Annotated in this window: 59 protein-coding genes, 2 tRNA genes and 2 pseudogenes (1 of these 63 cut by a window edge); 36 read left to right on the top strand and 27 right to left on the bottom strand. The window is 63.8% G+C overall.

The window, feature by feature from the left end; translation table 11 throughout:
- A partial coding sequence (locus KBY72_RS03895; protein ID WP_254993109.1) for a TIGR03943 family putative permease subunit occupies nt 1-348 on the top strand: 348 nt, incomplete at its 5' end.
- The gene (locus KBY72_RS03900; RefSeq protein ID WP_254959628.1) at nt 345-1,664 is read left to right on the top strand and encodes a hypothetical protein; all 1,320 of its coding nucleotides are present in this window, start codon (nt 345-347) and stop codon (nt 1,662-1,664) included. The genes KBY72_RS03895 and KBY72_RS03900, both read left to right, overlap by 4 nt.
- On the opposite strand, the gene KBY72_RS03905 is transcribed toward KBY72_RS03900, so the two are convergent.
- A complete protein-coding gene (locus KBY72_RS03905; RefSeq protein ID WP_254930001.1) occupies nt 1,650-2,462 on the bottom strand; it encodes a metal ABC transporter permease in 813 nt (270 codons plus the stop codon). The two genes, KBY72_RS03900 and KBY72_RS03905, sit on opposite strands and share 15 nt — an antisense overlap.
- Before the next feature lie 34 nt (nt 2,463-2,496).
- On the opposite strand from KBY72_RS03905, the gene KBY72_RS03910 reads away from it, so the two are divergent.
- Nucleotides 2,497-2,898 carry a transcriptional repressor gene (locus KBY72_RS03910; RefSeq protein ID WP_254930000.1) on the top strand — a complete coding sequence of 134 codons (402 nt, stop codon included), beginning with the start codon at nt 2,497-2,499 and terminating at the stop codon, nt 2,896-2,898.
- A gap of 13 nt (nt 2,899-2,911) precedes the next feature.
- Here the strand turns inward: KBY72_RS03910 and KBY72_RS03915 are convergent, their stop codons facing one another.
- Nucleotides 2,912-3,607: a metal ABC transporter ATP-binding protein gene (locus tag KBY72_RS03915; RefSeq protein ID WP_254929999.1), complete on the bottom strand. Its 696-nt coding sequence runs from the start codon at nt 3,605-3,607 to the stop codon at nt 2,912-2,914.
- Between the two features lie 26 nt (nt 3,608-3,633).
- A complete protein-coding gene (locus KBY72_RS03920) occupies nt 3,634-4,596 on the bottom strand; it encodes a hypothetical protein (RefSeq protein ID WP_254929998.1) in 963 nt (320 codons plus the stop codon).
- Nucleotides 4,597-4,762: 166 nt separating this feature from the next.
- On the opposite strand from KBY72_RS03920, the gene KBY72_RS03925 reads away from it, so the two are divergent.
- The 5 genes from KBY72_RS03925 (at nt 4,763) to KBY72_RS03945 (ending at nt 9,399) form a co-directional block, all read left to right on the top strand.
- Nucleotides 4,763-5,785, top strand: a complete 1,023-nt coding sequence (locus KBY72_RS03925) for a metal ABC transporter substrate-binding protein (protein WP_254993110.1) — start codon at nt 4,763-4,765, stop codon at nt 5,783-5,785.
- Nucleotides 5,786-5,937: 152 nt separating this feature from the next.
- Nucleotides 5,938-7,407 (top strand): iron uptake porin, encoded by a 1,470-nt coding sequence (locus tag KBY72_RS03930; protein WP_254993111.1) that lies wholly within the window; start codon nt 5,938-5,940, stop codon nt 7,405-7,407.
- A 76-nt stretch (nt 7,408-7,483) separates the two neighbouring features.
- Complete coding sequence (locus KBY72_RS03935; RefSeq protein ID WP_254993112.1) at nt 7,484-8,566, top strand: CobW family GTP-binding protein; 1,083 nt, start codon at nt 7,484-7,486, stop codon at nt 8,564-8,566.
- A gap of 37 nt (nt 8,567-8,603) precedes the next feature.
- Complete coding sequence (locus tag KBY72_RS03940; RefSeq protein WP_254959632.1) at nt 8,604-9,176, top strand: HupE/UreJ family protein; 573 nt, start codon at nt 8,604-8,606, stop codon at nt 9,174-9,176.
- A 79-nt stretch (nt 9,177-9,255) separates the two neighbouring features.
- Nucleotides 9,256-9,399, top strand: coding sequence for a hypothetical protein (locus KBY72_RS03945; RefSeq protein WP_254959633.1), 144 nt, complete (start codon nt 9,256-9,258; stop codon nt 9,397-9,399).
- On the opposite strand, the gene KBY72_RS14395 is transcribed toward KBY72_RS03945, so the two are convergent.
- Nucleotides 9,396-10,013: a Crp/Fnr family transcriptional regulator gene (locus tag KBY72_RS14395; protein ID WP_254959634.1), complete on the bottom strand. Its 618-nt coding sequence runs from the start codon at nt 10,011-10,013 to the stop codon at nt 9,396-9,398. The genes KBY72_RS03945 and KBY72_RS14395 overlap by 4 nt on opposite strands.
- Before the next feature lie 148 nt (nt 10,014-10,161).
- On the opposite strand from KBY72_RS14395, the gene KBY72_RS03955 reads away from it, so the two are divergent.
- From KBY72_RS03955 to KBY72_RS03970, 4 genes are all read left to right on the top strand, one after another.
- Nucleotides 10,162-11,733 carry an iron uptake porin gene (locus tag KBY72_RS03955; protein ID WP_254993113.1) on the top strand — a complete coding sequence of 524 codons (1,572 nt, stop codon included), beginning with the start codon at nt 10,162-10,164 and terminating at the stop codon, nt 11,731-11,733.
- A gap of 124 nt (nt 11,734-11,857) precedes the next feature.
- Nucleotides 11,858-12,904: an extracellular solute-binding protein gene (locus tag KBY72_RS03960; protein ID WP_254993114.1), complete on the top strand. Its 1,047-nt coding sequence runs from the start codon at nt 11,858-11,860 to the stop codon at nt 12,902-12,904.
- Between the two features lie 96 nt (nt 12,905-13,000).
- Nucleotides 13,001-14,470: an ABC transporter permease gene (locus tag KBY72_RS03965; protein WP_254959637.1), complete on the top strand. Its 1,470-nt coding sequence runs from the start codon at nt 13,001-13,003 to the stop codon at nt 14,468-14,470.
- A 319-nt stretch (nt 14,471-14,789) separates the two neighbouring features.
- Nucleotides 14,790-15,377: a ferritin gene (locus KBY72_RS03970; protein ID WP_254959638.1), complete on the top strand. Its 588-nt coding sequence runs from the start codon at nt 14,790-14,792 to the stop codon at nt 15,375-15,377.
- Between the two features lie 26 nt (nt 15,378-15,403).
- Here the strand turns inward: KBY72_RS03970 and KBY72_RS03975 are convergent, their stop codons facing one another.
- Nucleotides 15,404-15,694, bottom strand: a complete 291-nt coding sequence (locus KBY72_RS03975; RefSeq protein ID WP_254993115.1) for a hypothetical protein — start codon at nt 15,692-15,694, stop codon at nt 15,404-15,406.
- 8 nt (nt 15,695-15,702) lie between these two features.
- Complete coding sequence (locus KBY72_RS03980; RefSeq protein WP_254959640.1) at nt 15,703-16,299, bottom strand: Crp/Fnr family transcriptional regulator; 597 nt, start codon at nt 16,297-16,299, stop codon at nt 15,703-15,705.
- Nucleotides 16,300-16,507: 208 nt separating this feature from the next.
- Between KBY72_RS03980 and KBY72_RS03985 the strand changes: the two genes are divergently transcribed.
- The 4 genes from KBY72_RS03985 (at nt 16,508) to mscL (ending at nt 19,349) form a co-directional block, all read left to right on the top strand.
- On the top strand, nt 16,508-17,071 hold the full coding sequence (locus KBY72_RS03985; RefSeq protein ID WP_254993116.1) for a hypothetical protein: 564 nt from the start codon (nt 16,508-16,510) through the stop codon (nt 17,069-17,071).
- Entirely contained in the window at nt 17,068-18,024 is a 957-nt protein-coding gene (locus KBY72_RS03990) for a hypothetical protein (protein WP_254959642.1), read from the top strand. The genes KBY72_RS03985 and KBY72_RS03990 overlap by 4 nt, the downstream gene beginning before the upstream one ends.
- A 64-nt stretch (nt 18,025-18,088) precedes the next feature.
- Nucleotides 18,089-18,967 carry a hypothetical protein gene (locus KBY72_RS03995; RefSeq protein ID WP_254993117.1) on the top strand — a complete coding sequence of 293 codons (879 nt, stop codon included), beginning with the start codon at nt 18,089-18,091 and terminating at the stop codon, nt 18,965-18,967.
- A 4-nt stretch (nt 18,968-18,971) separates the two neighbouring features.
- Entirely contained in the window at nt 18,972-19,349 is a 378-nt protein-coding gene (gene mscL / locus KBY72_RS04000; RefSeq protein ID WP_254959644.1) for a large conductance mechanosensitive channel protein MscL, read from the top strand.
- Here the strand turns inward: mscL and KBY72_RS04005 are convergent.
- The 6 genes from KBY72_RS04005 to KBY72_RS04030 all read right to left on the bottom strand — a co-directional run bounded on the left by KBY72_RS04005 (nt 19,329) and on the right by KBY72_RS04030 (nt 24,298).
- On the bottom strand, nt 19,329-20,297 hold the full coding sequence (locus tag KBY72_RS04005; RefSeq protein WP_254942524.1) for a formylglycine-generating enzyme family protein: 969 nt from the start codon (nt 20,295-20,297) through the stop codon (nt 19,329-19,331). The two genes, mscL and KBY72_RS04005, sit on opposite strands and share 21 nt — an antisense overlap.
- Nucleotides 20,298-20,307: 10 nt before the next feature.
- The gene (locus tag KBY72_RS04010) at nt 20,308-21,810 is read right to left on the bottom strand and encodes an arylsulfatase (RefSeq protein WP_254959645.1); all 1,503 of its coding nucleotides are present in this window, start codon (nt 21,808-21,810) and stop codon (nt 20,308-20,310) included.
- A 189-nt stretch (nt 21,811-21,999) separates the two neighbouring features.
- On the bottom strand, nt 22,000-22,860 hold the full coding sequence (locus tag KBY72_RS04015) for a bile acid:sodium symporter (protein WP_254993119.1): 861 nt from the start codon (nt 22,858-22,860) through the stop codon (nt 22,000-22,002).
- A gap of 49 nt (nt 22,861-22,909) precedes the next feature.
- Nucleotides 22,910-23,290: a YidH family protein gene (locus tag KBY72_RS04020; RefSeq protein WP_254959647.1), complete on the bottom strand. Its 381-nt coding sequence runs from the start codon at nt 23,288-23,290 to the stop codon at nt 22,910-22,912.
- A complete protein-coding gene (locus tag KBY72_RS04025) occupies nt 23,287-23,682 on the bottom strand; it encodes a DUF1622 domain-containing protein (RefSeq protein ID WP_254942528.1) in 396 nt (131 codons plus the stop codon). Before KBY72_RS04025 ends, KBY72_RS04020 begins: the two co-directional genes overlap by 4 nt.
- 127 nt (nt 23,683-23,809) lie before the next feature.
- Nucleotides 23,810-24,298 carry a Fur family transcriptional regulator gene (locus KBY72_RS04030; RefSeq protein ID WP_396121787.1) on the bottom strand — a complete coding sequence of 163 codons (489 nt, stop codon included), beginning with the start codon at nt 24,296-24,298 and terminating at the stop codon, nt 23,810-23,812.
- Nucleotides 24,299-24,425: 127 nt separating this feature from the next.
- On the opposite strand from KBY72_RS04030, the gene KBY72_RS04035 reads away from it, so the two are divergent.
- The 3 genes from KBY72_RS04035 to KBY72_RS04045 are packed head-to-tail and all read left to right on the top strand — an operon-like array spanning nt 24,426 to nt 26,554.
- Entirely contained in the window at nt 24,426-24,968 is a 543-nt protein-coding gene (locus KBY72_RS04035; protein ID WP_254959648.1) for a hypothetical protein, read from the top strand.
- A 58-nt stretch (nt 24,969-25,026) separates the two neighbouring features.
- Nucleotides 25,027-25,461, top strand: a complete 435-nt coding sequence (locus KBY72_RS04040) for a hypothetical protein (protein ID WP_254993120.1) — start codon at nt 25,027-25,029, stop codon at nt 25,459-25,461.
- A gap of 28 nt (nt 25,462-25,489) precedes the next feature.
- Nucleotides 25,490-26,554 carry a methyltransferase domain-containing protein gene (locus tag KBY72_RS04045; protein WP_254959650.1) on the top strand — a complete coding sequence of 355 codons (1,065 nt, stop codon included), beginning with the start codon at nt 25,490-25,492 and terminating at the stop codon, nt 26,552-26,554.
- Here the strand turns inward: KBY72_RS04045 and KBY72_RS04050 are convergent.
- From KBY72_RS04050 to KBY72_RS04070, 5 genes are read right to left on the bottom strand one after another with little or no spacing between them, the layout of a single operon-like run.
- The gene (locus KBY72_RS04050; protein WP_254993122.1) at nt 26,537-27,535 is read right to left on the bottom strand and encodes a hypothetical protein; all 999 of its coding nucleotides are present in this window, start codon (nt 27,533-27,535) and stop codon (nt 26,537-26,539) included. The two genes, KBY72_RS04045 and KBY72_RS04050, sit on opposite strands and share 18 nt — an antisense overlap.
- A 4-nt stretch (nt 27,536-27,539) precedes the next feature.
- Complete coding sequence (locus KBY72_RS04055; protein ID WP_254959652.1) at nt 27,540-28,538, bottom strand: UPF0104 family protein; 999 nt, start codon at nt 28,536-28,538, stop codon at nt 27,540-27,542.
- A gap of 17 nt (nt 28,539-28,555) precedes the next feature.
- The gene (gene larC / locus KBY72_RS04060; protein ID WP_254993123.1) at nt 28,556-29,767 is read right to left on the bottom strand and encodes a nickel pincer cofactor biosynthesis protein LarC; all 1,212 of its coding nucleotides are present in this window, start codon (nt 29,765-29,767) and stop codon (nt 28,556-28,558) included.
- Nucleotides 29,768-29,771: 4 nt separating this feature from the next.
- Entirely contained in the window at nt 29,772-30,416 is a 645-nt protein-coding gene (locus tag KBY72_RS04065) for a hypothetical protein (protein WP_254993125.1), read from the bottom strand.
- Nucleotides 30,413-31,123 (bottom strand): hypothetical protein, encoded by a 711-nt coding sequence (locus KBY72_RS04070; protein ID WP_254993127.1) that lies wholly within the window; start codon nt 31,121-31,123, stop codon nt 30,413-30,415. The genes KBY72_RS04065 and KBY72_RS04070 overlap by 4 nt, the downstream gene beginning before the upstream one ends.
- A gap of 72 nt (nt 31,124-31,195) precedes the next feature.
- On the opposite strand from KBY72_RS04070, the gene KBY72_RS04075 reads away from it, so the two are divergent.
- Nucleotides 31,196-32,035, top strand: a complete 840-nt coding sequence (locus tag KBY72_RS04075; RefSeq protein WP_254959656.1) for a tetratricopeptide repeat protein — start codon at nt 31,196-31,198, stop codon at nt 32,033-32,035.
- On the opposite strand, the gene KBY72_RS04080 is transcribed toward KBY72_RS04075, so the two are convergent.
- Entirely contained in the window at nt 31,965-32,411 is a 447-nt protein-coding gene (locus tag KBY72_RS04080) for a hypothetical protein (RefSeq protein WP_254959657.1), read from the bottom strand. The genes KBY72_RS04075 and KBY72_RS04080 overlap by 71 nt on opposite strands.
- A gap of 88 nt (nt 32,412-32,499) precedes the next feature.
- On the opposite strand from KBY72_RS04080, the gene xth reads away from it, so the two are divergent.
- Nucleotides 32,500-33,318, top strand: a complete 819-nt coding sequence (xth, locus tag KBY72_RS04085) for an exodeoxyribonuclease III (RefSeq protein ID WP_254993128.1) — start codon at nt 32,500-32,502, stop codon at nt 33,316-33,318.
- A gap of 19 nt (nt 33,319-33,337) precedes the next feature.
- Here xth and KBY72_RS04090 read toward each other — a convergent pair whose 3' ends face one another.
- On the bottom strand, nt 33,338-34,819 hold the full coding sequence (locus tag KBY72_RS04090; RefSeq protein ID WP_254959659.1) for an FAD-linked oxidase C-terminal domain-containing protein: 1,482 nt from the start codon (nt 34,817-34,819) through the stop codon (nt 33,338-33,340).
- 177 nt (nt 34,820-34,996) lie between these two features.
- Between KBY72_RS04090 and hemL the strand changes: the two genes are divergently transcribed.
- The 6 genes from hemL to KBY72_RS04120 are packed head-to-tail and all read left to right on the top strand — an operon-like array spanning nt 34,997 to nt 40,800.
- On the top strand, nt 34,997-36,235 hold the full coding sequence (gene hemL / locus KBY72_RS04095) for a glutamate-1-semialdehyde 2,1-aminomutase (protein WP_254959753.1): 1,239 nt from the start codon (nt 34,997-34,999) through the stop codon (nt 36,233-36,235).
- The gene (locus KBY72_RS04100) at nt 36,232-37,458 is read left to right on the top strand and encodes an ABC transporter substrate-binding protein (protein ID WP_254993129.1); all 1,227 of its coding nucleotides are present in this window, start codon (nt 36,232-36,234) and stop codon (nt 37,456-37,458) included. Before hemL ends, KBY72_RS04100 begins: the two co-directional genes overlap by 4 nt.
- Before the next feature lie 9 nt (nt 37,459-37,467).
- Nucleotides 37,468-38,400: a branched-chain amino acid ABC transporter permease gene (locus tag KBY72_RS04105; RefSeq protein ID WP_254959661.1), complete on the top strand. Its 933-nt coding sequence runs from the start codon at nt 37,468-37,470 to the stop codon at nt 38,398-38,400.
- 5 nt (nt 38,401-38,405) lie between these two features.
- Nucleotides 38,406-39,314, top strand: coding sequence for a branched-chain amino acid ABC transporter permease (locus KBY72_RS04110; RefSeq protein ID WP_254959662.1), 909 nt, complete (start codon nt 38,406-38,408; stop codon nt 39,312-39,314).
- Entirely contained in the window at nt 39,311-40,075 is a 765-nt protein-coding gene (locus tag KBY72_RS04115) for an ABC transporter ATP-binding protein (RefSeq protein ID WP_254959663.1), read from the top strand. Before KBY72_RS04110 ends, KBY72_RS04115 begins: the two co-directional genes overlap by 4 nt.
- Complete coding sequence (locus KBY72_RS04120; RefSeq protein ID WP_254959664.1) at nt 40,072-40,800, top strand: ABC transporter ATP-binding protein; 729 nt, start codon at nt 40,072-40,074, stop codon at nt 40,798-40,800. Before KBY72_RS04115 ends, KBY72_RS04120 begins: the two co-directional genes overlap by 4 nt.
- A gap of 11 nt (nt 40,801-40,811) precedes the next feature.
- Here KBY72_RS04120 and KBY72_RS04125 read toward each other — a convergent pair whose 3' ends face one another.
- Nucleotides 40,812-41,066, bottom strand: a complete 255-nt coding sequence (locus KBY72_RS04125) for a Nif11-like leader peptide family natural product precursor (protein WP_161956147.1) — start codon at nt 41,064-41,066, stop codon at nt 40,812-40,814.
- Between the two features lie 81 nt (nt 41,067-41,147).
- On the opposite strand from KBY72_RS04125, the pseudogene KBY72_RS04130 reads away from it, so the two are divergent.
- Nucleotides 41,148-42,518: pseudogene (locus tag KBY72_RS04130) on the top strand (NAD(P)/FAD-dependent oxidoreductase).
- Nucleotides 42,519-42,609: 91 nt separating this feature from the next.
- On the opposite strand, the pseudogene KBY72_RS14505 reads toward KBY72_RS04130, so the two are convergent.
- Nucleotides 42,610-42,820 (bottom strand): annotated as a pseudogene (locus KBY72_RS14505) (DUF2231 domain-containing protein); the annotation flags it as partial.
- A gap of 155 nt (nt 42,821-42,975) precedes the next feature.
- On the opposite strand from KBY72_RS14505, the gene KBY72_RS04140 reads away from it, so the two are divergent.
- Nucleotides 42,976-43,488 carry an HdeD family acid-resistance protein gene (locus KBY72_RS04140; RefSeq protein ID WP_254931237.1) on the top strand — a complete coding sequence of 171 codons (513 nt, stop codon included), beginning with the start codon at nt 42,976-42,978 and terminating at the stop codon, nt 43,486-43,488.
- A 99-nt stretch (nt 43,489-43,587) separates the two neighbouring features.
- Here the strand turns inward: KBY72_RS04140 and KBY72_RS04145 are convergent, their stop codons facing one another.
- Together KBY72_RS04145 and KBY72_RS04150 are read right to left on the bottom strand one after the other, a co-directional pair.
- Nucleotides 43,588-47,355 carry a hydantoinase B/oxoprolinase family protein gene (locus KBY72_RS04145; RefSeq protein WP_254993131.1) on the bottom strand — a complete coding sequence of 1,256 codons (3,768 nt, stop codon included), beginning with the start codon at nt 47,353-47,355 and terminating at the stop codon, nt 43,588-43,590.
- Nucleotides 47,356-47,359: 4 nt separating this feature from the next.
- Nucleotides 47,360-47,851, bottom strand: coding sequence for a YajQ family cyclic di-GMP-binding protein (locus tag KBY72_RS04150; protein WP_106502775.1), 492 nt, complete (start codon nt 47,849-47,851; stop codon nt 47,360-47,362).
- An 85-nt stretch (nt 47,852-47,936) separates the two neighbouring features.
- On the opposite strand from KBY72_RS04150, the gene KBY72_RS04155 reads away from it, so the two are divergent.
- A complete protein-coding gene (locus KBY72_RS04155; RefSeq protein WP_254931239.1) occupies nt 47,937-48,356 on the top strand; it encodes an MAPEG family protein in 420 nt (139 codons plus the stop codon).
- A gap of 9 nt (nt 48,357-48,365) precedes the next feature.
- On the opposite strand, the gene KBY72_RS04160 is transcribed toward KBY72_RS04155, so the two are convergent.
- The 3 genes from KBY72_RS04160 to ebsA are packed head-to-tail and all read right to left on the bottom strand — an operon-like array spanning nt 48,366 to nt 50,438.
- A complete protein-coding gene (locus KBY72_RS04160) occupies nt 48,366-48,878 on the bottom strand; it encodes a DNA-protecting protein DprA (RefSeq protein WP_254931240.1) in 513 nt (170 codons plus the stop codon).
- Between the two features lie 36 nt (nt 48,879-48,914).
- Complete coding sequence (locus KBY72_RS04165) at nt 48,915-50,012, bottom strand: phosphotransacetylase family protein (protein ID WP_254931241.1); 1,098 nt, start codon at nt 50,010-50,012, stop codon at nt 48,915-48,917.
- 36 nt (nt 50,013-50,048) lie between these two features.
- Nucleotides 50,049-50,438, bottom strand: coding sequence for a type IV pilus biogenesis protein EbsA (gene ebsA / locus KBY72_RS04170; RefSeq protein WP_254993133.1), 390 nt, complete (start codon nt 50,436-50,438; stop codon nt 50,049-50,051).
- Nucleotides 50,439-50,505: 67 nt separating this feature from the next.
- On the opposite strand from ebsA, the gene KBY72_RS04175 reads away from it, so the two are divergent.
- Nucleotides 50,506-51,246: an NAD-dependent epimerase/dehydratase family protein gene (locus tag KBY72_RS04175; protein ID WP_254959667.1), complete on the top strand. Its 741-nt coding sequence runs from the start codon at nt 50,506-50,508 to the stop codon at nt 51,244-51,246.
- Here KBY72_RS04175 and map read toward each other — a convergent pair.
- Nucleotides 51,243-52,100 (bottom strand): type I methionyl aminopeptidase, encoded by an 858-nt coding sequence (gene map / locus KBY72_RS04180; protein ID WP_254959668.1) that lies wholly within the window; start codon nt 52,098-52,100, stop codon nt 51,243-51,245. The two genes, KBY72_RS04175 and map, sit on opposite strands and share 4 nt — an antisense overlap.
- 149 nt (nt 52,101-52,249) lie before the next feature.
- Here map and rplS point away from each other — a divergent pair, with 149 nt between their 5' ends.
- The 5 genes from rplS to gltX all read left to right on the top strand — a co-directional run.
- Nucleotides 52,250-52,732, top strand: a complete 483-nt coding sequence (gene rplS / locus KBY72_RS04185; RefSeq protein WP_254959669.1) for a 50S ribosomal protein L19 — start codon at nt 52,250-52,252, stop codon at nt 52,730-52,732.
- Nucleotides 52,733-52,824: 92 nt separating this feature from the next.
- Nucleotides 52,825-52,897, top strand: a tRNA-Trp gene (locus KBY72_RS04190).
- 35 nt (nt 52,898-52,932) lie between these two features.
- Nucleotides 52,933-53,121, top strand: coding sequence for a hyperconserved protein Hcp (locus KBY72_RS04195; RefSeq protein WP_006043540.1), 189 nt, complete (start codon nt 52,933-52,935; stop codon nt 53,119-53,121).
- Nucleotides 53,122-53,250: 129 nt separating this feature from the next.
- A tRNA-Asp gene (locus KBY72_RS04200) sits at nt 53,251-53,324 on the top strand.
- Nucleotides 53,325-53,398: 74 nt separating this feature from the next.
- On the top strand, nt 53,399-53,908 hold the 5' portion of the coding sequence (gene gltX, locus KBY72_RS04205) for a glutamate--tRNA ligase (RefSeq protein ID WP_254959670.1). 924 nt of this gene lie beyond the right edge of the window; 510 of the gene's 1,434 nt are visible here — the first part of the coding sequence; its start codon is at nt 53,399-53,401; its stop codon lies beyond the right edge, outside the window.

The following is a 53,908-nucleotide window of genomic DNA, read 5'->3' on the forward strand; positions in this document are numbered from 1 at the left end:
GTGCTGCCGCCAGCCCAGCGCAGCCTCACCGATTGGGTGCGCTTGCTGCGCAGCCAACCCGACCCCAGCCTCTACGCGGGTGATCCCGTGCGGATCAGCGGCTTTGTCTTGCCCCAGCCGGGTGAGCCCCCCCAGCTGGCCAGGCTGCTGGTGCGCTGTTGTCTCGCCGATGCCACCCCGGTGGGCCTGCCTGTGCGCTGGCCTGCCGGCCCGCCGCCCCGGGCGGATCAATGGCTGGCGGTGGAAGGCACCATGGCTATTGAAGAAGGCAACGGCCAGAGCCGCAGCGTGGTGGTAGCGCAGCGAATCACTCCGATTGCCCGGCCCAAGCGCCCCCTGGAACCATGACGGCAACGGGGCAACGGATCACGTTGGTGCTGGCGGCAGGAGTCGCCCTGGCCTTGCTGCAGCAACAACTACTGCTACGACGCCCACCACGGCTGCTGGAGCTGGAGTCAAGCAGCGCCAGCTCCGGTCCAGCAGCCCTAGACCTGCGCTTCAGCCGACCGATGAGCAGATCCAGCCTGGTGGGCTCCAGCAGCCTGCAGCCCCAGCTGGCCTGGATGTGGCTGGGGGAAAGCAACCCCCTGCGCCTGCTGCTGCTTCCAGGCCAAACCATCCCCGGACCATTGCGGTTGCTGCTGGCAGGGGTCGACCGCCGCAACCTGCCCCTGGGCCGCCAGCAGTGGCTCTGGGACCCCCGGCCGCGCTTGCTGGCGGTGGTGCCCGTGGCCGGCGGCGAACAGCTGCAGCTGCAACGGCGCGATGGCAGCTGGCAGGCGCTAACCCCGGTGTGGCCGCAGCTGGCCCAAGTGCAGCCCCTCGGCAACGGTGCCGGTGTGGCCGTGCTCAGTGGTGATGGCATGGGCAGCCACCGTCTCTGGCTGCTGCCGCTGCAGCAACACAACCTGGTGCGCGAACCGCGGCGCCTCTCGGAACCGGTGGCGGGTGGGCTTCAACCCCTAGACGACGCAGCCCTGCTGTTTGCCCACCTGAGTAGCAACCGACGCGGCGACCTGCTGGTGCAATCGTCCACCACCGCCCTGGATCCGGGGAGCACCAGCGTGCGTACCGCCCAGGGGCGCCAATGGCCCCTGCCCCACTCTGCTTCTGGCCCCATGCAGCTGATCCCCGAGGGAGGCGGGGTGGTGGTGCCTGAACTGGAAGGCCTCACCCTGCACAACCTGCCGGGCCAGCCCCGCCGGCGCCAGCTGCTGCCCGGCAGTAGGGAGCTCAGCAGTTTCTGCCCCGTGAGCGGCCGCGCCCTACTTGTGCGGCACTGGCCCGACTACCGGCGCTCCCTAGAGCTGGTGGAGCCGGGTCAACCGCCGCGGCAGCTTTGGATCGGCAGCGAAGCCGTCCTGGCCAGCGCCTGCGACCGGGGTGGGGATCGGGTCTGGCTGGTAGTGAGCAACTGGGCGCAGGGATCCCAGCCCCTGATGCTGGCCCTCGATCGCCGCGGCCAACTGCTCAAGCAACGCTCCTTGAAGGGCTGGGAGGTGGAGCCGGCAGCGCCGATGTTGTTTGATCCCACCCGCCAGCAGCTGCTGCTCACCCTGCGCTCAGGCAGCCACGCCAAGCCGGTGCTGGTGGATGGCAGCAGCCTCAGCCTGCAACCCCTGGCCAAGCCGGTGCGCCTGGCCCTGTGGCTACCCGCTGGCTGATAGGCGCCGGTGCTGCAGTGAGGCCAGGGGCAGCAGGCCCATGCACAGCACCCCGATCAAGGGACCGGGCGGCAGGTTCACAGCTGGCTGGATCGCCAACAGAAAGCCGCCACCGCTGATCCCCATACCCACCAGGGCTGAGCGCCAGAGGGCTCGGCGCAGGCTGGCGGCTCCAGCCAAAGCCACTAGGGCCGGAGCACCCATCAAGGCAATCACCAGCACCACCCCCACGGCGGTCATGGCGCTCACCACCGTGAAGGCCGTCACCAGGGTGAGCAGTAGCCGCAGCCGCTGCACCGGCAAACCAGCACTGGCGGCGCCGAGGGGATCCACCCCCAGATACACGTAGTGGTGATAGCGCCAGGCGAGCAGCAGCAGCACTGCCACCAGGGCCAGCAGGCTGCGCAGCAGGTCGGCAGGAGCGGCGGCCAGCAGATCGCCAAACAGCACCGCCTCCAGATCGACCCGGATGTGCAGCAGGGGAATCAACAGCACCCCTAAACCGAGAAAGCCAGCCAGCACGGTGTTGAGCACCGCCTCATCGCCCCCTTCCCCAGAACGATCACCACGGCTGAGCCGCTCCGCCAACAGGGCACCGGCTAGGCCGCTGATCACCCCACCGAGGCCCGGATCAAGCCGCAGGGCCAGCGCCAGGGCCAAACCCGGCAACACCGCGTGCGACACGAGATTGGCCAGGAACAGGCGCCGCTGCACCAGCAGCAAGGTGCCGGCCAATGGGCAGAGGCCGCCGATCACCAGCGCCAGCACCAGGGGCAGCAGCCACCAAAGAGTCTCCATAGGATCAGCGAACTACGCCCCAGCCACTCTGGCCATGCCCACCCAGGTTGCCGCGTCAAGCGACCGCCAGCAGCTACTGCTTACGGCGTTGCGCCAAGCCGACCGGGAACTCTCCGGCCAGGACCTGCACGCCCTGCTGCGCCAAGGCTCCCAGCCCATGGGGCTGGCTACGGTTTACCGCCACCTGCGCCAGCTGCAGCAGCGGGGCTGGATCCGCTGCCGCCACCTGCCCAGCGGCGAGGCTCTGTTCGCCCCCACAGAGCGCGACGAACACCACCTCACCTGTGTCGACTGCGGCGCCACGGTGGTTCTTAATAACTGCCCCATGCACGACGTGCACCTAGACGGCGGCCAGAGCGCAGGCTTCCAGCTGCTATTTCACACCCTGGAATTTTTCGGGCTCTGCGGAAGCTGTCAACAGCGCCAGGCCAGCTAGCAGCAGCAGGCCATCAACCGCAGCAGTGGTTGCCTACCCGCAGGTCGCCGAGGGCCTGGCGCACTTGCTGGGGGCTGCCGTCGGCGAGCAGGGAGCGATCGAGCACCAGCACCCGGTCGTAGGCGTCGAGGTCGCGGCCCCAGTCGTGGCTGCTCACCAGCAGGGTGAGACCGGCATCGCGCAGCTGGCCCATCACCTTGAGCAGCTGGGTGCGTGAAGGGGGGTCGATGGCAGCGCAGGGCTCATCCAGCAGCAGCAGCCTGGCTGGCTGCACCAGGGTGCGGGCCAGCAGGGCTCGCTGCTGCTGGCCACCGGACAACTGATCCAGGCGCCGGCCCGCCAACCCAGCCAGGCCCACCCGCTGCAGGGCGGCTTCCACATCGCAGCAGCCAGGACGCTTGGCGGCCATCCGCCCCAGGGCCACCAACTCCCGCACAGTGATCGGAAAGTGCCAGGCGATCTCCCCCCGCTGGGGCATCAGGGCCAACTGCTGCCGCGCCAGGGCCAAGGTGAGGGGCACCCCATCGAGCCGGATCGAACCGCTCTCGATTGGCAGCTGACCCTCAATGGCCTGCAGGAGGGTGCTTTTGCCAGCGCCGTTGGGGCCCACCAGGGCGGTGAGCGTGCCGGGCTCGAGCTCAAAAGCCACACCGTCGAGAGCCAGCTCGCCGCCGCGGCGCACCCGCAGCTCACTCACCTCAAGCGACACGCAACACCATCAGGGCAACCGCAAACCTAACGACGGTCGAGCACCAGCACCCGCGCTCCCAGCACAGCAAATACCGACACCGCCGCCGTGACCCCGAGGTCTCCGCCGATCCCCGCCAATCGCGGAGCGAAGCTGAAGCTCAGCAGGGCGAACAGCAGACCCATCGCCAGCAGCAGGGGCACCGGGCGCGGGGCGAGCTGCTCTGGAGCTGTCATGCCGACGAAACTGGCGCCCAGCCAGGCATCACTCAGGGGCACCGGCTCCAGCTGGAGGGCAGCTGGCAGAGCCCCCAGCAGGATGGCCAGCAGCATCGAGGGCAGGGCCGAGCCGAGCACCACACCCAGGCCCAAGCGGTAGCTGAGGGCGTGGGTCACCAGCGGGGACAGCAGTGACAGGATCAGCACCAAGCTGCGCTCGACGGCAGTGAAGGGATGCAGGCTGGCGCCCGAGCCCATCGCGCCAGCAGCCACGGCCAGGCCCATGACGCCAACCACCCCCAGGAATGCGGTGGTGCCAAGCTTGCCGCCGATGCCGCTCCAGCTGTCGCTCAGAACCGACAACACCAGCCCAGCTAGGCCCCCTGCCAGAACAACCCAGGCCGGATGGCCCAGCACCAGCTGGGAGGTCATGCCGGCAAAGGCTCCGCAATACACCGGGGCTGCCACCCCTTGCCAGCGGTGCCTGGATCGGCCTGCCGCCTCCAGCGCTCCACCGGCCGCCCCAACCAGGGCGGTGGCCAGCACCACCGAGGCAGAGGCGCCGCGCGTCAGGGCCAGCACCCCGAGGGCGGCCAGGGCCGCCAGGGCCACTGCTGGCCACTGAACCCTGCCGGCAGGGCCATGGCCGGCATGCCGCAGAAAACCAACCAGCACCAACACGCCCAGCAGAGCCCACACCAGCAGCAGAGCCACGGGCGCCCCCAGCACAAAGCCATCCAGATAGAAGACGAGCAGCACTCCGGCCATCAGCAAGGCGTGGGGCCTGGTCATGGCGGGGGGAACGCAAACCCGTCGATTCTGCGTGGCCCACCGTCCCCGCACCTTCAACAGCCACCCATGCACCATCAGCAGCCACCCCAGCACCAGCCGCGGGCAGCCGGTACAACTTGAGAACCATTATCATTCAACAAAGTTTGGGCCTGGCTGGTCTGTCTCTGTGACGCACCGATCGCACACGCCACTCCGCCTCACCGTTGCTCTGGCGCTGCCTCTGGCCGGGGCTCTGGCCCTGGCCGTCTGCGGATCCACCCCACCCGCCGAAGTGATCGCCGGCGATGGCGTGCTCTGTGACATCACCCAGCGCCTAGCCGCAGACGACCTGCGGGTGCGCTGCCTCTTGCAACCGGGAGATGACCCGCACCAGTTCCGGCTGACACCGCAGCAGAGCCGCGACCTCAGCCAGGCCCAGCTGGTGCTAATCAATGGGTATGGCCTCACCCCCTCCTTGGCTGAGCAGAGCAAGGCGGTGGCGGTGGCCGAGCGGGCCGTCCCGGGGAGCCCCGAACTCAAAGTGCTGCAGGACAGCCAAGGCGACCACCAGGAGGAAGGGCACGCCGCTGGCCACGCCCACGCCGATCTCCACGATCACGGCGATCGGGATCCCCACGTTTGGCACGACCCCGGCCAGGCCAGCGCCATGGTGCAGCTGGTGGCCAAGCAGCTCGAGCAGCTCAAACCCGCTGCCAGCCCCCGCATCACCGCCCGGGCCAGGGCGATGACGACCGTGCTCGGCCAGCTCGACCGCTGGAACCGCCAACAGTTTTCCACCATCCCCGTGGCCCGGCCCCTGGCCAGCGGGCACCGCGCCTTCGCCAGCCTGGCGCGGGCCTACGGGCTCCAGGAGCTGCCCCTTGTCGACTCCATGAGCAGCAGCGACAACCTGCGGCCCCAGGCCTTCCAGTCCGTGGTGCAGCAGCTCAAGCAGGAGCAGGTTCCGATGCTGTTCAGCGAACAACTGCCGCCCAGCAAGGCCCTGCAGCGCATCAGCTCCCTCAGCGGCGTTCCCCTTTCAGCCGAGCCCTTGGTGGCCGACGGCCTGGCTCCAGCGGGCGATGGCTCCGCCAGCAGCCTGGTGGCCACCCTCAGCGCCAACACATGCCTGATCGTGAACGGCCTTCAGGGCCGCTGTGACCGGGCCAGCCAACAGGCCCTGATCCAAAGCTGGCAGGCGATTCACTGAAACAAGGGGACAACAAGGGCGGAAGCGTGGATCGCGACCGGATCGCGACTTGATCAAAACATGAATGAGAACCGTTATCATTCCTGGAGCGTCCCTCGTGGCGGCCTCCTCAAGCCTGGGTAATCAACGGAATGGCATCGATCCGACAACTAATGGCTGCACCGGCAGTCCTGGGCCTGCTGACGCCTAACGCGGCTGCAGCAGCCGAGCTCAACCTTGAGCGCGTCAACCATTACGCGCGCAGCCAGGAGCAAGTCACCAGCATCAGCCAATTCACCGATCTGCGCCCGAGCGACTGGGCGTACCAGGCCCTCAGCAACTTGGTCGAGCGTTACGGCTGCGTGGCCGGCTACCCCAACGGCACCTTCAGAGGTGGGCAGGCCATGACCCGCTTTGAGGCCGCCGCCCTGCTTAACGCCTGTCTCGATCGCGTCACTGAAGTCACCGACGAGCTCAAGCGCCTGATGGCGGAGTTCGAGAAGGAACTCGCCATCCTCAAGGGCCGCGTCGATGGCCTCGAGGCCAAGGCTGGGGAACTGGAAGCCAGTCAGTTCTCCACCACCACCAAGCTCTCCGGCCTGGCCACCTTTGTGGTGGGTGGGGTGAGCAACAACCCCGCCGGTGAGCAGGTCACGTTCAACTACGACCTGCAGCTCAACCTCGACACCAGCTTCAGCGGCAAGGATCTGCTGCGCACGGTGCTGCGGGCTGGCAACTTCGATGGCGATCGCAATGCCTTCGGCGGCGGCCTCTCCACCCTGGAGATCGCCTTCCAGGAGGAGGGCGGCCCCGACGTGGTGGGCATCGACAAGCTCTTCTACCAGTTCCCGCTTGGGCAGTCTCCGATCGGTGGTCAGTTCACCGCCACCCTCGGCGGCCGGGTGGGCCAAGAAGACATGCTCGCCCTCTGGCCCAGCGCCTATCCAGGCGACACCATCCTCAACGCGCTCACCCTCAACGGTGCACCGCTGGCCTACAACAAAAACCTCGGCCCAGGCCTGGGCCTCTGGTGGCAACAGAACGGCTGGAGCGTGAGCGCTAACTACGTGGCAGGTAATGGTGCCGATTCCTCCCAGGGTCTGTTCAGCAGCAGCTCAGCCGGCACCAGCACGGTGCAGTTGGGCTACGGCCAGGAGAACTGGGGCATCGCCGCGCTCTATTCCTATGTCGAGGCCGGTGTGGGTGTGCCGGGTGCCACCCCCTTCATCACCACCGAGATCGAGGCGAACGGCGTCAACACCAATGCCTTTGGCATCAGCGGCTTCTGGCAGCCGGCCGAGAGTGGCTGGCTGCCCTCGATCAGCGCTGGTTACGGCGTCAACGGCAGCTCCGGCTCAGACCTGCGCACCAGCCAGTCGTGGATGGTGGGCCTGCAATGGAGCGATGTGCTGGCTGAGGGCAACAGCTTTGGCATGGGAGTGGGCCAACCCGCCTTTGCAAGTGCCACCCGCAATGGGGCTGCCAGCGAATCCGGCGTGTGGGCTTGGGAGTGGTGGTACCAGTGGCAGGTCACCGACGCCATCTCCGTGACTCCGGCGATCTTCGTGCTCAACAATCCTGGGGGTAATGGGGGTGGGTCCAACCAATTCGGCGCCCTGATCAAAACCAGCTTCCAGTTTTGAGTCGAGCTAACCCCAGCTCCAATGGAATGCAGCAAAGGGTTCCTAGGGTCATCACAGCCAAGCCATGCCCCATTCCATGACCGCCAGTGCCACCCCCACGGGCCTGCCCGTGACAATCCTCACCGGCTTTCTGGGGGCGGGTAAGACCACCCTGCTCAACCACATTCTCAGCAATCAGCAGGGGGTCAAAACCGCCGTGCTGGTCAATGAATTCGGTGAAATCGGCATCGACAACGACCTGATTGTTGCCACCGGCGAAGACATGGTGGAGCTGAGCAACGGCTGCATCTGCTGCTCAATCAACGGCGAACTGCTCGAGGCGGTGTACCGCATCCTGGAGCGCCCCGATCCGGTGGACTATCTGGTGGTGGAGACCACCGGCCTGGCCGATCCCCTGCCGGTGGCCATGACCTTCCTCGGCAGCGACCTGCGAGATGCCACCAGGCTCGATTCGATCATCACCTTGGTAGACGCCGAAAACTTCAGCGACGAGCTGCTGGAGGGCGAGGTGGCCCGAGCCCAGATCGTTTACAGCGACATGCTGTTGCTAAACAAATGCGACCTGGTAGCTGAAGAGCGGCTGGCGGCCCTGGAGGCCCAGTTGCGCGAGATCAAGACCGATGCCCGCATCCTGCGCTCGGTGAAGGGCGAAGTGCCCCTGCCCCTACTACTCAGCGTGGGGCTGTTCGAAAGCGACAAAATCGTTGCCCAGCAGCAGCTCAGCGCCGAGCCAGACCACAGCTCCTGCGACCACGATCACGGCCACTGCGAGCACGAGCATGATCATGAGCACCACGATCACGACCATCACAAGCACGATCACGCCGATGACCCCGACCACGCCGCCATCGAGGGATTCACCTCGTTGTCGTTTGCGTCAGAGGGGCCTTTTGCCCTGCGCAAATTTCAGAACTTTCTCGACAACCAGCTGCCAGCCGAGGTGTTTCGCGCCAAGGGGATCCTCTGGTTCAACGAAAGTGAGCGCCGCCATGTATTCCACCTGGCTGGCAAGCGCTTCTCGATCGACGATTCCGACTGGCCAGAGGGCTCAGGACACAAGAATAAGATCGTGATGATCGGTAAAAATCTCGACCACGCCCAGTTGCGCCGGCAACTGCAGGTGTGCGTTGCCAAAGATCCCGGCAAGGGCTTCGCTTGAGCGGAATACTGACTCAGAGGATCCAGCCAATTTCATGATGTCCACCACCCTGCGCAAACTGGCCCCGGCCGCCGCCGCTGGCCTGGCCCTCAGCCTGTTGTCGACCCTGCCAGCGGGTGCCCATGGCCTGGCAAGCGCGGGCTTGGCCGCAGGAGCAAGCCACCCGCTGCTTGGGCTAGACCACCTGCTGTTGCTACTTGGCGTTGGCGGCGCTGCAGCCTTGGCCGGCCCATCGCTATTGCTGGTGGCCCTAGCCGCTGCGATTGCTGGCGGCTTGTATGGGGCCTTAGGGGGCAACCTGCCAGGCGCCGAGGTGTTAGCAGCCTTGATGGTGTCTGGTCTTGGCCTAGCGCTGGCTGCTCGCCAGGGCCAGCTGCTGGCCGTAGTGCTGGCAAGTGGAGTGGCTATTCACGCCATGCTGCATGGCCAGGAGGCCACAGGCAGCAGCGCAGATCTGCTGGGCTGGTGGCTGGGGGCGAGCCTCAGCTCAGCGGCGGTGGTGGGTGCAAGTTTCGCCGTGATCCGCCAGCTGGCCCCCAGCTGGAGACGGCGCCTGGCAGGTGCCCTCAGCATCGGCGGAGCGCTGCTAGCGCTTGCGCCGTTGGCGTGAGAACCGTCCGAGGCGGACGCTTTTGTTACACAAACACCTCGCTGAGCTAGCTACGCTTAGCAAAGCGAAATCAAACGCCATGACCGAGCTGATCCTTTTCTCCGGCGTTGTCGCCTTGTTTGGCTTGGCTTTTTGGCTCGCCACTGATTCCGATGATGACAACGGTGGTGGCGGCCTGATGCAACCCGTGCTGGTGCCCGTGCGCGTCCAGCGCAGCCGCTAAGCCAGCGTCAGAAACTCCGGTCGGAACAACCAGCCAGGCTGATCAGGGTGATCCCAGAGCTGCCCAGATTGCCGCAGTTGCTGCAAAGCTCTCGTTGCCGTCGGGCGCGTTGAACCGATCAGCTCGGCCAATCGCTCATGAGATAAAGGAAACGGCAGCCAATATCCCTGGCCAATCCTGCAACCGTGTTGCCAGATCAGCGCCTGAAACAAACTTTGTAGACGCCGATCAGCCTGGAAGTGGCTGCGTAGCCGCAACAAACGCAGCATCCAGTCCCCGATCAGATCGTCGCCAAGCCCGCAAACCTCTGGCGAATCACCCCAGACCACCGACAGATCCGTCAACGCCTCCAGGCAAGCTGCACAACCCGCAGGGATCCGAATCAATTGCAGATCACCAGGGCCAACAAAGGCCAGTGTGAGTTCTGAATCAGACAGACGGCCAAAACCACTGATGAACGAAAGTTGCAGCCAGGTGCCCGCTGTGTCAGTTGACAGCAGCACCGATTGAGCGACTTTGATCTCCACAACACATCCATGGCAGAACGCCTGCCTTGCAGCAGCTCGCAACCATGATGCAAAAGCAGATGGCGTTACAAAGGCAATATTGTCCACAGATAACCCTCCGCACCAGGATAGGTGACTTTTGATACCCAGATTTGAATCAATACCAGTCCATCGATGCTGTGGCATCCAATAGAAGTAGCTCAGTTGATTTCCTTCCGTTGGGAATCGACTTACTTACTTCTGTTGTGAGGAGTTCATGAATCCATTCCAGCGCATGCTGCTAGCACCGGCCGCCCTTGGCTTGGTGCTGCCTGCCGTCATCGCCCCCGAAACCGCAGCCGCGGGTGAATTCGCGTCGCTGCATAGCCGTGAGGACATCAGCGCCTACATGGAGCAGCAAGAAATCGACGAACTCAAGGCCTGGCGATCCAAAAATCAGGTAACCAGCGTCAACCAGTTCTCCGACATCCGGCCCACCGACTGGGCCTACCAGGCCTTGAGCAACCTGGTGGAGAAATACGGCTGCGTGGCCGGCTATCCCAATGGCACCTACAAGGGTGGCCAGGCCATGACCCGCTTTGAAGCGGCTGCCCTGCTCAACGCCTGCCTCGACCGCGTCACCGAGGTGACCGATGAACTGCAACGCCTGATGGATGAGTTCAACAAAGAACTCGCCGTGCTTAAGGGCCGCGTGGATGGCCTCGAGGCGAAGGTGGGGACTCTGGAGAGCCAGCAGTTTTCTACCACCACCAAGTTGCGTGGTGAAGCCAGCTTCATAATTGCCGGCCTACCTAACAACAATGCAACAGTGGGTGGGACAGGAGCCGACAAGAATAATCGTCGGAACGCAACCACATTCAACTACGATTATCGCCTGAGCTTCGACACCAGCTATACAGGCAAGGACTTATTGCGGGGCCGTCTTCGTAGTGGAAATTTTACTACCCCTTTCGGCTCCAGCAGCAATATCTTCCATCTTGACAAAGCCACTGGAACAGATTCTGACGTCAGAATTGACCGTCTTTTCTACACCTTCCCGGTGGGCAACGAGGTCAAACTGACAGCAGGTGCTCTGGTTCGCAACACCGAACTACTGTCCTTCCGTCCACAGGTTTACGATTCAGGCCTACTTGATTTCTTCGGTCTGTCGGGCGCTACTGGCACCTATAACAAGGCCACAGGCGCCGGCTTCGGGTTCCAGTGGAAGCAAAATGTTAAGAAAGGAAATCCCTTCCTGACCTTCGACGCCAGCTACATCTCGTCTCGAGGCTTTGGCGATTCCTCGATTGGCGCTTTTAGCGAAGACTCTGGAATTAACGTTACAACCCAGTTAGGCGCCCGTGGCGAAAACTGGGGGGCTGCTCTTGCCTATCGCTACGGAACTGAAGGTTCCCAGGTGGGTCGCGACGGTAACCTGGCTTCCAGCCTGGTTTCTCTAACAACTGGTCAAACCTCTAACAGCGTTTCCATTGGAGCGTTCTGGCAGCCCACTGATGCCAGCTGGATGCCCTCCATATCCGCCGGCTATGGCTTCTCTGATGTGAGTGGTTCTAGCGCTGGCGATATCCAGTCCTGGATGGTTGGCTTCCAGTGGAAGGATGTCTTCCAGAAGGGCAACAGCGCTGGTTTTGCCTTCGGCCAAGCCCCGTTTGCAAGCAATGCGACCTCAGAGCAATCATCTGAAAGCTTCCTCTGGGAGATCTTCTATAAGTACCAAGTTACTGACAAGATCTCGATCACGCCGGGCATTTTCTATGCCCCCAGCTATCAAGCTGCTGGTGGCGACAGCACCTGGGGTGGCGTAATTCAGACCACGTTCCGCTTCTGATCGCGTCACGACGCAGCCGGCGTATCAATTGCTACGCCGGCCCCTTGCATTCATTACGGGGCTATCCGACGGCACTCGACATGATTGAGATAGTCCCGATTCAACCCATCTGACATTGGTTGTTATGCGTTTCAAACTCACCGCCATTCCCACCACAGCTCTGGCCACCACAGCTCTCGCCGCTACCACCCTGGCCAGTGCTATCGGTGTGGCCAGCATGGCCCAGAACCGGCCCCAGGAAGTGAATGTCTACTCGGGTCGCCATTACAACACCGACAAACAGCTTTACAGCGAGTTCACCAGACGCACTGGCATCAAGGTGAACTTGCTCGAAGGGAAGGATGACGAACTTATTCAACGCCTGAAGAGCGAAGGCAGCAAGAGCAAGGCCGACCTGCTGGTGCTTGTGGATGCAGCCCGGCTCTATCGAGCCCAGGAGGCCAATCTGTTTCGGTCAATCTCTTCACCGGAACTCAAAAAGGACGTGCCCGCCAACCTGCGGGATCCCGGTGGGCGCTGGTTTGCCCTGACCCGCCGCGCCCGCCCAGTGATGGTCAACACGGCCGCGGTGAACCCCAAGTCGATCCGCACCTATGCCGATCTCGCCAAGCCCGAGTTCAAGGGCAAGCTCTGTCTTCGCAACCGGGCCAGCGTCTACAGCCAGTCGCTCGTGGCCGATGAACTGGTGCGTCGCGGTGCAGCGGCAACCCAGAAATGGGTCCGAGGCGTTGTTGCCAACATGAAGGAACCCTTCTTCACCTCCGACACCACCATGGTGCGGGCCGTGGGCCAGGGGCAGTGCGGGGCCACCATCGCCAACCAGTACTACCTGGCCCGCCTGCTCAGCGGCGACAACACAGCCGACCGCGCAACCGCCAAGAAGGTGCACGTGGTGTGGCCCAACCCCACCCACGTCAATGTGACCGCCGGCGGAGTCACCCGCAGCTCCCGCAACCCGGAAGCAGCCCGTCGCCTGCTGGAATTCCTCGCTTCTCCCACCTCAGGAGAGGGCTATGCCGCCGCCAACAACGAGTACCCCCTGAAGGGCTGGGGCAACAACACCACCCTCAAGGCCTTCGGAACGTTCAAGGCATCTACGGTATCGATGGAGCAATTAGGTCTGCGCAACCGCGAGGCGGTGCAACTGATGACCGAGGCTGGCTGGGAGTAACGAGCGCTCAAAGCGTTGACGCCCTCCACGACCCAAGGCGCAACATCCCAAAGCCCGGTCCCCTCCAACAGCCGGACCGGGCTCTTTGTGGTTGTCATGGTGGCGTGCGGTCTTGCCTTGCTGCCACTACTGACCCTGCTGAAGGATGCACTGATCAGTGGCGGCAATGCGCCATTGGCGCTCGGATTCGATGGGGCCCGTCAGGTGCAGGGCACCCTGCAACTGGTTGCCGGCGAAGGCCTCCTAGGCGCGATTCTGGGAACGGCCATTGGCTGGCTCACGGCGGTTTGCCGCTTCCCGGGCCGCCGTTGGCTGCGCATTGCCCAGCTGGTGCCGATGGCGTTTCCGGCCTACCTGCTGGCCGCAAGCCTGGTCGACTGGGGCAGCCAGCGAGGGATGCGCATTCACGGCCTGGGCTGGGCCATCGTGCTGCTCACCCTTGCCAATTACAGCTATGTCTTTCTGCTGAGCACCGAAAGCTTCTCGGTGAGTGGCCGGCGCCTACTGGAAGCCAGCCGCAGCCTTGGGGTGGGACCGTGGAGCAGCTTCTTTCGGGTAGCCCTGCCGATCGCCCTGCCATCGATCGGAGCTGGCGTCGCCCTCAGCGCCATGGAGGTGGTGAATGAGTTAGGCGCTGTACGCCTGCTGGGGGTGCCCAGCCTCTCGGCCGGAATCCTTGATCGCTGGCAGGTGGATGGGGATCCCCAGGGCGCCGCCCTCCTGTCGCTGGTTGCATTGGGGATCGTGGCTGTGCTGATCGCCACCGAGCGCCTGCTCCGCCAACGCAGCCGCCGCTGGAATCTTGATGGCAGCGGCGGTGGCGGGCACGTCTGGCCCTTAACGGGCTGGCGCTCGGCGCTCGCCCAACTCCTCTGTGCCCTACCACCACTTGGCGCATTGGCGATTCCAGTGCTCTGGGTGCAGGAGGGCTGGCAAGGTCTTGAGGCCGAATCCATCACCGAACTGGGCCAACTAGCAAGCCGCAGCCTGGGCCTGGCCCTGCTGGCCACCGGCGTCACCGGCCTGGCCGCCCTGCTGCTGGCCATCTCCAGACGCTGGAGCCCCCAACCCCTGGTGCGACAGCTGAGCTTCGTGGCCGGGCTCGGCTATGCCATTCCCGGCAGCGTGCTGGCGCTTGGTCTGATCATCCTGGGCGGCCCCCTGGGGTTCAGCCCGGTGCTACTGCTGCTCTGGGGCTATGGCGATCGCTTCATCGCCGTGTCCAAACAAGGGCTCGATGCTGCTCTGGAGCGAATCCCTCCGAGCATCGACGAAACAGCCACCAGCCTGGGTTGCGACTGGCTGGGGGTGCTGCGCCGCATTCACCTGCCCCTGCTCAGAGGCCCCCTGATGGTGGGTTCGCTTCTGGTGTTTGTTGATGTAGTGAAGGAGCTACCGATCACCCTGGCGCTGCGCCCGTTCGATTTCGACACCCTGGCGGTGCGGGTGTTCCAATACGCCAGTGATGAGCGAGTGGGCTCAGCCATGGCGCCGGCACTATTAATTATGGTTTTTGGGCTGATTGCGGCATTAGCGCTGGTACCAACCCTGGAACAGCACGACTAGTCGCGGCCACATCGGCATTTCCCGCCCTTCCAGTGGGAGCACTTGCTCTGCTTGCAGCCCTTTTTCTTGTCAGCGCTGGGGCCGCGCTGGCCGAGGGGAGAAGGGGCGTCGTTGCTGGGGCCGATGGGCTTGGGCATGGCGACAACCTCTGCGGTGAGGTCTAACTCTTGAATCAGCCTATGGACGCTGATGCCTGCCACGGACGGCCAACAGCGCTGATTGGACGCAGAATTACCTGCTGTTGTGCCATTTGCAACACCTTTCCTTTGAATCCTTTGGGAACTCTGTGGCTACGGTGCAAAAGCTAATCGACAACACCATGGTGCAGTCCACCACCAGCACTACCACCAGCAGCCCCGTGGCCACTGGGCCCGCCGGACGGGCAATGGCCCAACCAATGGATGGCGCCCTGCTGGAGGGCCTGCAGCAGCACCTGACGATGGAACGCCAGGCCAGTGCGGCGTACTGGGCCATGGCGATCTGGTTTGGCGAGCGGGAGCTGCGGGGCTTCTGCCACTACCTAAAGGGTGAGGCGAGCAACGAGCAACACCACGCCGCTCTTGTTGCTGACTATCTAGTCGCCCGCGGCCAGACCGTGCTGCTGGAAGCGGTGGTACCACCCCGCCAGCACTGGTCAGGCGCCGAAGAGGTTTTCTCCGCAATCTTCCAAATGGAGGCAGAGGTAACCAGCTCCCTCCAACAGCTGTATGCCTTAGCGGAGCGATCCGGCGATGTGCGCACCACCGTGTTCCTCGATCCAATCGTTCAGGGGCAGATCGACTCCGAAAACGAGGCCGCCCACCTGCTGGGGCGGATCCTTTTCGCCCAGGGCAATCCCGCAGCCATGCTTGTGATCGATGGGGAGCTAAGCGAAGGGAAGCACGCTCCTGAATCGCTAGCTTCGTAAACCACCAAAGAATGGGGGAGTAAGTCTCAGCAGGGCAAGGGGCGCCGGGTCAGTTCCTCAAGGAACTCCACAGCAAGACTGTCGCGAAGTCCAACGCTGCGGCGCAGCTGGCTAGCGCAGGCCTGCAGCTCTTGGCGACGGCCCTGCAGCTGCTGGAGCTCCCGCTTCAAACGCTGCACCAAGCGCTCCTCCCGACAACGACCTAGATCGGCCATCACCAGCGCGCCGCGGCAGCGCAGCTGATCCATTTCATGGCACAGGCTGGCCACCAGGCTGGCCGATGGCTGCGCGGTGACGTGGGCCAAACGACTGGTCATCGCAGGACTCAGGCCGCAGCCAAAGGGGCGGATTCAACTAATTCCGGTGCCAGGCGCATGCCGGCCTCGCCAACGGGGGCCTCGAGCAGTTGGGCCTGGCGAATCCGCGAAATCAGCCGCGTGGTGGTAACCCGGGTGGTACCGATCAATTCACCAATCCGTTCATGGGTGAGACGAAACGGCAGATCACACCAGCTACCGCAGCGACGACCGAGTCGGCGCACCAGCAGACCAAACAATGCATGTAGCCGCTGATCAGCGCTGCCTAAGTGACGGATGCGCAGTAGCTGCAAGGTCCATTCATTGACGGCATCAAAGCCATCGCCCTGTCGGAGCGTGGCGTCACTGCGGAAACTCAAAGGCGTGAGCGCCTCAACGCAGACGCCCTCACTGCAGAGGCGCTCGGTGCACAGCTGATCCCCCGCCTGCAGGAAAGCCAAGGTCATCCCCTCGGTTTCCTCGCAGGGGCAATAAACGCGAGCCACACCGTCCAGCACCTCAATGCAGCTGCCAGAGGGGAGCAGGGCGGGGTTTAGCAGCACGGTTTGCCCAACCGGCATGCGCACGGCGGTGAGGGAATCGGTTGGCAGAAAGCGAAAACTCATAGCCGCGGCAAGGCTTATTGCGAATGACTCGCAACCTAAACAAGAACGCCGCCTTTTGCAAGCGATTCTCAATAACAACAAGCAATTGCAAGTGAGCCGAGCGCGCGCTCCAGGCCAGCACACTTGCAATTGCGCTTTTTGTCTACTTATTCACCGATGGCATCCCGTAGCGCATGCAAAGTCAGCATTTGTAGCTATGGGCAACAACTTGCGGCCAAAATCCTCGGCCATAGGCATCCTGGAACTGCTTCCCACCGACGTTGGGGATTTTCCCTTCATGTTGAACCGCAACCCCATGTGCAGCCGCATCGGCCTACTGGCCGCTGCCGCGAGCCTGCTGGCGGCAGCTCCAGCCCTGGCCCAATCAGAAACCCTCTACAAACTCGACACCAAGTGCAGCATCAAAGGCGGTGAACCGCAGGCCTGCGTGGTGGAAGCAGTAAACGAGGGCAATGCAACCCTCTACCGGCACAGCATCGGCAAAAAGGTCGAAACGATTCGAATAACCGATAGCCCAGTGCGCATGAGTGTCTGGGTTGACAGCACCAAAACCTGGAAAAACCTCGCCTCAGCAGCGGCCCGCTTCTCTACGAACACGATCTGCTTTAACGGGCGTGACCTGTGCGTGATCAACCCCAATTACCTCAACAGTGTTAAGGAAGATCGCCCTGACTCAACGGCAGGCCGCGACCTGATCAAGGTCCAGTTCGGCGCTGATGGCCGCATAGATCTCACCTGCTACGACGACGGCTGCAAGGGGGTGGGCAAATGACCCGTGCTCTGAACACACCGTGGAGCGGCCTCGGACTGGCGCTGGCGGGAGTGTTGGCCCTACCGATCGGCACAGCGTTTGCCTTCGATCGGTCCATGCTGAATAACGCCATGCTGGATAGCGGCACAGCCCAACTGCTTGCCCGCGGAGGTGGTGGTGGATCCCGTGGCGGCGGCGGTGGTGGCTCCCGTGGAGGTGGCAGTGGCATGCGCGCCGGTGGCAACAGCGGCTTCAGCAATGCCGGAGCGGGCCTTAACCGCGGTTCGACCAAACCAGCAGGTGGCTGGAGCAACAACGCAAGAGTTGGTGCTGGCGCAGGTGGGGCCGGGGGACCTTCCTTGAACCGACCAGCGGCCGTTAACCGACCGGCGGCAGGCACACGTCAGCTACCAGGTGCTGGCCAGGGAGGTGACCGGATGGCCAACCGCGATGGCAATCGCAACCTCAACCGCGATGTAAACCGCGACGTAAACCGAAATGTAAACCGGAACGTAAACCGGGATGTAAATCGCAACTGGAACCGCAACGTCAATATCAATAATGTCAACGTTCGTCCCGGCTGGGCAAGGGCAGGATGGGGAGTGGCGCGGCCCTGGAACCACGGCTGGTACGGCGGCTGGCCCGTCCCAACTTGGGGCTGGTGGGGTGCTCGGGCAGCGGCCTGGGGCGTGGCAACTCTCGCCACTGCAGCAGTTATCAACAACGCCGTTGACAATGCTGTTAGCAGCAATGCCACTTACATTGTGGTACCCAACACAAACTACCAGTTGCTATACGGAACGGTTCAACCATCCGGCAGCAATTCAGTTAGTTTTGTAATGCAGGCCAATGGCAGCAACTACCAACTGACTGCCAACTGCAACCAGGGCACAATCAACGGTCAAGAGCCCAGCAACGCCGAAGAAGCCGAACTGCTAAATGCCGCCTGCCAAGTGGCATACGGATCGGTTTAAGCGGCTAACAAACCATGGATCTGTCGTCCTAGCAGCGGCAGATCCAATTATTTTGATGGCAAAAATGCAAGCCATGCACCGGAGCAAAGCCATACCCATCTTGATAGGGCTCACCCTGGTCGGTGGCCTAACAAGTGAACTACGTGCACAGCCGTCTGATCCCGCTGCCTCCAGCAACCAGCCAGCGCAACCCGCCTCCCCTTGGGCGAGCACCATCGAGCTATATGGCTTTGCGCCGATCAGCACTACTGGAACAACTACTGTCTCAAATGGGACAAGAAACTTCAGTGCCGACACCGATCTAAATCTTGGTGATGTTCTTTCAAAACTGAAGTGGGCCACTTCCCTACGCGGCAGCATCGAAAAGGATCGCCTTGGTCTTTTGGTCGATCTGGATTACGTCAAACTTGGGCAATACGAATCAACGACCGGCCGGCGTGGAATCTTCACGGGGAGCGCTGAAGTCACAGCTACTCAGGGTATTTACGACCTTGCCCTGCGCTATCGCTTTGGGGATCGAGAAGCTGCGGTGGGCAAGCCGGGGCAATTCAGCCTAATCCCCTATGCCGGCATACGCATAATCGATGCCCAGTTGGATGTGGCAGCCCAGATTCAAGGCAGTGGAGGTCGAGTCAGTTTCCAACAACAAGGCAACTTTGGACGCACCTGGGTTCAACCTCTTTTGGGAACCCAGGCTACGATTTTCATGTCTCCCCGCTTACGCGCGTTTGCCCGCGCCGACATCGGTGGCTTTGGGCTAAGTGGATCAGAAGATCTTTCCGGAAACGCCCAAGTTGGCCTTGGCTATGCAGTGGGCAACAACACAGATCTAAATATTTCCTGGCGGTATGCGGGGATCAACTACAATACTGGCGACATTCCCGATAGTGGCTACAGCAGCTATCGAAATGGCTTTGAAATTGGTCTGAAATTCTTCTTCTAATTCAATGAAACGCCGCAGCACTTTTCTCTCAGACTTCAAGGACTTCGTCAACAAAGGCAATGTTGTAGATCTCGCTGTTGCCGTGGTTATCGGTGGAGCTTTTGGCAAAGTAGTCGATGCGGTCGTCAGTCTTGTGATGACCTCACTGCTTGCTCCTGCCTTGAAAGCTGCCAATGTATCGGCTATCAGCGCTTGGCCAGCAGGAGCTGTGATAGTGGCGCTGATCAATTTCATCGTGATCGCCTTCGTGGTGTTCCTGATCGTGCGCGGCATTGAAGCCATGAAGCGTGGCGAACGACCGATCTCCGCTCCCGATCCCCAGGCTCAACTCGCTGCTGCCGCTACCCGCCTGGCAGAAGCTTTAGAGCGTCGCCAGCTCTGAGGGCCTCACCACACAGCGAAAACCCATATGGCCCGTGGAGGTATCAAGCCCCTGGGCCATGCGGGCTGCTGGTCGGTAACGACGGCAATAGCTAGGTGCACATAAATAAGAACCACCCTTAACCACTTTGCGTGGTTGCTCGCCGTGCTGGGAGTGGCTATCGATGCTTGCTTCACGCGCTTTGGCTTGGGCGGCATCGGCGCAACAGGCTCCCGTGCTCTGCTGGTGCTGGCCATACCAGCTATCGGTCCACTCCCACACATTGCCGATCATGTCGACTAACCCATAGCCGTTGGTAGGAAAAGCACCTACAGGGGAGGTGCGCTCGTAGCCATCTAAGCGACTGTTGTGGTGAGGGAAATCACCCTGAAAGGTATTAGCTAGGGGAACTCCACCGGGATAGAGCTCTTCACCCCAGGCAAACTCGGCATTGCACAGGCCGCCCCAAGCAGCCCGCTCCCATTCCTGCTCCGTAGGCAGCTGTTTGCCGCACCAGCTGGCGTAGGCAAAAACGTCGTCCCAGGCGACATGGACCACCGGATGCTGCTCGCGGCGCTTAATCGAGCTGCCCGGTCCCTCCGGATGACGCCAGTTTGCTCCGGCAAGATATTGCCACCAGCGGTAGTGGCTTCCAGGCCCCAGCGGGCCCGGAGGCGGAACAAAAACAATAGATGCCGGCGCCAATCGTTCCTGATTGGCGCCGGGATAGTGAGCGGGATTTGCTGGCTGCTCCGCCAGCGTGCGGTAGCCGGTGGACTTCACAAAGTTCCGAAACTGGGCGTTAGTTACGGGAGTGCGATCGATCCAGAAGCCAGCCACCTCGACGTCATGGGCCGGAGCCTCCTCGGGGTAGTGGTGGTCTGACCCCATCCGGAAGCCGCCCGCCGGTATCCACACCATTCCAGGGAATGGGGGACGACCGGGGGATCGGGCGGTGCCGGCTGACATGGCGGCAGGATCAGGGTCCGCCGACAGTATTCACCATCTTCTCCATCACCTGCTGCAGCGAGAAGCTGGCAGCCTTTTGGCGGGGTGGGAATTCTGCGAAGGTGGCGAGGAACTGGGCCACGTAGGTCTGGGCTGGTACCAGAAGGAAAATGTGATCAAACATCCAGTCCCAATAGGTGTTTGATGTCACATCAGCGCGCTCATAGGGGTCGGTGAGCAGGTTGAAGATCTTGGGTACCCGCAGAGCCGTAAACGGTTCGGCCCAGATCTGGCAAGTGCCCTGGCAGCGCTGCTCCATGAACACAAACTTCCAGTTGTCGTAACGCAGGCCTGTGAGGTCACCGTCGTCGGAGAAGTAGAAGAACTCAACCCGGGGACTCTTATCCGCCTGGCCGGTCCAGTAGTCGAGCATGTTGTAACCATCAAGGTGCACCTTGAAGGTCTTGCTACCGACCTGATAGCCCGCTTTTAGCTTCTCCTTGATCTCAGGCTCACCGGCCGCGGCAAGGATAGTGGGCAGCCAGTCGAGGTGGCTACAGATACCCGAGAAGATTGTGCCTGGAGCGATGTGCCCCGGCCAGCGCACTAGGGCCGGCACCCGATAAGCCCCTTCCCAATTGGTGTTCTTCTCGCTGCGGAAGGGTGTCATGCCGGCATCAGGCCAGCTGTTCATGTGGGGACCGTTATCGGTGCCGTACATCACGATGGTGTCGTCGGTGACACCCAACTCGTCGAGCAGGTTGAGCATTTCACCAATGCACTCGTCGTGATAGATCATCACGTCGTGATACTCCGACTGCCAGCGACCGCTGCGGCCCACATCCTGGGCACGCGCATAGGTGCGGAAGTGCATGTGGGTGGTGTTGAACCAGACGAAGAAGGGCTCGCCAGAGGCAACGGCATCGCGAATGAAACGCTTTGCCTCAGCCATGAATTCATCATCGGCCGTCTCCATCCGCTTACGGGTTAGGGGGCCGGTGTTTTCAATCCGTTGGCTGCCATCACCATTTGCCCAGCAATGCAAAACACCGCGGGGGCCGAAGCGCTCCTTGAAGTTCGGGAAATCCTCAGGCTTGGGATAGTCGCGCAGCTCCGGCTCCTCCTCGGCGTTGAGGTGATAGAGGTTGCCGAAAAACTCGTCAAAACCATGCATGGTCGGCAGATGCTCATCGCGATCGCCGAAGTGGTTTTTGCCAAACTGGCCGGTGCGATAGCCCTGGGGCTTGAGCAGTTCAGCGATGGTGGGATCTTCCGCTTTAAAGCCAGCTTCGGCGCCAGGCAGCCCCACCTTGCTGAGACCGGTGCGGAAGACGCTCTGGCCGGAGATGAAAGCCGCACGACCAGCGGTGCAGCTCTGTTCGGCGTAGTAGTGGATGAAGCGACCACCCTCCTTGGCTACGCGGTCAATATTGGGGGTCTGATAGCCCATCAAGCCATCGCTGTAGCAACTCAGATTGCTTTGACCGATGTCGTCACCCCAGAGGATGAGAACGTTGGGTTTTCCGTTTGGCATGGGAAGCAAGAAGACGAATACGCCTGCTTAAAGGATGGATTGCCTGCAGCACATCGCTGGAAAGCTATGCACTTCTTCACACCCAAATATTCAGACCAGTATTTATTTGCGCAAATGCAAATATTGGCGTAAACGCAAAAAATCAATACCAGGGGCAAATCCGCCAGCTCGATTGCCGTCCAACATATTTCAGGACTGAAGACTGCGCTGCCATCTCAGAAATGGAATCGATAGCAGCACAGTTATCAATAGATACACCAGAATTCCAAGTTTGACGGCTGGCATTTCCGGGGCATAAATGCCAGCCAGCAACAACGCAAGACCCGGGTTACGCATTGATGTTACTAATGCCAGGGTGACCCCCAGGCAGGGATCTCGGTTAGCGAGGCCATAGCCCAAAGCCAGGCTGATCAACACCAGAGCCGCCATAACCGGCAGGGCAATCAGATTGGCGCCCACATAGGTAACCAAAAGCGGCGCCGTTTTCCCGAGCACCACCAACACGAGCAGCAGCAGCAGCCCATTAGCGAGGCGATCGAGGGGGGTCTCTAGTCGGCTTGCCCAGCTGGGCGCAAAGCGCCTCACTAACAAGCCCAGCAACAGGGGGAGCAGCTGAACCAGAGCCACCTGCGCGGCTACATGGTGCGACTGAACCTGCCAACCCTCAACTCCAAAGATGCGGGTGAAGCCGCTCGCCAGCAGGGGAATGGTGATGATCGCCGCCAGTGCTGCGGCCACTTGGAGCAGGGCGGCCAGGATCCGATCCCCTCCTTGCTTGCCTGCCTTGCGCATCAGCAGGGGGGCACTAGGGCAAACAGCCATCAGGGCGATAGAAAATCGAGCCGGCTGGGAGAGGGCCATGGTGGGCGGCAGCAACAGCAACAGCACAGCTGCCACAGGCACGAGCAGGCAGGTGCCGATGAGACCACGCAGCAGCAGACCCCGGTGCTGCTGCCAGCGACCTAAGCCATCGAGGGGCAAGCCCACCCCCAGGGCAAACATGATCGCGAACAGGGTGGCAGTAACCAACAGGGGCGGGGATTGAGCCATCGGAGCAAGGCGCGGAACAGCAGATCAAAAGGAGCAAGCGGGCTAGGGCCTAGCTGCCGGCGCGGGCAGCAATCAGCCCCAGTGCCAGCACACCGATCAAAGTGAGCATCACAGCTGTAGCGGCAGCTATTTGGGGCTTGTCTCGGTAGACGTAGTCGTCTTGATGGAGACGGCGCAGCTCTTTGCGGTATTGGACCGTGGCTCCCGCCATGGCGAGAATCCCGGTGATCGTGAAGGCCGCCGCCACTAGCTGCACTCCCCACTCCACCTGGGCACCTTGGCCACCTGCGGCACGATCAATTGCTCCCACGATCTTGTCTAAGCCGAAGCCAAAGCTGATCAGCGAGAGACAGGTGCGGATCCAGGCCATGAGGGTGCGTTCGGCCGCATCCCGGTTGCGTTGCTTGGCAAGTTCGTTGGTGAGATTCATCGGCGCCCCTCCGGGCTCAGGGATTGATGGGATGCTTCAGCCTCCAAATCACGGGCCAAGAACACATTGAGCAAGGTGCGGATCACGGCCACCACGCCCAATTGCACCAGATGGGCGCCGGTGGGGGAAGTGGAGGTGGCCACGATGTCTGCCCCGAGCTGAAACTCCAGGGCCATCGCCAACCAGCTGCCGAAGGTGAGCCTCACCGCCTGAAAAGCAGTGGAGCCGCGCCGCCGGGCACGCCAGCCCTGCCAGGCTTGGCCCAGGGTGATCAACAAACCGAGCAGCACCGTGCCCAGGGAGAGGGCCTCAAGCACGCTGCGCAGGGCCATGGCCAACGTGGCAAGTCCCTGATCAAAAACAACCAACAAGCTGGGCTCGGAGCTAGGCATCGAAGGCAGCTGGCAAGCATGGATGCATTCGCTTTCCCAAAGCTAAGGAGCACTGCCGCTGCCGTCAGCTGTGCCGACGCATTTGCAAAACGCTGCGCTTAGGGATTGCCTTTATGTGTATGCGGGACTACTCAGCCGCCGCACAGCTGGGGCAGAGGGCCCGGACGTTGAGCACGCACTCAAGCAAGCGGAAGCCATAGGCGCCCGCGGCCTGCTCGCCAGCCTGGAGCACCGCTGAATTTTCAAATTCCTCAGTGCGGCCGCAACGCACACACACCAGATGGTGATGGTCGCGGTGGGCGTCACTGGCCAACTCAAAGCGGCGACCACCCTCTGGGAGCTCCAGCTCCTGCAGCAGCCCCATGGAGCTCAGCAGCCGCAGAGTGCGATACACGGTGGCGAGCGACACCCGCTCCTCGCTGCGCAGCAGGCGCTGGTGCACCTCTTCAGCGCCCAGGTGGCTGCCTTCACCAATGCGCTCAAATAAGGCCAACACCCGCTGGCGCTGGGGCGTCAGCCTCTGGCCGCGATCGTGCAGGCTGGAGCGCAGGCCATCTCCACCGGCGGGAAGGGTTGCAGCGGGGGGCTGGGCTCCAGGGCTGAGTCGGGCGGTCACAGCGGGATCCCGGGCTTCTCAACAATAGGTGCAGTTGCGAAGAGGTGCCAAATCTGATCCTGACGCCCCACAAGGAATGACAGGCCGCAGCGGGTCACCAACACTGCAGGGAATTCATGCCCCTGCCATGACCCACTCCCATCCGCGCCTGCTCGGTGGAGCACTGGCCGCACCCGCCAACCCGACCCGGGCCTCCCTTCAAGGAGTCACCTTCACAGTGAGCAGCAAGGGGAAGGGCTCGGTGCGCCAACTCACCATCGCTACCAGCGGCACCCCCCAGGCCATTGCCCCGATTCGGCAGGAGATTCTCGGCAGCGTCAGCGGTGTGGAGGGGGCCGACCTCGATGCCAACGGACTGCCCGAGGTGTATGTATTCATCACCAGTGCCGGCAGTGGCAGCTACGGCTCGGTGGAGGGTTGGGCCCTGAACAAGGGGCGGCGCTCACTCTCCACGATTCACATGCCGGAGCTCAGCGGGCAGGCGGCCCAGGGCTACCAGGGCCACGATGAATTCGCGGTGGTGGAGCTCAACCTGGCCCGCCGATTCCCGATTTACCGCCCTGGCGATAGCAATGCCAAGCCCACTGGGGGCACCCGGCAGATCAGCTACAAGCTCGTGCCGGGAGAGGCGAGCTGGCAGCTGAAGCCGATGCGGGTCGACACCTACTGAGATGTCGTGCCGAAGGTGGAGTCTGGGTACAGGGATATTCCGCGCCGCCCTGCTGGGAGTGGTGCTCCTGCAGCCCCTGGGGGCCAACGCCAGGGGCGAAAAGCTGCAGGAGGCCATCGCCGCCTTTGAGCAGCGGGGGTTCGTGATCCGCCGGGAGCATCCCCGCTGCGCCGAGCCCCAGCTCTTTGGGTTGTACGTGCGCGGCCAGCGCGAGGTGGTGGTCTGCCCCAGGGGTAACCAGCTGGAAGCCCTGCTGCACGAGGGCTGGCATGCGGTGCAGTCGCTATGCCAGCGCGGCACCCCCCTGCTGGGCAGCGATGCCCTACTTCACCAGCTGGGGCGTCGGGATCGCCGCGAGCTGCAGCTGCTCTATCGCCCCGACCAATGGCCGCGGGAGGCGGAGGCACGCCTAATGGCACGCGAACGGCTGGATAGCTACCTGCAGGCCCTGGATCGGGCTTGCACCGCCGCCGAGGCGCCGAAGGCAAACTGAACCCATCTACAGCAGGCCGCGAGCTGCCATGCCCACCCAAGCCGCCGTCCAGGCCTATTACGGCCAGGAGCTCACCGGCACGGCCGACCTCAAAACCAGCGCCTGCTGCGATGCCGACGCGGTGCCGGCTTGGCTGCGGCCGCTGCTGGCCCGGATCCACCCCGATGTGCTGGCGCGCTACTACGGCTGCGGCCTGGTGTGCCCGCCCCTGCTGGAGGGCTGCCGCATCCTCGATCTGGGCTGCGGCACGGGCCGGGACGTCTACGCCCTGGCCCAGCTGGTGGGCCCCAGCGGCTCGGTGGTGGGGGTCGACATGACGGCGGAGCAGCTGGCGGTGGCCCGCGAGCACTTGGCCTTCCATGCCGAGCAGTTCGGCTACGCCAACGTGTCGTTTCAGGAAGGCACGATCGAAGCCCTCGAGGCGCTGCCCCTGGAGCCCGGCAGTTTCGATGTGGTGGTGAGCAACTGCGTTCTCAACCTCTCCACAAACAAAGCGGCGGTGCTGCAGGGGGTGAAACGGCTGCTCAAGCCGGGCGGAGAGATGTACTTCTCCGATGTGTACGTCGATCGGCGCCTACCTGAAGCGGTTCGGCGCGATCCGGTGCTCTACGGCGAATGCCTGGGCGGAGCGCTCTACTGGAACGACTTCCTGCGCCTCGCCAAGGGCGCCGGCTTCCCCGACCCACGGCTGGTGAGCGACCGCGAGCTCCAGATCACTGAGCCAGCCCTGGCGCCGCTGGTGGGCGAGGCCCGCTTCTATGCCGCCACCTACCGCCTGTTCCACATCGCCGAGCTGGAAGATGCCTGCGAAGACCACGGCCAGGCCGTGATCTACCGAGGCACCATCCCCCATCACCCCTACCGCTTCGACCTCGATGGCCACCACGCCATCGAAACCGGCCGGGTGTTTCCGGTGTGCGGCAACAGCTTCCGGATGCTGCAGGCCACCCGGTTTGCGCCCCATTTCACGTTCATCGGCGACTTCAGCCGCCACTTCGGCCTGTTCCCCGGCTGCGGCAGCAGCCTGCCCTTCACGGGCGTCGCCGCAACCAAAGAAACCACAGGCGTGGTGGACTCAGGAAGCTGCTGCTGACGCCTCGTCCTCCCAGAACAGGTGATCCACCGAGCTGAGCCGATGGGGCCGGCACACGTTGAACTGCTGCCGCACCTCCGATAACGGCAAGGGGGCCAGGGCGAAATGGTCCACCAGGGAGAAATCGGCGCTGCAGGCACTGCCACGCTTGAGTTCTGAAGCCAGCAGATAGGCCGCCGAAGGGCTGTCCAGGCTGGAGTGATCGGGCGCCAGGGTGGGATTGGCGCTCACAAAGCCCGCTTCGTGGGTCACCAAAGATGCCAGTAGGGCACTCTCATTGATGGGGTTGTCCTGCATCGCCCACTGAAAAGCGCTGAGGGCGATCTCGCCGGCACTGGTCGCCGCAATCCCCGCAATCACGTGGGTCATGTCGTGGGCCAGGTAGAGGTGATTGAGGGCGCAGGCATCCCGCCCGGGCAGGGGGAAACCGAAGCGGTCGTAATAAACGAGCAACGCCCGACCCAGGCTGGCCTCCGGGAGCTGGGCGAAGCCCTCAATCCGCGCCACCAGCGCCGGTTCTGGCTGGTCACCAGAAGCCAGCGGATCCGCCAGACCGGGCTCACTCCGCAAGGGCAGGAAGGTCGTGAAGATCCTGCCCACATCCGCCGCCGCCTGGTCGACCCCCTGGCGCAACCAATCACGGCTCACCTCCAGGACCGCGCTGCTCACCCCCAACGCCTCGGCATAGGCCCAGCCCAGCGCGAGCTGAGCATCCGTCTGCGGATGTCGGCAAAACTCGAGGGTCATCTGCAGCAGATGGGCCACCCGCCGCGTCGGCAGATCATTCAGCGCTGCCGCCAGTTCTTCGGGAGCGATCGGCTCCAGCGCTGAAACGCGCAGGTCTGGGCGCTCCCAAAGGTGGTTGAGCAGTGCCTGCAGTAGACGCCGCTGCTCCACGGTCGGGCCGCCGCTGCAGGAGATAGATCCCAGCAGGCCCCGGGCCACCGGCTCTACCAAAGATCCATCCAGCAGCAAGCCCATCTCCCTAGGCCGACAACTGGGACTGCCGCGGCCGATCCAGCCTGGCCGTGAGCGCCGCCAGCAGATCGGCGATGGTCACAACCAGCCGGTAGCTGATCGCAATCGCCAGCAGCGGCGCCTCGGGGATGGCGAAGCCGAGGCGCAGCAGCAGCACCGACTCGAACACGCCCAGGCCTCCGGGGGCGCCGGGCACCACCAGCCCAGAGGTCCAGGCCAGGGCGAAGCCCGCCAGCCAGCCGCCCCAGCTGAGGCTGTAGGAGAGGTCGAAGGCGTGCACGCAGCAGGCGAAGCCGCCAAAGCGCAGCAGCACAAATCCAAACTGCACCAGCAGCGGCGGCCAGGGATAGGAGCGAATCGGCGCAGTGGCGGCCGCCTCGATGTCCATGCCCAGCGCCGAGACCTTGCGGCGCTCCAGGCGACTGAGCAGGGGGTTAAGCCAACTGGGCCAGAGCAAGGCCAAGGGCAACAACCCCAACAAAGCCAGGCCCTGTTGCCAGCCGCCCGCAGACATCAGCGCCAGGGCCGCCACCGCCGCCACCAAGGGGTCCAGCAGCACCGCCACCAGGGCCAGAGCGCCCGGGGCCGGGGCCGCCAAGGGGGCCTCAGCGCTGCGCAACAGCTGCACGCGACTGGTGAGGTGCCAGATGCCACCGGGCAGGAATTTGCGCAGGTTGGTATCGAGGTAGACCCGCACCAGCTCGCCCCAGCGGGGGCGCAGCCCGAGCCAGCGCAACACCACGCCGAAGGCCAGGCCGTTGGCCACCAGGCTCAGCAAACTCACGCCCACCCCCAGCAGCAACCACAGCCAGCCCTGGCGATCGAGGCTGAGCTGCAGCAGCTGGCGCCCGTGGCCCACTAGGGCCGCCAGCAGAAAACCGAAACTCAGCAAGCTGATCCACAGCTTCAAGCCGCCGGGCAGGGGCGGCAAGCCCTCCCACCAGGCGGCCAAACGAGTCAGCCCGCGGCGGCAGCGCTGAAGCAGGGCTTGGGCAAAAGTCGGCATGCTTGGGGCTGGTTGGCTTAGGGCTCGCTGGGCAAGTTGGCGTCAGGCTGGGCCTCGAGGGCCTGCTGCACAACCAACCGCACCTGATCGATCCCCAGTGTGTGCTGGCGCGCAAGAGCTGCCAGATCGTCGTGTTCAGGCTTGCTGCGCCAGCGGCCGTCGGGAAGCTGGGCCTGCTTGAGCCGCACGGGCCCCAAGGGAGTGGCCAGCTCCAGGCTGCGGCGCGGCAGCACCCAGCGGGTCTGGGAATGTTCGCGCAAGCCCAGGGTGGTGCTCTGCCGCCACCACACCCGGCGCAACCTCTCGGCCTGCTCGGGGGCGACAAGGGCCGTAAGCAGCTGGGCGGTGCGTCCTTTCTTCATGGCGATCGCCTGGCTGAACACCTCCAGGGCCCCGGCCTGGCGCAGCTCCTCAGCCAGAAAAGCCAGATCCTCCGCCGTGGCGTCATCGATCTGGGCCTGCTGCACCAGCACGGTTTCGAGCTGGGCAGGATCGGAGCCGCCGCAATCGGCCAGGGTGAGTCGCAGCAGGTTGGGGCGATCCAGGCTGCGGGAGCCCAGCCCCACGCCCACCCGCTTAGGCACGTGGGTGGGTGCATGGCCAAAGCGCGTCGCCCAGCAGGCCGCTAATGCCAGACCGGTGGGGGTGGTGAGTTCACCGGGGGGGAAGCCCTCGGCTGAGGCCAGGGGAATCGCCCGCAAGCGGGCCAGCTCCAATACGGCAGGCGCCGGCAGGGGCAGGGTGCCGTGGGCCGTTGCCACCAGGCCATGACCCGCCGGCGGCGGGCTGCACACCAGTTGCTCCACCCCGAAGTGCAGCAGCCCGGCGCACACCCCCACCACATCCACCAGGGCATCGAGGGCGCCCACCTCGTGGAAGTGCACCTGCTCGGGGCTGTGGCCGTGCACCGCCGCCTCCGCCGCCGCCAGCAGGCCAAACACCTCCAGCACCCGCTGCCGCAAGGGCTCGGGCCAAGGGGCAGCTTGCAGCTGCCGGCGCAGATCGCCCCAGAGCCGATGGGCCGGCTGGCGCTCCAGGCTCACCACCTCCAAATGCAGGCCGCGCAGGCCACCGCTGCGGCGCTCTTCAAGCTCCAAGCGGTAGGTCCCGGCCAGGCCGAGGGCGGCCAGGGGGCCATGGATCTCCGCCTGCGGTAGCCCCAGATCCAGCAGGGCTGCCAAAAGCATGTTGCCGGCTAGGCCCGTGGGCGCATCCAGCAGCGCCAGCACCGCCTCAGGCCTCCCCAGCCAGGGGGCGTCCCAGCCTTGGCGCTAGAGCCAGCAAGGCATCGGCCTCGCTCTGTAATTGCTGTTGACTGGCGCGCAACTGGGCCTCCACCTCCCGGCGGGCCCGGCGCTGTTCCCGCTGGGCGGTGTCAACGTCTTGGCCGGAGAGGCCCCAGAGCCTCCCCAGCAGGGCCCGGTCGTCCGTGCCGCCCACGCTCTGGCCGTAGATGAGCTGCTCGGCCACCATGCCCGCCTGCAATACCCGGCTCCAGCGCCGCAGCTCCTCGGCCGGCAACTTGGCATGGGCCGGCGGCTCCAGTTCGGTGCTGCCGCTGGTGTTGAGGCCGGCCCGCAGGCAGGCCAGGGAACCCACCAGCACCTGGCGCACCGCCATCTCCTCTTTACGGGCCACCAACAGGTGACCCGCCTCATGAATCGCAATCCGCCGCAGGCGGGCGCGGCCCCCTGGCAGGGCTTCGGCCAGCACATGGCCGCCGCGGCCACCGAAGCGGGCCGCATCCAAGGTGAGGCCGCCCAAGCCCAGGCCCGCTATCAGGGTCACAATCCAGGGCGAAAGGCCTAGGGCGGGGCCAAGAATCGCCGCCAAGCTGATCAAGCCCACGGCCAGGCCAGCCGCCAGGGGTTGGTTCATGGCCGGCGCGGGCCGCCCTGACCAGCCGCCGCCGGCCGTGCCTTGCCTCCCTTACCACCCTTGCTTGCAGCACCATCGCGGCGCCCCTTGCCGCCCCGGTTACCCCGCTGGGCCACAGGGCCGATCACTTCAAAGCTCTCCAGCTGCAGCTGCTGGGCCTGGCGGCGCAGGTTGAGCGCCACGAAGTGGCGCAAATGCTCGAGGGGCACATCACCCTTCAGCTGCAGCTTGAAGGGCACGGGGCGGCTGCCATCCGGGCGGGGCATCACCCGCACCTTCACCACCAGATCGCCGGTTTCAGGGCGGGTGTAAATCAATTCACCGCGCACCGAGAAGTAGTCGTCGCCCTCGGGCAATGCGTCTTGAGGGCTATCGGCAGCAGGACTTTCGGCAACAGGTAATTCAGCTTCCTCAGCCGCGGCCAGGGTGCTGGGCTCCCACACACCCACCATCTGCAGGTGCAACCCCTCCTCCTCCCTCGAGCGGGGGTAAACCACCCAGAGATGGGGCTCTTCGAGGTTGAGGTGGCGGCGCATCAAAGTGAGCAGCCGGCCCAGCACCACGGCCTCCAGCTCGGTGCCATCAGCCGTGCGGATCACCCCCCGGGTGAGCTGCTCAGCATCGGTGGGCACATAAACACCACGCACCACGCCAATGGCCCGGTATTGCGTGGGTTCGGTTACCGGAGAAATCGGGTGTTGGCGCATGGGCTGAACTTTAAGTGCCCCAGGGCAAAGGCACAAAGGGCAGACTGGCAGCCCATCGCTGGCCGCTTGCAAATGCCCGCCGCTCCCAACCGTTCCGGGATCTGGACTGGGCTCGCCATTGCGGGGGCAGGAGCGCTGTGCATCGCCGCTGGCTGGTGGCTGGGACAGCTACAGGCCGGTTCGGCTGGATCCGATCCCTCCCGCACGGCCCTGGAGCGTCAGGCCTCCTCCCTGCAGCAGCGGCTCAACCAGGGCGAGGCCAGCCAGGCCGAACAGCAGCGGCTGCTGGAGCTACTGGTAGCTCTGGATCGCAAAGCGGAGGCCACAGCGCTGCTGGAGCGCCTAGCCGACCAGCAACCCCAGCAGTGGTCGCTGCGGCTGCTGCTGGCCGAGCTGCGCCGCGACCAGCAGGACCGCAGCGGCGCTGAGCGGGAGGTGCGCCAACTGCTCAACCTGCGGCCCGACCAGATCGAGGGCCTGCAGCTGATGGCCCTGCTGCAACTGGAAATGGGGCGTGGAGACCAGGCCCAGAGCCAGCTGGAGGCGGCGCTGCAGAGGGCTAGCAAACCCCAGCTGAAACCGGAGGCCCTGCCGATCGGCCTGCTGCTTGCCAACCTGCTGCAGAAGCGAGGTCAAGCGGGCCAGGCCGAGTCCGTGCTGCTCAAATTGGCCGCAGAATTCCCCACCGACCAACGCCCCCTGCTGGCGCGGGCGATGCTGCAGCAGGAGCGCGGCGATATCAAAGGGGCCCAGGAGTCGCTGGCGTTAGCACGCTCCCGTAAACCTGGCCCAAGCGACCCGCGCCTGGATCAGGTTGCCGCCGCCTGGGGATTGGCGCCGCTCAGGGACCCTTCACCGTTGCCGCCGGGGCAGCCGACGCCGGCGCTGCAGGCGGAGAGTGGAAATCCCTGAGGGCCGCGTCCACCGCATCGCCAGGGTTGGTGGCGTTATCCATGGAGGTGGCCTTGCGCAGCTTGTTCATCAAGTCGATTGGGTTGGCGGAATCGAGCGCCGAACCACCTCGATTGGTTCCGGTGCCGTAATCGAGCTCCCGCTCCTGCTGGGGGCTGCTGATCGTTTGGCCGTAGCCCTTTTCCTGGGCCCTGGCCGCTCCAACTCCAGCTACCGAAGCGACTCCAACTACAGAAGCAACTCCAAGTACCGAAGCAACAGCCGCGGCCAAAGCAACCGATGCGCCGAAGTAGCCCAGGGAATTGCATCCCAGGGCCTTGCTTCCCAGTGCACTGGCAGAACGGGTGCTGGACAGCGGCGAACTATCAGCGGCCATGGGTTATGCACTCCGATACTCTCCGAGCCCCATCCTAGGTGCGTTCCCCAGGGTGGGTTTCGGCCGCCTCCCTGCTGACCCCCTACCTATGAAGATCGCCACCTGGAACGTCAACTCGGTGCGCACCCGCCTCGAGCAGGTGCTGGCCTGGCTGCAACAGGAACGCCCCGATGTGCTGTGCCTGCAGGAAACCAAGGTGACCGATGTGCTGTTTCCGCGTGAAGCCTTTGAGGCCCTTGGCTACGCGGTGGCCATCAGCGGCCAGAAGGCCTACAACGGCGTCGCCATCCTCAGCCTGCTACCCCTCGAGGACGTGCAGATCGGCTTTGAGGCCCTGCTGCCCGCCGAGCAAGAAGCGGTCGGTCTCAGCGAGCAGAAACGGGTGATCAGCGCCCTGATCGACGGCATCCGGGTGCTGAATCTCTACGTACCCAACGGCAGCTCGCTCAAGAGCGAAAAGTACGCCTACAAGCTTGAGTGGTTGGCCTGCCTGCGGCGCTACCTGGAGGAGCAGGAGCGCCAGGGAGATCCCCTCTGCATGGTGGGCGACTTCAACATCGGCCCCGAGGCCCGCGACATCCACGATCCGGAGCGACTCAGCGGCGGCATCATGGCCAGCGCGGCGGAGCGCTCAGGCCTGCAGCTGCTGCTGGGCGAGCGGCTCACAGACGTGTTTCGGGTGTTCGAGCCAGAGGCCGGGCACTGGAGCTGGTGGGACTACCGCACCGGCGCCTGGGACCGGGACCGGGGCTGGCGTATCGACCACATCTACCTCTGCGAACAACTGCTCGCCTGCGCCACCAGCTGCGTGATCCACAAGGCCACCCGCGGCAATGAGCAGCCCAGCGACCACGCCCCAGTGGTGGTGAATCTGGTGTGGCCGCCTGAAACCGACAACTGGAACTAAGAACTGGAGCTGAGCCCGTTCAGAACACCACCGCTTCATCGGGCAGCGCCTGGCCCTGGGCCTGCAACACCGCCACCCTGCGAGCCGATTCGCCGCAACTACTTGGGGTGGGGAAGATCTTGCCGGGATTAGCAATATTCAGCGGATCGAAGGCCCGGCGCACCAGCTGCATCGTGGCCAGGTCATCGGGGCCGTACATCCAGTCGAGGTAGCAGCGCTTATCGCTACCCACGCCGTGCTCGCCGCTGATGCTGCCCCCCTCATCCACACACAGCCGCAGAATGTCTGCGCCCAGGGCCTTCACCCGCTCCTCGATGCCGGGCTCCTGGGCCGAGTAAAGGATCAAGGGGTGCAGGTTGCCGTCACCGGCATGAAAAACATTGGCCACCGGCAAGCCGTAGCTGGCGCTGAGCTGCTCAATCGCCGCCAGCACCCGGGGCAGGGCACTGCGGGGCACTACGCCGTCCTGGAGGTAGTAGCTGGGGAAGCGGCGACCCAAGGCTGATACGGCCGATTTGCGCCCTTTCCACAGCAGGGCGCGCTCCTGGGCATCAGTGGCCTGGCGCACGGTGCGGGCGCCCGCCTGGGAGCAGAGCTGGGTGGCGAGCTGCACCGCCGCTGCCACCTCCCCCTCCTGACCATCCAGCTCGATCAACAGCAGTGCCGCCGCATCGCGGGGGTATTCATCAACGCCGAAGTAGTCGTTCACCGCCTCGATCGTGAGGCGATCCATCATTTCCATGCCAGCAGGCAGCAAGCCGGCGGCAGTCACCTGACGCACCGCCTCGCCGGCCGCTTCCATGCTGGTGAAGTCAGCTAGCAGCACGGCCACGCTCTGGGGCGCCCGTAGCAGCCTCAGGGTGATCGCCGTAGCGATACCCAAGGTGCCCTCACTGCCGATAAAGGCGCCCCGTAAATCGAGTTCAGGGGTTTCGTCGAGCTCGCTGCCCAGGCAGGTGGTGCTGCCATCTGGCAGCACCACCTCCAGACCCAGCACGTGGTTGCTGGTCACGCCGTATTTGAGGCAGTGCACACCACCGGAATTTTCGGCCACGTTGCCGCCGATGCTGCAGGCCACCTGGCTGGAGGGATCTGGGGCGTAATAAAAGCCATCGCCGGCCACCGCCCGCGTCACCCAGCTGTTGATCACACCGGGCTGCACCGTGATGCGCTGGTTTTCCAGGTCTATGGCCAGCACCTGGCGCATGCGGCTGGTGGCGATCACCAGGGCCTCGATCTCAGCCACGGCGCCGCCGGAGAGGCCGGTGCCGCTGCCCCGGGCCACAAACGGCACTCCTTTTTGATGGCAGAGCTTCACCGCGGCAGCCACCTGGGCAGTCGTCTCAGGCAGCACCACTAGAGGCGGCTGGTGCCGGCTGAGGGTGAGGCCATCGCAGTCGTAGGAAAGCAATTCCTGGCGCGCCGACACCACGGCGCGGAGTGGCAGGAACTGGCGTAACTGCCGCTCCATCTCTGGCCAATTGATGCCCAGATGACCCATCGCAAGAGGCTCAATTTACCGAGCAAGCACCAGGGGTCTGTTTTGGGTCAGGATGGTTGACGGTTTTGTCCCTCTGCGGGTTCCGCTTTGACCTCGGCTGCCACCTCCGCTCCGGCCTCGGGTTCTGCCCACAACACCAGCCGCTCCCAGGAGCTCTTCAATGCTGCCCAGAGCTTGATGCCCGGTGGCGTCAGCTCCCCGGTGCGGGCGTTCAAGTCGGTCGGCGGTCAGCCGATCGTGTTCGACCGGGTCAAGGGCGCCTACGCCTGGGACGTGGACGGCAATCGCTACATCGATTACATCGGCAGCTGGGGGCCGGCCATCTGCGGCCATGCCCACCCCGAGGTGATCGCAGCCCTGCATGAGGCCCTCGACAAGGGAACCAGCTTCGGCGCCCCCTGCGCCCTGGAAAACACCCTCGCCGAGATGGTGATTGCAGCCGTGCCTTCGGTAGAGATGGTGCGCTTCGTCAACAGCGGCACCGAGGCCTGCATGTCGGTGCTGCGCCTGATGCGCGCCTTCACCGGCCGCGAAAAGATCATCAAGTTCGAGGGCTGCTATCACGGCCACGCCGACATGTTTTTGGTGAAGGCCGGCTCCGGGGTGGCCACCCTGGGCTTGCCCGATTCCCCTGGCGTGCCGCGCAGCACCGCCGCCAGCACCCTCACCGCCCCCTACAACGATCTGGAAGCCGTCAAGCAGCTCTTCGCCGAGAACCCCGGTGAAATCGCCGGCTTGATTCTTGAGCCTGTGGTGGGCAATGCGGGCTTCATCACCCCCGAGCCTGGCTTCCTCGAGGGCATCCGCGAGCTCACCAAGGAGAACGGCGCCCTGCTGGTATTTGACGAGGTGATGACCGGCTTCCGCATCAGCTACGGCGGCGCCCAGGCCAAATTCGGCATTACCCCCGACCTCACCACCATGGGCAAGGTGATCGGTGGCGGCCTGCCCGTGGGGGCCTACGGCGGCAGAGCCGACATCATGTCGATGGTGGCCCCAGCCGGCCCCATGTATCAAGCCGGCACCCTCAGCGGCAATCCACTGGCGATGACCGCCGGCATCAAGACCCTGCAGCTGCTGCAGCAGCCCGGCACCTACGAGCGCCTAGAGGTAATCACCAAGCGGTTGGTCGCCGGTATCCTTGATGCTGCCCGCAGCGCCGGTCTGCCAATCTGCGGCGGCTCGATCAGCGCCATGTTTGGTTTCTTCCTCTGCGATGGCCCGGTGCGCAACTTCGAGGATGCCAAGGCGTCTGACACCGTGCGTTTCGGCAAACTGCATCGCGCCATGCTCGAGCGCGGCGTCTACCTGGCCCCAAGCGCCTTCGAGGCGGGCTTCACCTCCCTGGCCCACTCCGACGCAGACATCGATGCCACCATCGCGGCCTTCCGCGCATGCTTCGCAGCGGTGGCTTGACCCTGGCTCCCATGAAGCGTCGTCTTGCCTCCAGCCTGGCCGCCCTGCTCTCTGCTGCGGCAGCACTCAGCGCCTGCCAGGGCTCAGAGGATCAGGGTCCAGTCAATCTGAGCAAGGGCGTTCCCGTTGGGGCCGTATTGGCACTCACCGGCAATGCCAACGTCTACGGCCAAGACCAGAAAATCGGCATCGAGCTCTCCCTGGCAGCCCTCAATGGCGCCGGCGGCGTTAACGGCAAACCGCTATCCCTAAGCATCGAAGACGGGGGCAGCGCGGAGCCCAGTGCCAACGCTGCCGTCTCCTTGCAGATCAACCGGGGCATACTTGCCCTGATTGGCCCCACCCTCTCCCAGCAATCATTTTCTGCCGGTCCGATCGCCCAGCGCCGGGGCGTGCCCTTGGTGGCTCCTTCTAATACCGCTACCGGCATTCCGGAGATCGGCTATTTCATTAGCCGGGTATCAGCCCAAAGCTCGGTGATCGCGCCGCTCTCGATTGCCAAGGCCCTGCAACTCAACCCGGGCATCCGCCGGGCAGCGGTTTTTTACGCCCAAGACGACGCATACAGCACCGCAGAGACGGTGATCTTCCAGCAGGCCCTCACAGCCAAGGGACTCAAGCCAGTCACGGTGCAACGCACCCAGCTCAACGACCAAGACTTCCAAAGCCAGATCACCGCCGCCCTGAATCAGAAGCCTGATCTGGTGGTGCTGTCGCTGCAGGCGATGGATGGCGGCAACCTGATCCGCCAGTTGCGGGAGCTCGGCTACCGCGGCGCGATCGTGGTGGGCAATGGCATGAACACGCCAAACATCTACCCGATCTGCCAGAAGTATTGCGACGGCATCTTGATCGCCCAGGCCTACAGCCCGGAGCTGGCCACGCCCGCCAACCAGCGCTTTACTGCCGCCTTCGCTGCAGCCCAGGCCCGCAATCCCAAGGTCAGCCCGATCCCACCCCAGCTCACCGCCCAGGCCTACACCGCCATGCAGGTGATCGGCGAAGCGCTCGCTCGCCTCGATCGCAGCCAACCGCTCAAGGGCCTCAGCGTCAGCCAGGCCCGCCGGGCCTTGATGGCTGAAATCCTCGGCGGCACCTACCAAACCCCCCTCGGTGAAATCCGCTTCACGCCCGAGGGCGAGGTGATTCAGAAAAACTTCTTTGTCGCCCAGGTGCGCATGAATGCTGGGGGCAAAAGCGGACGCTTTAGCCTGCTGCCGTAGGGAAGCGGCATGGAAGGCCTGCTGCAACTGCTGTTCAACGGGCTTTCGGTAGGAGCTGTATACGCCCTGTTTGCCCTTGGCTACACCTTGGTGTTTTCAGTACTGGGGGTGATTAACTTCGCCCACGGGGCGATCTTCACCATGGGGGCCTACTTCACCTATCTGCTGATTGGTGGCGCGGTGGGTGCTAATGGTTTATTGGCCGGCCTGCAGTTCCCCTTTGCCCTGCCCTTCTGGCTGGCTCTGCCACTGGCGGGCATAGCCGCAGCCGCAGTGGCCCTAGTGGTGGAGCGCATCGCCTTCCGCCCCCTGCGCGATCGAGGCTCGGATCCCCTGCTGGCCCTGATCACCAGCCTTGGGGCCGGTGTGATTTTGGTGAACCTGATCCAGCTGCTGGTGGGAGCCGAGAGCTATTCGATTCCTGTGGGCACCCTTGGCTCCCTGCCGGCGGCGCTGAGCATCGCCGGCGCCAAGGTGCGCACCGTGCAGGTGATGCTGCTGGCCATCTCCGGCCTGCTGCTGGCAGCCCTTTCGATCTGGATAAACGGCAGCCGCAGCGGCAAGGCGCTGCAAGCCGTTTCCGAAGACCCGGTCACCGCCCAGCTGCTCGGCATCAACAGCGCTCGCGTGATCCAGATCGCCTTTGGCATCAGCGGCTTCCTGGCCGGCATGGCCGGCGGCCTGGTGGGGTTAAGCATCAGCATCGCCGGGCCTTACTTCGGCATTGGCTACGGGCTTAAGGGGCTGGGAGTACTGGTGCTGGGCGGGCTCGGCAGCGTGCCTGGGGCCGTGCTTGGCGGCTTGATCATCGGCCTGGCCGAGGCCTGCGTGCCCGCTGATCTATCGGGCTACAAAGATGCGGTCTCCTTTGGCTTCCTGTTCCTGGTGCTGTTGATCAGGCCCCAGGGTCTGCTGGGCCGACCCCAGGCAAACAAGGTTTGATCAGCATGGACGCCGGCCTGCTCGAACAAATGCTGCTGGGGGCCCTACTGGGCCTGTCGGTGTACCTGCCCCTGCGCTGCGGCCAGCTCTCCCTCGCCACTCCGGGCTTCTTCGCCATCGGCGGCACGGTGGCAGCCCTGCTATCAACGCGGGTCCCCGCCCTAGCCGGCAGCGGCAGCACCTACCCAGTCACTTCAGTTTTGCTGGAGATGGCGCTAGCGGCCCTGCTCACAGGCGTGCTGGCCCTGGGCCTGGGCAGGGTGGTGCTGCGGCTGCGGGGCATCTACCTAGCCATCGCCACGATCGCCCTGGTCGAGATTCTGCGGGTTGTCACCCTCAACCTGGAATTCACTGGCGGAGCCCTGGGCATCTTCGGCATCCCCCAGCCCTTCAATAGCGCCGCTGGCTACGCCGCCTTCACCCTGGCGCTGTTGGCCCTGATCTGCTGGCTATGCGACCGGCTCGAAAAGACCCGGCCCGGCCGGGCCATGGCCGCCATCCGCGACGACGAACTGGCCGCCGCCAGCCAGGGCATCAACACCGCCGACACCAAACTGCTCGCTTTTGTACTGAGTGCCCTGGTGGCTGGAATCACCGGCGTGGTTGCGGCCCACTTCCTCAACTCCTGGAACGCCAAGCTGGGCAACTTCGACGCCAGCATCACCACCCTGGCGTTTGTGGTGTTCGGCGGCTCGCGCACCTGGCTGGGGCCGGTGTTTGGCGGGCTGCTGCTCACCGCCCTACCAGAGCTGCTGCGCCCGGTCGGCGACCTGCGCCTAATCGTGTTTGGCGCCGTGATTCTGGTGGGTCCCCTGTTCTTTCCCCAGGGAGTGATCACCCCGGAGCTGTTCAAGTCGTTCAAGCCGCGAATACGAGGCATCCCCACGGCAGCAGCGCAGGGGGTAAAGCAATGACCCTGCTCCAGCTTGAGGATGTGGGGGTGCGCTTTGGTGGCCTGCGGGCCCTGCAGGGTGTCGATCTTGAGGTGAAGCAGGGCGAGATTTTTGGCCTGCTCGGCCCCAACGGTGCCGGCAAGACCACCCTTTTCAACGTGATTTCTGGCCTCACCGCCCCCAGCAGCGGCACCGTGCGCTGGCGAGGGGCAAGCCTTGATGGGCTCAGCAGCCACCGCATTGCCCGCCTCGGCATCGCTCGCACCTTCCAGAATCTGCGGCTATTCAGCAGCATGAGCTGCCTTGAAAATGTGCTTGTGGGAATGCATCAGCACGCCCGTCAGCCGCCCCTTGCAGCCCTGCTGCAAACCCAGTCCTTTCGCCGCCGCGAATCCCAGCTGCAGCAACAGGCTCTAGCGCTGCTTGACCTATTTCAACTGGAAGCCACTGCCCACCAAGACGCCGCCAGCCTCTCCTATGGAGACCGGCGCCGGCTGGAGATGGCCCGGGCCCTGGCCAGCCGTCCCCAGCTCCTGCTGCTCGATGAGCCGGCCGCTGGCATGAACCCCTCAGAGAAAGATGAGCTGCGGGAGCTGATTCGGCGCATCCGGGACCAGTTCAAGCTGACGGTGCTGATCATTGAGCACCATGTGCCCTTGATGTTGGGCCTGTGCGACCGGCTGGTGGTGCTCAACTTCGGCCAACGCATCGCCCTGGGCAGCCCCGACCAGGTGCGGCGCGACCCGGCGGTGATCGAGGCCTATCTGGGCGGTGGCGCATGAACGGCCCCCAAGCGCCCCTGCTCGAGCTGCGCAACCTGGTGGTGCGCTACGGCAGCATCACGGCCCTGCATGGCATCAATCTGAGGGTGCAAGCTGGCGAGTTGGTGACCCTGCTAGGGGCCAATGGCGCCGGTAAAAGCACCACCCTGCGGGCCATCTCCGGCCTGATTCACCCCGTCGGCGGCGAAATCCTCTGGCATGGCGGCTTGATCAATCGCCTGCGCACCGAGCGCACCGTGAAGTTGGGCATCAGCCACTGCCCGGAGGGCCGGCGCGTGCTCAGCCGCCAGTCGGTAGCCGACAACCTGGCCCTGGGCGCCTGGTTGCGCCGGGACAAAGCCGCTATCGCCACAGATCTGGAGCGCTGCTACGCCTTATTTCCCCGCCTGGCCGAGCGCCGCAGCCAGCTGGCCGGCTCCCTCTCCGGAGGAGAGCAGCAGATGCTCGCCATCAGCCGCTCCCTGATGGCCAGGCCCACCCTGTTGATGCTGGATGAGCCGAGTCTGGGATTAGCGCCCCGGCTCGTAGCCGAGGTGATGGCCGCTCTGTCCCAGCTGCACCGAGACGGGCTGACGATTCTGCTTGTAGAGCAAAACGCCCAGGCCGCCCTGACCATTGCCGATCGTGGCCTAGTGCTGGAGGCGGGCAGCATCAGCGCCGGCGGCAGCTCAGAACAACTCCTGGCCGACAACAGCCTCCAGGCTTCCTATCTGGGGGAGAACTGAGCAGCTGCAGCTCAATCGTTCTCGGTAGCTCCAAAGCAATGCATTAGGGCATCGCCCCAGCTGTTGATTGCCGCTAGCTCGTGGTCCTTGGCGCTGCCCAAGGCCTTGGCGTGCTCGCGCAGCAACACTGTCTTATCGATGGCATGTCCATGCTCAGCCGCCATGGCCACGATGTCGTCTACGCCGGCAGCGGCATGCAGCTTGTCGCGGAGGGAGGCATCACCGGCAACGCGGGCCACAAAGGCCTGGATAGACGCAACAGACATGACTGACTCAGTAACCAGAGCTACTACTAGCAGGCCAAACCATGGCGAGCTCGATACGTTGAGGCGAGTGTCAAGGCAGCAATGGCCCGCGAACGCTTCTTCCTTGAGCTCGATCCACCAGATAGCAGTCTCAAAAGCCTGCCCCACGTGGTGGTGGTTGGCGGGGGCTTCGCCGGACTCAAGGCCTGCCATGCCCTGATTGGCAAGCCGGTGCGCGTGACCCTGATCGATAAACGCAACTTCAGCCTGTTCCAACCCCTCCTTTATCAGGTAGCAACAGGGCTGGTTGCGTAGGGGGATGTGGCCTCACCCCTGCGGCAGCTGGTGGGGCAGGCACCCAATGTGCAGGTCTTATTGGGTGAAGTGGAAGAGATCGACACCCAGGCGAAGCAGATCGTGTTCAACGACCGGCAGCTGGCCTACGACCACCTGATCCTGGCGGCCGGCTCCGGTAGCAGTTACTTCGGCCACGACGAATGGTGCGAAGCAGCGCCACCGATGAAGATTCTCGAGCACGCCGATGAGATCCGCCGGCGGGTGCTGCTGGCCCTTGAGGAGGCCGAACAGACCCCCGATCCGGCGCGGCGGGCCTTTCTGCAATCGGTCGTCGTCGTGGGTGGCGGACCTTCGGGTTGCGAACTCTCCGGCTCCCTGATGGAGCTGATGGCCCATGCCCTCGGCCGCGACTTCAAGCAGCTCGATCCCCGCCTGTGCAAGGTCACCTTGGTGGACCCGGGCGATCGAGTGCTGCGGGCGATGGATCCGAGCCTCTCGGCCGCCGCCGGCAGCTATCTGCAGTCCGCAGGGGTAGAGCTACTGCTAGGTGGGCGGGTTCAGACAATCGAAGCGGAGAAAGTGGTTGTTAACACCAGCGAAGGTGCCCGCACCCTGGAAGCCGCCACCATCTGCTGGACCGCCGGCGTGAAGGCCTCCCCTCTAGGCCAGGTGCTGGCCGATGCCAGCGGTTGCACCGTCGACCGGGGCGGACGGGTGGTGGTGGAGCCCGACTTCTCGATTCCAGGCCATCCAGAGATCCGCGTCATCGGCGACCTCTGCTCCTATAGCCACACCAGCGATGGCAAACCCCTGGCCGGCATGGCAGGGCCAGCCGTGCAAATGGGCGGCTGGGTGGCGGCCGACATAGTGGCAAAAATTCAAGGCCGAGCCCACAAAGCCTTCCAGTTCAACGATTTCGGCACCATGGCGGTGGTCGGTCCACTCCATGCCGTCGCCGACCTCCGCGGCCTCAAGGTGAGTGGCCTGCCGGGCTGGATCCTCTGGGGCCTGGCCCACTTGATGTTCATGCCCGCCAATGAAAATCGGTTGACCCTGCTCACCAAATGGTTGTGGGCGATCGCCACCCGTCAGCGGGCCTCGATGCTGATCACCGGTCGTCCGAATCAGCACCTGAATGTGGAGGTGGGACTGGTACAGCCGACAACCACTACCTGACCTTCTGCTGTTCAGACTGCAGGGTGTAACGACTGATCAGCAAGACACTCACAATAGCCAGTCCTGGTTGATGAAACTGCCGCGAGATGCGAAACATGCTCGCCACAAAGATGGCATCTGTGGCAAATAGGAGCTTCCAAAAGCTAACCTCAAAAAGCCGCAATCTGCGGGTTGCATCTGCAATGAGATCAAATACAAAAGTAATCAACCCCATGGCGATCAGAAAGTTCAAAACGATCGGACGGGATAGCGTCCATCCAAGGGAGGTTGTGGTCGTTGAGCGGCGGTAGCAGCTCAAGCATGGCGCCCATACCAAACACGATTGATCTCCACGCTGGAGAGAGCCAACCAGCAACGCCGAAAGCTGTGATGAGTTGCTAAACAGCCGTGAGCATTTCCTGACAGCGGGACCTTATGGCGCGGCGATTAAAGTTGAAAGCTAATTGCTTTTATACCGGTGACAGTTCCTGCTTCTCCCGCCCTGCGCTGGGTCACCGCAGCCCTGCTGTTTGCTGCGGCCGGGCTGTCGGTGGTGCTGCCATTTGTCTCGGCCACCTTGCTCACCATCGCCGTTGGGGCCGTATCAGTGATTGCCGGGGTATCCCAAATACTTCGTCTCACTGGCGAAGCCGATATCAAAGGAAAAATCTTCCGCCTGTTCTCCGGCCTGCTTTATTTGGGCGGCGGCGTCTGGGTGCTGGCATTCCCAGTTGCCAGTGAGGTGAGCTTGACGTTGTTTGTCGGCTTCCTGCTTGCTTTCGAGGGCGTGATGGAGCTAGCCGCCGCGGCCACCGGCCAGGGAGCGGCTCGTGGCTTGGTGCTGATTGACGGCATCGTCACCGCCGTACTCGGCGGCATGCTGATTGCCGAATGGCCCTCAGACAGCATCTGGGCGATCGGCATGTTGTTTGGCATTGGCATGGCGTTTTCCGCCATCAACCTGCTCACGGCCCCACCTAGCCAGCCTTAACAACTTAGTTGCCAATCGCCTCCACTATCGCCTCGGTTTTTGGGCTGGTGAACCAAACACCGTCGTCACCAGCGACAAACCATTTGATGGCAAAAGCGCTCATGGCCTACTGGGGGCGCCGTAGCCCCCACCTCCGGGGGTCTCAATGCGCAGGGCTTCACCGGGCTGGAGCTCCAGCTCGCAGCAGCCGTCGAGCTGCCGGCTCGAGCCATCAACCCCGATCCAGGTGTTGCGGCCGCAGGCGCCCGGCAGCCCGCCGGCCAACCCCGCGGGAGCCACCCGCCGCGCACCAGAGATCAGGGCAACGGTCATCGGGGCCAAAAAACGCAACTGCCGCACCGCCCCAGCGCCTCCCCGAAACCGCCCATCCCCGCCCGATCCGGCCCGGATCCCAAAGCGCTCCAGCCGCACCGGAAAGCGCGTTTCCAAAATTTCCGGGTCGGTGATACGGGAGTTGGTCATGTGGCTCTGCACAGCGGCCGCCCCGTCAAAGCCCGCACCACCGGGGCGGATGCCAGCACCGCTGCCCCCACCGATCGTTTCGTAGTACTGGCATTGGCCATTACCAAAGCTGAGGTTGTTCATCGTGCCCTGGGCGGCGGCTTGCACCCCCAGCGCCGCAAACAGAGCGTTGGCTGCCGCTTGGGAGATTTCCACATTGCCGGCAACCACCGCCGCCGGCGGATTGGGATGCAGCAGGGAGCCGGGCGGCACAATCAGCTCGATCGGCTCGAAGCAGCCGGCATTGAGGGGGATCTGTTCGCCCACCAGGCAGCGAAACACGTAGAGCACCACAGCCTTGGTTACGGCTAAAGGGGCGTTGAGATTGCCGCTGTGCTGGGGCGAGGTTCCGCTGAAATCAACCTGAACCCGGCGAGCCTCAGCGTCGATGCGAACAGCTACCTGGATGAATGCGCCGTGGTCGAGCTCCACCCGGGCAGACCCGTCGCTGAGGTGCGCAAGCGCCCGAGCCACCGCCTCGGCACCGTGGGCTTGCCCATGGGCCATGTAGGCCCGCACCTCGTCGAGGCCGTGGCGCTCAATCAAGCGCCCCAGCTCCTGAACACCCAGCCGATTAGCCGCCGCCTGGGCTTGCAGATCGGCAAGCAACTGGTCGGGGTTGCGTACTGGATGGCTACCTGCAGCTAGTCGCTGCCGCCACACCGACTCATCAAAGTTGCCACTACTCAAAAAGGGCACGTTGTCGAGTAGTAGGCCCTCATCATCGATGCTGCGACTGAAGGCCGGCATCGAGCCCGGGGTGATGCCGCCCACATCGGCGTGGTGGCCGCGGCAGGCCACAAAAAACAAAGGGGCCCCAGCCTGGGAGTCGCCCAAACCAGGGACAAAAACCGGCGTAATGGCAGTGATGTCTGGTAGGTGGGTGCCGCCGTTGTAGGGATTGTTTGACAACACCACATCGCCAGAAGCCAATGGTTGGCGCTCGCCCCGGGCGATGGCGGCAAGCAGGCTGACCACGCTGTCGCCCATAGAACCGAGGTGCACCGGGATATGGGGGGCATTGGCTACCAGCTGACCCGCAGAATCGAAGAGGGCGCAGGAGAAATCGAGCCGCTCACGGATGTTCACCGAGCGGGCGCTCTGCTGCAGCCGCCCACCCATCTGCTCGGCGATGGCTGCAAAGCGGTGGTTGTAGAGCTCAAGCAGGGTGGGATCGGGCCCCTGCTCCACATGTTCAACACTCTTATCACCAGTCTGGCCAATTGCCGCGCCGTCCCGCTCCAACAGCAGGGCTCCATCGGCCAGCACCAGGGCACGCCAGCCAGGCTCCAGCACGGTGGTGGTGGTCGCATCGACAACCAGGGCTGGCCCCGCGAGCCTCTGCTGGGGCTGCAGCTGGGAGCGCTGCCACAGCGGCACCGGCCGCCAGCCAGCCGCCTCGCCCAGCCACAGGGGAGTGGTTGGGGCAAGCGGGGCTTCAGCCACTGCCTGTTCTGGAAGCACTGCCTGTTCTGGAACCACCGCCGGGGGAGCCAGCTCCACCAGCAGCCGCTCCACGATCCAGTCTTCGCCCACCGGGCGATAGCCGAAGCGCTGCAGATGGGCGGCGCTAAAAGCTCGCTGCAGGTCTTCAACTCCTTGCTCGTTGGGCAACCACGCCACCTCCAGCCCCCGCTCACTGCCGGCGGCCCGCAGCTCCAGCTGCACCCCAATCCGGCCTGTGGCGCCCTCGGCCAAATCCCCCAGCCGGCGCAGGTCGGCGAACCCCTGCTGCTCCAGCTCGGCGGAGCGCTGACGCAGCAGGGGCAGGCTTGCGGGGCCCAGTGGCAACCGCGGCGAGCATTCCAGCAGCAACCTCTGCTCGGCCATGCCGAGGCCATAGGCGGAAAGCACCCCCGCCAAGGGGTGGAGCAACACCCGCGTCACAGCCAGCACCTCAGCCAGGCGGCAGGCATGCTGACCGCCAGCCCCGCCGTAGCTCACCAACAGGGCCTCGCGCAGGTCGTGGCCGCGTTGGATCGAGATGCGGCGCAGGGCTTCCGCCATCGTTTCAATGGCGATCTGCAGGGCACCTGCCGCCAGCCGCTCCGGGCTGATCCCAGGGGCCACCGCGGCCATCTCAAGCGCCAGCTCCGCAAACCCTCGCCGCACCGCTTCCCCATCAGCGGGTTGGTCGCCCTTGGGGCCAAACACAGCCGGCAGGGCGGCAAGCGGCAGGCGGCCGAGCAACACGTTGGCATCGGTGATGGTTAGCGGTCCGCCGCGGCGGTAAGCCGCCGGACCTGGATCAGCTCCTGCAGAAACAGGCCCAACCTGCAGCCGCCTGCCGTCAAAGCGCAGCACCGAGCCGCCGCCAGCAGCCACGGTGTGAATCGGCAACATCGGAGCTTGCAATTCCAGCCCAGCGATCTCGGTGGCAGGGCTGCGCTCCCAGGCCAGATCACCACCAGCGTTTGACACGCAGCGGTCATCGAAATGGAACACATCGGTGGAGGTGCCACCCATGTCGAAACCAACGATCGGCCGCGACGGCAGCCCAGCGGCAGCAAGGGCCCTCCTGCCCACTGCCACGGCGCCCACCATGCCTCCGGCCGGCCCCGAGAGGATCGTGTCTTTGGCCAGCAGCAGTTCAGGCGCTGCCAGAGCCCCACTGGATCGCATCACCCGCAGCCGAGTTGCTGGCCCCAAGGCCAGCTGCACCTGGCGCAGGTAGCGGCCCAGCACCGGCGCCACCGCCGCCTCCACCAGGGCGGTCTGGCCGCGGGGCACGAGCCTTGGCTGGCCACTGAGCCGATGGGAGAGCACCACGGCCTCGAAGCCCAGGGGTGCGAGCCACTGCTCCAGCTGCAGCTCCTGACTGGGATTGCGGGTGCTGTGCAGCAGGGCCACCGCGCAACTGCTGTAGCCGTCGGCCTGGGCTTGCCGCAGCAGCTGCTGCAAATCCTCTCCCCACTGCAGCGCCTCAAGCTCGAATCCCTCCGCGTCCAGGCGCCCCTCCACCTCCAGAACCCGCACCCGCAGGGGGCTGGGCCGCTGAATGGCCAGGGCAAAGAGGTCGGGGCGGTGCAGGTCGCCGATGCTGAGCAGGTCGGCAAAGCCGCGGTTGATCAGCAGCACCACCCCGGCGCCGCGCTGCTCCAGCAATGCGTTGGTGGCAACGGTGGTGCCGAGCCTCACCTCCCGCACCAATCCCAGCGGCAGGGGGCTGCCGGCCATAACGCCGGGCTCCATGCTCAGCAGCGCAGCTATGGCACGCACGGCCGGGTCCCCCGGGCACTCCGGCTGCACCGACAGCACCTTGCGCACCAGCAGCTCGCCAGCTTGGCTGCAGCCCACCACGTCTGTGAAGGTGCCACCCCGATCAACCCAGAACCGCCAACCAGGGGCGGAACAAGCCGGCTGCACCGGCTCAGCGGTAGTTCTCAAACTGCAAAGGCACTTCCACGTCCTGGGCCTTGAGCAGGTTGATCGCCTGCTGCAGGTCGTCCTTGTTTTTGCCGGTGATCCGCAGGCTTTCGCCCTGGATCGAAACGGTCACCTTCTTGAGCTCGTCGCGCACGGTTTTGCTCAGCTGCTTGGCCAGCTCAGAGCTCAAACCTTTGCGCAGTTTCACCACCTGCTTCACCCGGTTGCCCCCCACGGGCTCGGGGCTCTGGAAGTCAAAAATCTTCAGCGAGAGGTTGCGCTTGGTTGCCTTCTGGCGCAACACGTCCTCCACGGCCTGAAGGGTCATGTCGCTGGCGGTGGTGATGGTGAGGCTCGCCTCCTCCACCTCGATTTCGGTATTGGAATCCTTGAGGTCGTAGCGGGTGCCCACGTCGCGGCGCACCTGATCGATTGTGTTGACGAGCTCCTGGCGATCGAAATCGCTCACCACATCGAAGGAATAGGTGTCGGCCATGGGGCGCAGTTTGGAGGTCGGAGGCGTTCACGGATCGTAGGGGCGGCCTGTCAGCCTGACCAAGCACTGATTGCGCCTGCAGTTCATGACCTCCACCCTCGCCCCTTTCGCCTGGTCGTTGCTGCTGGCAGCTGGTGTGGTGGTATTCAGCACTGTGCCCCTGGGCGCCGCCCGCTCCCAGGCCAATTTCCAAATGGCCGACCTGGGCGCCCCGCGGGCGATGTTTGAGCGGCTGCCGGCCTGGGGCAAGCGGGCGGCCTGGGCCCACCAAAACTGCTTTGAGGCCTTCACCCTGCACGCGCCCGCTTCCCTGCTGTGCCTGGTGGCGGGTGTGAGCAGCCCGGTAGCAATCGCCGCGGCCTGGATCCATCCCCTGCTGCGCCTGGCCTACATCGGCATGTACGTAGGCAACGTGCCACCGCTGCGAGGCCTCTGCTGGGCTGGCGCTCTCACCTGCAGCGGCTTGCTCTACGTAGAAGGCCTAAAAGCGCTGCTGGGCTCCTAAGCCACAGATTTAATCGAAGAACATCACGCTCACCACCTTGCCCATGTCCTCCGCGACCCGGCAGCTGGCTAGCAAGGTCTCACTGTCGTGGAAGGCGTAACAAATCAGCTGATCGCAACGACTGATGATGTCTTGGTTGCAGAGGCTGCTTGCCATCGGCAGGGGCAGCTCATCGTGCTCTGGCTTCTCCACCAGATGCAGCACTCGCTCCAATTGATCGCGAGACTCTCCAGGTTGGCGATCAAGACTCTGGGGCAAAAGCACGGTGAGCCTGGCCGGATCAATCTCCAGCACGCTGCGAATCACCGCCGCATTAACGCCCTGGGATCCAGAGGTGATCAGATTGTGACCCTCCTGGGCCAGGGAGCGGGCCACTAATTCGACCAGATGGATCGAAACCACGGGCACATGGCGACTGCCCAAAATTGCAATCCGACGCTTGCTGCGGTCCTGGAGCATCGCCAGTTCCTGGGCCAGGGTGTCGATACGATCAATCGACGGAAGATCAAGGGACCGCGACACCAGTAGCCACCTGCCAGTCCTTTGAAACTAGCAGCGTTATTTCATTAACGCGGGCAACTGCAACCGAGCAAACAGGCGCTCGAAATTGCAATGCTCTTCCACCAGCCGGAAGGCAAAGCTTGCCTTCACCACTTCGTGCAGACGCACATGACCAAAGGCCTGCTCAATCACTTCCACCGTAGTGAGGGTGTCGTGCTCCACCTTGAGCAGGGGCACTTCGAGCTCCTCGGCCCGGTTGAGCAGCTGGGGCAGCGGGTCTCCAGCGCCCGTGAGAATCAGGCACTGGGTTGAGGCCTCCAGGGCTGCCAGCTGAATATCGGTGCGATCAGCGCCCGTCACCACCGCCATGTTGCGGCGGCGCCGGAAAAACTCCATTGCCGAGTTGACGTTCATGGCGCCAATCGAGAGGGTTTCCACCAGGAGATCGAGCCGTTCCGGGCAGCACAGCACCTGGGCACCGAGACGCAGGGCCAGCTCCTCCACCGTGACACTGCGCAGCAGGGGGCTCTGGGGCATGACGCCAAGCACCGGCAAACCAAGGCGCTCCAGGGCAGGTACCACTTCGGCGCACAGCTGGGCCACAAGCCCCGGCTTGACTGCATTGAGCACCACCCCCGCCAGATGCTCACCCAACTCGGCCTGAGCCGCCAGGAGCGGGTCGATGCTGCAGCTATCGATCCAGGGATGCACCAGCAACACCGATGCCTCCAAGCCCCGGGCCAGCTGGGCCAGGCTGAGGCCGTAAAGCAATCCCTCATGCAGGCTGCCGGCAGCTTCCAGCAGGGTTAGCCCGTCGCTGGCGGCGGCCAGCTGCTCACGCAGCTGCTCAAAACCCGAGCCGGGATCCAAGTCACCCTGCAGCAGCCGCCGCTCTGCCGTGGCCGGATCGAGCACATGCAGGGAGGGAATCAGGTTGGCTTCCGGAAGCCCCAGGGTGGCGCCGATGAAACGCACATCGGCATCCAGCAAAGGCACCTGGCTGGCAGCATCCACCGGGCTATCGAGGCTGGTGGCTAGGGGCTTGCCAAAACGCACCGGTACCCCTTGACGAGCCAGCTGGCGGGCCATGCCAAGCACCACCGCCGATTTGCCACTGAAGGATTCGCAGGAGCCGATCAGCAAGGTGGGGGCCATCGGTCAACCTCGCTTGGGGGTGTCTTGAAGCGAAATTTAGGCGGCGCTGCCCACTGCTTCGGTAGCAAGGGGCTGCTGACCCAGCAACAGCCACTGCCAGAAACTCGCCGGCAACTGCTCCCCCTCCCGATCCATCAACCACTGCACCAACTGGTGGCAGGGCAGGTCAAAGCTGTACTTCACCTCTGGTAAATCAGGAAAAGTCAAATCGCAGTGGAGAATTTCCTGGGGTGCCGTCTCACCACTCCAGCTAAGCCGCAGCATGTGGCTACGCCCCCCCTGCAGCAGGCGCTTACCGGCCCAATCGCCCGCCAACAGGATCGCCAAAGCACTCTCTAAAGGCATCAGCCGCCCTAGCCCCCCGCAGTAAGGAGCAAATAGGGGCACTAAGGGTGCAACAGTCTCAGGGAACATGCCAGTGGGCATCAAGGCGGCGTATACGTCAACTATTTCCAGCCATGCTGACGCGTCGGCCGCCGTTTATGCCAGGCAGATGACCAATTTTGATGGATGCCGGATCGCGGTTACTGGTGCGAGCGGCAGCCTGGGTCGGGCCCTGCTCCAGGAGCTAGCCCAGCAGGGCGCCTCGCTGGTAGCCCTCACCAGCAGAAGCGAACCCCTGCTCCTGCTGGATCCTGCTGGCACAGCGATTCCCCTAGAGCAGGTCTGCTGGCAATGCGGCCAGGAGCAGGAGCTACGTGGGCTACTGGAGCGGGTAGACATCCTGGTGCTGAACCACGGCATCAACCAGCAACAGCGCCGCAGCCGCTCTGCCACGGCGCTTGCCCTGGAGGTGAATGCCCTTAGCAGCTGGCGGCTGCTGGAGCTGTTTGCCGAGGTGGTGCAACAAAGCCACCGCCCAGAGCGGCCCAAGCCCGAGGTGTGGATCAACACCTCGGAGGCGGAGATCCAGCCAGCCCTCAGCCCTCTCTATGAATTGAGCAAACGGCTGCTAGGCAGTTTGGTGAGCCTGCGTGCCCTGGATCTCTCTGGTGCCAGCGGGCCCCTGCGCATCCGCAGGCTGGTGCTGGGGCCATTCCGCTCAAGCCTCAACCCAATCGGGGTAATGGGGCCGGGATTCGTGGCCAATCAGGTAATTGCCCAGGCCCGATTAGGGCTCAGTTTGATCATCGTGACCCCAAACCCCCTCACCTATGTGTTGATGCCGCTAAGCACCCTGGCGCGTTGGGGCTACTTCAAGCTGCTGACGCGGCCAAGCCCCGGCCAGCCCTAGAAATCGCGGTCGGTGAGGATTTCGCAACCGTCACTGGTTACGGCGATGGTGTGCTCCCACTGGGCCGACCAGCTGCCATCAACGGTCACCACGGTCCAGCGATCCTTGAGGGTGCGGCAGGCCTTGCTGCCGGCGTTGAGGATCGGCTCCACCGCCAGGGTCATGCCCGGGCGCAGCTTCATGTTGGGCAGATCTCGGGTGCGGAAGTTGAACACCGAGGGCTCCTCGTGCAGATTGCGGCCCACTCCATGGCCCGTGTAGTCCTCCACCACCGCAAAACCGTGGGCCTCGACGTGGTCTTGGACCGCTCCAGCGATGTCGAGCAAGGTGTTGCCCGCCTTTATCTGGCGCAGCCCTTGCATCAGCGATTCCTGGGCCACCCGGCAGAGGGTCTGGGCCTCCTCGGTGGCGCCTTCACCTACACAAAGGCTGACGCAGCTGTCGCCGTGATAGCCGTCGAAGTAGGCACCGGTGTCGATCTTCACCAGGTCGCCGGCCTGAATAACCCGTTTGCTGTTCGGGATGCCGTGGACTACTTCGTTGTTGATTGAGGCGCAAATGCTGGCCGGGAAACCGTGATACCCCTTGAAACTGGGAGTAGCACCCATCTCGCGGATGCGCTTCTCGGCATGGCGATCGAGGTCGCCGGTGCTCATGCCGGGAGCCGCCAGCTCCAGAATTTCGCGCAGCACCGTGGCCACAATCCGGCTGGCCTTGCGCATGGTGTCGATCTCGCGGGCCGACTTGATTTCAACGCCGCGCCGTCCCTTCTGGATGCGTGGACCGGTTTCAACGGTGGGGGAGGCAACCGGCGCGCCCTTGGTGCTGGCCAGTAGGTCGGCAAACAAATTCATGCAATGACCCACCGGCAGCTATCCGGCAGCGATGTAGGGCAGAACTGAAAGCTACCAATGGGAGTGGACCGCTGTGGCAAAGCCGGAATAGCAAACGGGGCACCACGAGCCGGTACACTTGATCTTTGGCCAGGCGTAGCGGAGCTGAGATGGCAACGGAGTCGACAGAAAATCAAGCGGCTGATCAGGTGGTAGACGCCACCGCGAGCACGGCAGCTCCTGCGGCTACCGCGGTGCAAGAAAAACCCGCCGCCACGAAGGCCAAAGCCGGCAAACTCAGCGCCCAAGAGCTGATCCGGGCCTTTGAGGCTGAGCAACTTAAAGACGAGCTGCCCGACATTTACGTCGGCGACACGGTCAAGGTGGGTGTGCGCATCCGCGAAGGCAATAAGGAGCGCGTGCAGCCCTATGAGGGCGTGGTGATCGCTAAGCGCCATGGCGGCCTCAACGAAACGATCACTGTGCGCCGGATCTTCCAGGGCATTGGCGTGGAGCGGGTCTTCATGCTTCACAGTCCTCAAGTTGCCTCCGTCAATGTGGAGCGCCGGGGTAAGGTGCGTCGGGCGAAGCTCTTCTACTTGCGCGACCGGGTGGGTAAAGCCACGCGCGTCAAGCAACGCTTCGACCGCTGAGGTTGCCAACGCAACGTCAGCCTGCCGTCTTGAGATTCCTCTAGACAGCTGGCTGATTAGCTGCGGTCTCCTATTTACGGGGCATCGGCCATGCGCCGTTAGTTCAGTTGGTAGAACGCAGGTCTCCAAAACCTGATGTCGGGGGTTCAAGTCCTCCACGGCGCGTTCGATGCCCCAATTTGCAGTTTGCTGGTTTGAGCATGGAGTTGGATTTACAACCCGGGGATGTGGTCAAGGTGCTCGAATCAGCCGCTCTGGGCTGGGTTCGAGCTCGGGTGATCCGGGTGAAATCCGGTGGCAGGGTGGTTGTGCAGAGCGACCAAGGTCGTGAATTCACAGCCCGAGGCAATCAGGTTCGTTTGATTGAGCCAGCAGGGTTTAGGCCCTGAGATTCATGCGGCTTTAAATGCCTATCCGCAATGCCGGTCTGCCCTAAACCAATTGGTTGACGAGCGGACCGGCCATCACGGATACTTTCAAAGTCGCCTCCGCGACACAGTTAGCCTAAAAAGCTGCCTGGGACTGTAGTTCAACCGGTTAGAGCACCGCCCTGTCACGGCGGAAGTTGCGGGTTCGAATCCCGTCAGTCCCGTTCCATTTCAATTTGGAGTTGCCCCTGTGGATGCTGCGCAGTCCGTAGCAGGGCAACCTTCTTCAGATCGCCAAGTGCGTGTTCGCCTCGCCCCGAGCCCAACGGGCACGCTGCACATAGGCACCGCCCGCACAGCAGTATTCAACTGGCTTTATGCCCGCCGCCTGGGCGGTCAGTTTTTGCTGCGCATTGAAGACACCGATAAAGAGCGCAGCAAGCCCGAATACACCACCAACATCCTCGAAGGGCTGCAGTGGCTGGGGCTGCAATGGGATGGCGAACCCATAATTCAGAGCGCTCGCATCAGCGAGCACCGGGCCGCCATCGAGCAACTGCTTGCATCCGGCCACGCCTACCGCTGCTACGCCAGCGAGGCGGAACTCACCGCCATGCGGGAGCAGCAGGCGGCCAGCAAGCAGGCCCCCCGCTACGACAACCGCCATCGCGACCTAACCGCCGAGCAGCAACAGGCCTTCATCGCCGAGGGGCGCCAAGCCACCATCCGCTTCCGCATCGACGACGACGCCACGATCACCTGGAGTGACCTGGTGCGGGGCGAAATGCGCTGGGCCGGCGCCGATTTA

This window comes from Cyanobium sp. BA5m-21 (assembly GCF_024346235.1).
In the GTDB taxonomy this organism is placed as follows: domain Bacteria; phylum Cyanobacteriota; class Cyanobacteriia; order PCC-6307; family Cyanobiaceae; genus Cyanobium_A; species Cyanobium_A usitatum.

Coding starts and splice junctions, on each gene's coding strand:
- KBY72_RS04155 (WP_254931239.1), top strand. CDS start 47,937: ATGACCTCCACCCTCGCCCCTTTCGCCTGGTCGTTGCTGCTGGCAGCT.
- KBY72_RS04075 (WP_254959656.1), top strand. CDS start 31,196: ATGCCCGCCGCTCCCAACCGTTCCGGGATCTGGACTGGGCTCGCCATT.
- KBY72_RS03920 (WP_254929998.1), bottom strand. CDS start 4,596: ATGACCAGGCCCCACGCCTTGCTGATGGCCGGAGTGCTGCTCGTCTTC.
- KBY72_RS03965 (WP_254959637.1), top strand. CDS start 13,001: ATGGTGGCGTGCGGTCTTGCCTTGCTGCCACTACTGACCCTGCTGAAG.
- KBY72_RS04005 (WP_254942524.1), bottom strand. CDS start 20,297: ATGTCAGCCGGCACCGCCCGATCCCCCGGTCGTCCCCCATTCCCTGGA.
- KBY72_RS04105 (WP_254959661.1), top strand. CDS start 37,468: ATGGAAGGCCTGCTGCAACTGCTGTTCAACGGGCTTTCGGTAGGAGCT.
- KBY72_RS03900 (WP_254959628.1), top strand. CDS start 345: ATGACGGCAACGGGGCAACGGATCACGTTGGTGCTGGCGGCAGGAGTC.
- KBY72_RS04045 (WP_254959650.1), top strand. CDS start 25,490: ATGCCCACCCAAGCCGCCGTCCAGGCCTATTACGGCCAGGAGCTCACC.
- KBY72_RS03990 (WP_254959642.1), top strand. CDS start 17,068: ATGACCCGTGCTCTGAACACACCGTGGAGCGGCCTCGGACTGGCGCTG.
- KBY72_RS04015 (WP_254993119.1), bottom strand. CDS start 22,860: ATGGCTCAATCCCCGCCCCTGTTGGTTACTGCCACCCTGTTCGCGATC.
- KBY72_RS04120 (WP_254959664.1), top strand. CDS start 40,072: ATGAACGGCCCCCAAGCGCCCCTGCTCGAGCTGCGCAACCTGGTGGTG.
- mscL (WP_254959644.1), top strand. CDS start 18,972: ATGAAACGCCGCAGCACTTTTCTCTCAGACTTCAAGGACTTCGTCAAC.
- KBY72_RS04050 (WP_254993122.1), bottom strand. CDS start 27,535: ATGGGCTTGCTGCTGGATGGATCTTTGGTAGAGCCGGTGGCCCGGGGC.
- KBY72_RS04080 (WP_254959657.1), bottom strand. CDS start 32,411: ATGGCCGCTGATAGTTCGCCGCTGTCCAGCACCCGTTCTGCCAGTGCA.
- KBY72_RS03910 (WP_254930000.1), top strand. CDS start 2,497: ATGCCCACCCAGGTTGCCGCGTCAAGCGACCGCCAGCAGCTACTGCTT.
- KBY72_RS04010 (WP_254959645.1), bottom strand. CDS start 21,810: ATGCCAAACGGAAAACCCAACGTTCTCATCCTCTGGGGTGACGACATC.
- xth (WP_254993128.1), top strand. CDS start 32,500: ATGAAGATCGCCACCTGGAACGTCAACTCGGTGCGCACCCGCCTCGAG.
- KBY72_RS04065 (WP_254993125.1), bottom strand. CDS start 30,416: ATGAACCAACCCCTGGCGGCTGGCCTGGCCGTGGGCTTGATCAGCTTG.
- KBY72_RS04195 (WP_006043540.1), top strand. CDS start 52,933: ATGGAGTTGGATTTACAACCCGGGGATGTGGTCAAGGTGCTCGAATCA.
- KBY72_RS03980 (WP_254959640.1), bottom strand. CDS start 16,299: ATGAGTTTTCGCTTTCTGCCAACCGATTCCCTCACCGCCGTGCGCATG.
- KBY72_RS04055 (WP_254959652.1), bottom strand. CDS start 28,538: ATGCCGACTTTTGCCCAAGCCCTGCTTCAGCGCTGCCGCCGCGGGCTG.
- KBY72_RS04125 (WP_161956147.1), bottom strand. CDS start 41,066: ATGTCTGTTGCGTCTATCCAGGCCTTTGTGGCCCGCGTTGCCGGTGAT.
- KBY72_RS03955 (WP_254993113.1), top strand. CDS start 10,162: ATGAATCCATTCCAGCGCATGCTGCTAGCACCGGCCGCCCTTGGCTTG.
- KBY72_RS03975 (WP_254993115.1), bottom strand. CDS start 15,694: ATGACCAGTCGTTTGGCCCACGTCACCGCGCAGCCATCGGCCAGCCTG.
- KBY72_RS04070 (WP_254993127.1), bottom strand. CDS start 31,123: ATGCGCCAACACCCGATTTCTCCGGTAACCGAACCCACGCAATACCGG.
- KBY72_RS04025 (WP_254942528.1), bottom strand. CDS start 23,682: ATGCCTAGCTCCGAGCCCAGCTTGTTGGTTGTTTTTGATCAGGGACTT.
- KBY72_RS04115 (WP_254959663.1), top strand. CDS start 39,311: ATGACCCTGCTCCAGCTTGAGGATGTGGGGGTGCGCTTTGGTGGCCTG.
- KBY72_RS04110 (WP_254959662.1), top strand. CDS start 38,406: ATGGACGCCGGCCTGCTCGAACAAATGCTGCTGGGGGCCCTACTGGGC.
- KBY72_RS03940 (WP_254959632.1), top strand. CDS start 8,604: ATGTCCACCACCCTGCGCAAACTGGCCCCGGCCGCCGCCGCTGGCCTG.
- KBY72_RS04175 (WP_254959667.1), top strand. CDS start 50,506: ATGACCAATTTTGATGGATGCCGGATCGCGGTTACTGGTGCGAGCGGC.
- KBY72_RS04090 (WP_254959659.1), bottom strand. CDS start 34,819: ATGGGTCATCTGGGCATCAATTGGCCAGAGATGGAGCGGCAGTTACGC.
- KBY72_RS04035 (WP_254959648.1), top strand. CDS start 24,426: ATGACCCACTCCCATCCGCGCCTGCTCGGTGGAGCACTGGCCGCACCC.
- KBY72_RS03930 (WP_254993111.1), top strand. CDS start 5,938: ATGGCTGCACCGGCAGTCCTGGGCCTGCTGACGCCTAACGCGGCTGCA.
- hemL (WP_254959753.1), top strand. CDS start 34,997: ATGCCCGGTGGCGTCAGCTCCCCGGTGCGGGCGTTCAAGTCGGTCGGC.
- map (WP_254959668.1), bottom strand. CDS start 52,100: ATGAATTTGTTTGCCGACCTACTGGCCAGCACCAAGGGCGCGCCGGTT.
- KBY72_RS03970 (WP_254959638.1), top strand. CDS start 14,790: ATGGTGCAGTCCACCACCAGCACTACCACCAGCAGCCCCGTGGCCACT.
- KBY72_RS04165 (WP_254931241.1), bottom strand. CDS start 50,012: ATGGCCCCCACCTTGCTGATCGGCTCCTGCGAATCCTTCAGTGGCAAA.
- rplS (WP_254959669.1), top strand. CDS start 52,250: ATGGCAACGGAGTCGACAGAAAATCAAGCGGCTGATCAGGTGGTAGAC.
- KBY72_RS04020 (WP_254959647.1), bottom strand. CDS start 23,290: ATGAATCTCACCAACGAACTTGCCAAGCAACGCAACCGGGATGCGGCC.
- ebsA (WP_254993133.1), bottom strand. CDS start 50,438: ATGCCCACTGGCATGTTCCCTGAGACTGTTGCACCCTTAGTGCCCCTA.
- KBY72_RS03960 (WP_254993114.1), top strand. CDS start 11,858: ATGCGTTTCAAACTCACCGCCATTCCCACCACAGCTCTGGCCACCACA.
- KBY72_RS03995 (WP_254993117.1), top strand. CDS start 18,089: ATGCAAGCCATGCACCGGAGCAAAGCCATACCCATCTTGATAGGGCTC.
- KBY72_RS03945 (WP_254959633.1), top strand. CDS start 9,256: ATGACCGAGCTGATCCTTTTCTCCGGCGTTGTCGCCTTGTTTGGCTTG.
- KBY72_RS03935 (WP_254993112.1), top strand. CDS start 7,484: ATGACCGCCAGTGCCACCCCCACGGGCCTGCCCGTGACAATCCTCACC.
- KBY72_RS03905 (WP_254930001.1), bottom strand. CDS start 2,462: ATGGAGACTCTTTGGTGGCTGCTGCCCCTGGTGCTGGCGCTGGTGATC.
- KBY72_RS04150 (WP_106502775.1), bottom strand. CDS start 47,851: ATGGCCGACACCTATTCCTTCGATGTGGTGAGCGATTTCGATCGCCAG.